Origin of the sequence: Sutcliffiella sp. FSL R7-0096 (genome assembly GCF_038595065.1) — a bacterium.
Taxonomy (GTDB): Bacteria; Bacillota; Bacilli; order Bacillales; family Bacillaceae_I; genus Sutcliffiella_A.
The window spans coordinates 3,973,244-4,030,914 of record NZ_CP152003.1; the positions used below are offsets into that span (position 1 = coordinate 3,973,244).

The 57,671-nt window shown below is 41.3% G+C and carries 53 protein-coding genes (2 of these 53 running past the window's edge); 5 read left to right on the forward strand and 48 right to left on the reverse strand.

Annotated elements, in window-relative coordinates; genetic code table 11:
- The 4 genes from MKY77_RS20440 to MKY77_RS20455 all read right to left on the reverse strand — a co-directional run.
- Nucleotides 1-58, reverse strand: the 5' end (the start) of a protein-coding gene (locus tag MKY77_RS20440) for a DUF1343 domain-containing protein (protein WP_339147485.1). Its footprint begins 1,211 nt before the window's first position; 58 of the gene's 1,269 nt are visible here — the first part of the coding sequence; its start codon is at nt 56-58; the stop codon falls past the left edge of the window.
- 184 nt (nt 59-242) lie between these two features.
- Nucleotides 243-2,339 carry a glycoside hydrolase family 3 N-terminal domain-containing protein gene (locus tag MKY77_RS20445; protein ID WP_339147486.1) on the reverse strand — a complete coding sequence of 699 codons (2,097 nt, stop codon included), beginning with the start codon at nt 2,337-2,339 and terminating at the stop codon, nt 243-245.
- Nucleotides 2,340-2,360: 21 nt separating this feature from the next.
- Entirely contained in the window at nt 2,361-4,064 is a 1,704-nt protein-coding gene (locus MKY77_RS20450; protein ID WP_339147487.1) for a serine hydrolase, read from the reverse strand.
- A 396-nt stretch (nt 4,065-4,460) separates the two neighbouring features.
- Complete coding sequence (locus MKY77_RS20455) at nt 4,461-4,658, reverse strand: ChaB family protein (protein ID WP_339147488.1); 198 nt, start codon at nt 4,656-4,658, stop codon at nt 4,461-4,463.
- Between the two features lie 127 nt (nt 4,659-4,785).
- Between MKY77_RS20455 and MKY77_RS20460 the strand changes: the two genes are divergently transcribed.
- A complete protein-coding gene (locus tag MKY77_RS20460) occupies nt 4,786-5,481 on the forward strand; it encodes an N-acetylmuramoyl-L-alanine amidase (RefSeq protein WP_339147489.1) in 696 nt (231 codons plus the stop codon).
- Nucleotides 5,482-5,724: 243 nt separating this feature from the next.
- On the opposite strand, the gene MKY77_RS20465 is transcribed toward MKY77_RS20460, so the two are convergent.
- The 14 genes from MKY77_RS20465 to MKY77_RS20530 all read right to left on the reverse strand — a co-directional run bounded on the left by MKY77_RS20465 (nt 5,725) and on the right by MKY77_RS20530 (nt 19,132).
- Complete coding sequence (locus MKY77_RS20465; RefSeq protein WP_339147490.1) at nt 5,725-6,675, reverse strand: RNA methyltransferase; 951 nt, start codon at nt 6,673-6,675, stop codon at nt 5,725-5,727.
- A gap of 30 nt (nt 6,676-6,705) precedes the next feature.
- Nucleotides 6,706-6,945 (reverse strand): glutaredoxin family protein, encoded by a 240-nt coding sequence (locus MKY77_RS20470; protein ID WP_339147491.1) that lies wholly within the window; start codon nt 6,943-6,945, stop codon nt 6,706-6,708.
- Between the two features lie 208 nt (nt 6,946-7,153).
- A complete protein-coding gene (locus MKY77_RS20475) occupies nt 7,154-7,816 on the reverse strand; it encodes a rhamnogalacturonan acetylesterase (protein WP_339147492.1) in 663 nt (220 codons plus the stop codon).
- Nucleotides 7,803-8,456: a bifunctional 4-hydroxy-2-oxoglutarate aldolase/2-dehydro-3-deoxy-phosphogluconate aldolase gene (locus MKY77_RS20480; RefSeq protein ID WP_339149875.1), complete on the reverse strand. Its 654-nt coding sequence runs from the start codon at nt 8,454-8,456 to the stop codon at nt 7,803-7,805. The genes MKY77_RS20475 and MKY77_RS20480 overlap by 14 nt, the downstream gene beginning before the upstream one ends.
- A 33-nt stretch (nt 8,457-8,489) precedes the next feature.
- Nucleotides 8,490-9,755: a glucuronate isomerase gene (locus MKY77_RS20485; protein ID WP_339147493.1), complete on the reverse strand. Its 1,266-nt coding sequence runs from the start codon at nt 9,753-9,755 to the stop codon at nt 8,490-8,492.
- A 12-nt stretch (nt 9,756-9,767) separates the two neighbouring features.
- Nucleotides 9,768-11,300 carry a tagaturonate reductase gene (locus MKY77_RS20490; RefSeq protein ID WP_339147494.1) on the reverse strand — a complete coding sequence of 511 codons (1,533 nt, stop codon included), beginning with the start codon at nt 11,298-11,300 and terminating at the stop codon, nt 9,768-9,770.
- 13 nt (nt 11,301-11,313) lie between these two features.
- Nucleotides 11,314-12,810: an altronate dehydratase family protein gene (locus MKY77_RS20495; RefSeq protein ID WP_339147495.1), complete on the reverse strand. Its 1,497-nt coding sequence runs from the start codon at nt 12,808-12,810 to the stop codon at nt 11,314-11,316.
- 21 nt (nt 12,811-12,831) lie between these two features.
- Nucleotides 12,832-13,785 (reverse strand): sugar kinase, encoded by a 954-nt coding sequence (locus MKY77_RS20500; RefSeq protein ID WP_339147496.1) that lies wholly within the window; start codon nt 13,783-13,785, stop codon nt 12,832-12,834.
- Nucleotides 13,786-13,865: 80 nt separating this feature from the next.
- The gene (gene kduI / locus MKY77_RS20505) at nt 13,866-14,696 is read right to left on the reverse strand and encodes a 5-dehydro-4-deoxy-D-glucuronate isomerase (RefSeq protein WP_339147497.1); all 831 of its coding nucleotides are present in this window, start codon (nt 14,694-14,696) and stop codon (nt 13,866-13,868) included.
- Nucleotides 14,697-14,728: 32 nt separating this feature from the next.
- On the reverse strand, nt 14,729-15,493 hold the full coding sequence (gene kduD, locus MKY77_RS20510) for a 2-dehydro-3-deoxy-D-gluconate 5-dehydrogenase KduD (protein WP_339147498.1): 765 nt from the start codon (nt 15,491-15,493) through the stop codon (nt 14,729-14,731).
- 18 nt (nt 15,494-15,511) lie between these two features.
- Nucleotides 15,512-16,165: a YesL family protein gene (locus tag MKY77_RS20515; RefSeq protein WP_339147499.1), complete on the reverse strand. Its 654-nt coding sequence runs from the start codon at nt 16,163-16,165 to the stop codon at nt 15,512-15,514.
- Nucleotides 16,166-16,178: 13 nt separating this feature from the next.
- Nucleotides 16,179-17,462, reverse strand: coding sequence for a Gfo/Idh/MocA family oxidoreductase (locus MKY77_RS20520; RefSeq protein ID WP_342515458.1), 1,284 nt, complete (start codon nt 17,460-17,462; stop codon nt 16,179-16,181).
- Entirely contained in the window at nt 17,459-18,010 is a 552-nt protein-coding gene (locus MKY77_RS20525) for a hypothetical protein (RefSeq protein ID WP_339147500.1), read from the reverse strand. Before MKY77_RS20525 ends, MKY77_RS20520 begins: the two co-directional genes overlap by 4 nt.
- A gap of 21 nt (nt 18,011-18,031) precedes the next feature.
- Nucleotides 18,032-19,132 carry a glycoside hydrolase family 88 protein gene (locus tag MKY77_RS20530; RefSeq protein ID WP_339147501.1) on the reverse strand — a complete coding sequence of 367 codons (1,101 nt, stop codon included), beginning with the start codon at nt 19,130-19,132 and terminating at the stop codon, nt 18,032-18,034.
- Nucleotides 19,133-19,423: 291 nt separating this feature from the next.
- Here MKY77_RS20530 and MKY77_RS20535 point away from each other — a divergent pair, with 291 nt between their 5' ends.
- Nucleotides 19,424-21,718 (forward strand): AraC family transcriptional regulator, encoded by a 2,295-nt coding sequence (locus MKY77_RS20535; protein ID WP_339147502.1) that lies wholly within the window; start codon nt 19,424-19,426, stop codon nt 21,716-21,718.
- Between the two features lie 229 nt (nt 21,719-21,947).
- Here MKY77_RS20535 and MKY77_RS20540 read toward each other — a convergent pair whose 3' ends face one another.
- The 9 genes from MKY77_RS20540 to MKY77_RS20580 all read right to left on the reverse strand — a co-directional run bounded on the left by MKY77_RS20540 (nt 21,948) and on the right by MKY77_RS20580 (nt 32,291).
- Nucleotides 21,948-23,516 carry a glycoside hydrolase family 43 protein gene (locus tag MKY77_RS20540; protein WP_339147503.1) on the reverse strand — a complete coding sequence of 523 codons (1,569 nt, stop codon included), beginning with the start codon at nt 23,514-23,516 and terminating at the stop codon, nt 21,948-21,950.
- On the reverse strand, nt 23,500-25,080 hold the full coding sequence (locus MKY77_RS20545) for a glycoside hydrolase 43 family protein (RefSeq protein ID WP_339147504.1): 1,581 nt from the start codon (nt 25,078-25,080) through the stop codon (nt 23,500-23,502). The genes MKY77_RS20540 and MKY77_RS20545 overlap by 17 nt, the downstream gene beginning before the upstream one ends.
- A 16-nt stretch (nt 25,081-25,096) precedes the next feature.
- Nucleotides 25,097-26,110 carry an alpha/beta hydrolase family protein gene (locus MKY77_RS20550; protein WP_339147505.1) on the reverse strand — a complete coding sequence of 338 codons (1,014 nt, stop codon included), beginning with the start codon at nt 26,108-26,110 and terminating at the stop codon, nt 25,097-25,099.
- A gap of 17 nt (nt 26,111-26,127) precedes the next feature.
- Nucleotides 26,128-27,657 (reverse strand): glycoside hydrolase family 28 protein, encoded by a 1,530-nt coding sequence (locus tag MKY77_RS20555; RefSeq protein WP_339147506.1) that lies wholly within the window; start codon nt 27,655-27,657, stop codon nt 26,128-26,130.
- Between the two features lie 87 nt (nt 27,658-27,744).
- Entirely contained in the window at nt 27,745-28,053 is a 309-nt protein-coding gene (locus MKY77_RS20560) for a cupin domain-containing protein (RefSeq protein ID WP_339147507.1), read from the reverse strand.
- A 17-nt stretch (nt 28,054-28,070) separates the two neighbouring features.
- Nucleotides 28,071-29,210, reverse strand: a complete 1,140-nt coding sequence (locus MKY77_RS20565) for an MFS transporter (protein ID WP_342515459.1) — start codon at nt 29,208-29,210, stop codon at nt 28,071-28,073.
- Nucleotides 29,211-29,289: 79 nt separating this feature from the next.
- Entirely contained in the window at nt 29,290-30,396 is a 1,107-nt protein-coding gene (locus MKY77_RS20570) for a hypothetical protein (protein WP_339147509.1), read from the reverse strand.
- A 32-nt stretch (nt 30,397-30,428) separates the two neighbouring features.
- Complete coding sequence (locus tag MKY77_RS20575) at nt 30,429-31,304, reverse strand: carbohydrate ABC transporter permease (RefSeq protein ID WP_339147510.1); 876 nt, start codon at nt 31,302-31,304, stop codon at nt 30,429-30,431.
- Between the two features lie 21 nt (nt 31,305-31,325).
- Nucleotides 31,326-32,291 (reverse strand): sugar ABC transporter permease, encoded by a 966-nt coding sequence (locus MKY77_RS20580; protein WP_339147511.1) that lies wholly within the window; start codon nt 32,289-32,291, stop codon nt 31,326-31,328.
- A gap of 261 nt (nt 32,292-32,552) precedes the next feature.
- Between MKY77_RS20580 and MKY77_RS20585 the strand changes: the two genes are divergently transcribed.
- Nucleotides 32,553-33,443: a pectinesterase family protein gene (locus MKY77_RS20585; RefSeq protein WP_339149876.1), complete on the forward strand. Its 891-nt coding sequence runs from the start codon at nt 32,553-32,555 to the stop codon at nt 33,441-33,443.
- 453 nt (nt 33,444-33,896) lie between these two features.
- Here MKY77_RS20585 and MKY77_RS20590 read toward each other — a convergent pair whose 3' ends face one another.
- From MKY77_RS20590 to MKY77_RS20625, 8 genes are all read right to left on the reverse strand, one after another.
- Nucleotides 33,897-35,399, reverse strand: a complete 1,503-nt coding sequence (locus MKY77_RS20590; protein WP_339147512.1) for an extracellular solute-binding protein — start codon at nt 35,397-35,399, stop codon at nt 33,897-33,899.
- Between the two features lie 615 nt (nt 35,400-36,014).
- Nucleotides 36,015-36,764: an NAD(P)-dependent oxidoreductase gene (locus MKY77_RS20595; protein WP_339147513.1), complete on the reverse strand. Its 750-nt coding sequence runs from the start codon at nt 36,762-36,764 to the stop codon at nt 36,015-36,017.
- A gap of 24 nt (nt 36,765-36,788) precedes the next feature.
- Nucleotides 36,789-38,195, reverse strand: a complete 1,407-nt coding sequence (locus tag MKY77_RS20600; RefSeq protein ID WP_339147514.1) for a glycosyl hydrolase family 28 protein — start codon at nt 38,193-38,195, stop codon at nt 36,789-36,791.
- A gap of 106 nt (nt 38,196-38,301) precedes the next feature.
- A complete protein-coding gene (locus MKY77_RS20605; protein WP_339147515.1) occupies nt 38,302-38,934 on the reverse strand; it encodes a response regulator transcription factor in 633 nt (210 codons plus the stop codon).
- A 4-nt stretch (nt 38,935-38,938) separates the two neighbouring features.
- Complete coding sequence (locus tag MKY77_RS20610; protein ID WP_339147516.1) at nt 38,939-39,976, reverse strand: sensor histidine kinase; 1,038 nt, start codon at nt 39,974-39,976, stop codon at nt 38,939-38,941.
- Nucleotides 39,973-40,698 carry a cell wall-active antibiotics response protein LiaF gene (gene liaF, locus MKY77_RS20615; protein ID WP_339147517.1) on the reverse strand — a complete coding sequence of 242 codons (726 nt, stop codon included), beginning with the start codon at nt 40,696-40,698 and terminating at the stop codon, nt 39,973-39,975. Before liaF ends, MKY77_RS20610 begins: the two co-directional genes overlap by 4 nt.
- A gap of 84 nt (nt 40,699-40,782) precedes the next feature.
- On the reverse strand, nt 40,783-41,436 hold the full coding sequence (locus MKY77_RS20620; RefSeq protein WP_339147518.1) for a PspA/IM30 family protein: 654 nt from the start codon (nt 41,434-41,436) through the stop codon (nt 40,783-40,785).
- 68 nt (nt 41,437-41,504) lie between these two features.
- Complete coding sequence (locus MKY77_RS20625) at nt 41,505-41,852, reverse strand: flagellar basal body rod protein (RefSeq protein WP_339147519.1); 348 nt, start codon at nt 41,850-41,852, stop codon at nt 41,505-41,507.
- A 275-nt stretch (nt 41,853-42,127) separates the two neighbouring features.
- Between MKY77_RS20625 and MKY77_RS20630 the strand changes: the two genes are divergently transcribed.
- The gene (locus MKY77_RS20630) at nt 42,128-43,102 is read left to right on the forward strand and encodes a S8 family peptidase (RefSeq protein WP_339147520.1); all 975 of its coding nucleotides are present in this window, start codon (nt 42,128-42,130) and stop codon (nt 43,100-43,102) included.
- A gap of 260 nt (nt 43,103-43,362) precedes the next feature.
- Here the strand turns inward: MKY77_RS20630 and MKY77_RS20635 are convergent, their stop codons facing one another.
- Together MKY77_RS20635 and MKY77_RS20640 are read right to left on the reverse strand one after the other, a co-directional pair.
- Nucleotides 43,363-43,911: a hypothetical protein gene (locus tag MKY77_RS20635; RefSeq protein ID WP_339147521.1), complete on the reverse strand. Its 549-nt coding sequence runs from the start codon at nt 43,909-43,911 to the stop codon at nt 43,363-43,365.
- A gap of 24 nt (nt 43,912-43,935) precedes the next feature.
- A complete protein-coding gene (locus tag MKY77_RS20640) occupies nt 43,936-45,492 on the reverse strand; it encodes a multicopper oxidase (RefSeq protein WP_339147522.1) in 1,557 nt (518 codons plus the stop codon).
- Nucleotides 45,493-45,665: 173 nt separating this feature from the next.
- On the opposite strand from MKY77_RS20640, the gene MKY77_RS20645 reads away from it, so the two are divergent.
- A complete protein-coding gene (locus MKY77_RS20645; RefSeq protein ID WP_339147523.1) occupies nt 45,666-47,060 on the forward strand; it encodes a YjiH family protein in 1,395 nt (464 codons plus the stop codon).
- A 293-nt stretch (nt 47,061-47,353) separates the two neighbouring features.
- Here MKY77_RS20645 and MKY77_RS20650 read toward each other — a convergent pair whose 3' ends face one another.
- From MKY77_RS20650 to MKY77_RS20700, 11 genes are all read right to left on the reverse strand, one after another.
- Entirely contained in the window at nt 47,354-48,799 is a 1,446-nt protein-coding gene (locus MKY77_RS20650) for a DEAD/DEAH box helicase (protein ID WP_339149877.1), read from the reverse strand.
- Nucleotides 48,789-49,871: a metallophosphoesterase gene (locus MKY77_RS20655; protein ID WP_339149878.1), complete on the reverse strand. Its 1,083-nt coding sequence runs from the start codon at nt 49,869-49,871 to the stop codon at nt 48,789-48,791. Before MKY77_RS20655 ends, MKY77_RS20650 begins: the two co-directional genes overlap by 11 nt.
- A gap of 392 nt (nt 49,872-50,263) precedes the next feature.
- Complete coding sequence (locus MKY77_RS20660; protein WP_339147524.1) at nt 50,264-50,563, reverse strand: DUF3817 domain-containing protein; 300 nt, start codon at nt 50,561-50,563, stop codon at nt 50,264-50,266.
- Between the two features lie 365 nt (nt 50,564-50,928).
- A complete protein-coding gene (locus MKY77_RS20665; protein ID WP_339147525.1) occupies nt 50,929-51,351 on the reverse strand; it encodes a hypothetical protein in 423 nt (140 codons plus the stop codon).
- Nucleotides 51,348-51,653 carry an antibiotic biosynthesis monooxygenase family protein gene (locus MKY77_RS20670; protein WP_339147526.1) on the reverse strand — a complete coding sequence of 102 codons (306 nt, stop codon included), beginning with the start codon at nt 51,651-51,653 and terminating at the stop codon, nt 51,348-51,350. The genes MKY77_RS20665 and MKY77_RS20670 overlap by 4 nt, the downstream gene beginning before the upstream one ends.
- A gap of 86 nt (nt 51,654-51,739) precedes the next feature.
- Nucleotides 51,740-51,877 carry a sporulation histidine kinase inhibitor Sda gene (sda, locus tag MKY77_RS20675; protein WP_339147527.1) on the reverse strand — a complete coding sequence of 46 codons (138 nt, stop codon included), beginning with the start codon at nt 51,875-51,877 and terminating at the stop codon, nt 51,740-51,742.
- Nucleotides 51,878-52,274: 397 nt separating this feature from the next.
- Nucleotides 52,275-53,012, reverse strand: coding sequence for a LytTR family DNA-binding domain-containing protein (locus MKY77_RS20680; RefSeq protein WP_339147528.1), 738 nt, complete (start codon nt 53,010-53,012; stop codon nt 52,275-52,277).
- 28 nt (nt 53,013-53,040) lie between these two features.
- A complete protein-coding gene (locus MKY77_RS20685; protein WP_342515460.1) occupies nt 53,041-55,017 on the reverse strand; it encodes an ATP-binding protein in 1,977 nt (658 codons plus the stop codon).
- A gap of 876 nt (nt 55,018-55,893) precedes the next feature.
- Nucleotides 55,894-56,913 carry an alpha/beta fold hydrolase gene (locus MKY77_RS20690; RefSeq protein WP_339147530.1) on the reverse strand — a complete coding sequence of 340 codons (1,020 nt, stop codon included), beginning with the start codon at nt 56,911-56,913 and terminating at the stop codon, nt 55,894-55,896.
- Between the two features lie 7 nt (nt 56,914-56,920).
- Nucleotides 56,921-57,319: a hypothetical protein gene (locus tag MKY77_RS20695; protein ID WP_342515461.1), complete on the reverse strand. Its 399-nt coding sequence runs from the start codon at nt 57,317-57,319 to the stop codon at nt 56,921-56,923.
- Nucleotides 57,320-57,425: 106 nt separating this feature from the next.
- Nucleotides 57,426-57,671: the 3' portion of an SDR family oxidoreductase gene (locus MKY77_RS20700; protein ID WP_339147532.1), read on the reverse strand. Its footprint extends 531 nt past the window's final position; only the last 246 of its 777 coding nucleotides appear in the window; its start codon lies beyond the right edge, outside the window; it ends in the stop codon at nt 57,426-57,428.

Consider the following 57,671-nt stretch of genomic DNA (forward strand, 5'->3'; position numbering starts at 1 on the left):
CGGACAATGATGATAGAACCAATACAGTTGTTAATAAAGTGATCAGCCATTTTTTCAATCTTTTCCCCTCCCATTTTGTAATCTTTGGTCTGTTTGAAACCGTTGTTGATTTCCGCAAACGGCTTCGCTTTCCCCGGGGCGACCTTGAGCCTCCCACGAGCTACGCCCTGCGGGGTCTCAAGAATGTCGCTATCCCCCCACAGGAGTCTTCGCCCTATGCTTCAATCAACAGCTATAAACCTTTAATAAGTCAGCCCATGTCCGTATTCGTATAATACACCGCCATCAAATCCTGGAATCGTAACCGGAAGTTTTCCTCCTGGCGCATTCGCTCCAAAGATAGTTGCTGCAGTGGCCTGAAAGCTCGCCGGTCTGAAACCGTATTGTGCAAGGTAAGCATCCACTTGATTGTAAGCCATGATGTCATAAGGATTACGGATACCTACAGCAATGACAGGTGCTTCCGTTTCAGCCGCTAATGTTTGAACAAGTTGCATTTGTGCATTTCCTGGAGATCTTCCAGAAACATTAAATGTACTAGTTCCCACAATAACTGCTGTCGCATTTCTTACCTGCTCCCGTTGTGCTTCTGTTAAACGGAAATCTGCTGCAACCTCTACAACGGTTGTATTTTCATGGTGTTGCCTAATGGCTTGACTTAATTCCGCAAGATTTGTTCTCCCCACAACCACAATGTTCTCTTCTGCGCTCGGATTCAGTGGAAGCGCCTGGTCGTTTTTCACAAGTGTGATGGAACGTTCTGCCGCTTCTTTTTCCACTTGCTTGTGTTCAGCAGAACCTACAACAGCTTGTGCGTTCGCAATTTTTTCTTCAATCGGCATTGGTGTTTCCTCTTTGATTACTCCACGCTTGATTTTTAGTGATAGGAGCCTCTCTACAGAAGCTTCAATTCTTTCCACTGTCAGGTCACCACTATCTACAGCTTGCAATAGCCCCTGCCTTACTTCACTAAGTCCTACCGGCATAAGGACGATATCAGTGCCAGCTTGGACCGCTCTGACAGCTGCATCCACTGGACCGAAGTGATCGGCGATGGCAGCCATGTTCATCGCATCTGTTGTGATGACTCCCTCATAGCCCATCTCGTTTCGCATTAATTCCGTTAACACAGTATGAGAGAGAGTAGCCGGGATGGCAATCTCTTCCCCCGTTTTTCTTGAGATGGCTTTTGATCCATCAATTTTCGGGAAAGTGACATGAGCCGTCATGATGGCATCAATGCCCGCCTCCATTCCTTGTTGGAAAGGGTAAAGCTCCACTTCCATCAACCGTTCCTTATCATGCGGAACTTCGGGAAGACCCAGGTGGGAGTCCACCGCTGTATCTCCATGTCCAGGGAAGTGCTTCGCCGTTGCTGCCACACCTGTTGATTGAAGACCTTCTGTATAGGCAACCCCCATTTGTGCCACTAATTCAGGGTCTTCCCCAAAAGAGCGAACACCGATTACCGGGTTGTCCGGATTGTTATTAACATCCATAACGGGTGCAAAGTTCATATTGATTCCAAGAGAGTGAAGCTCCTCCCCGATTGCCTTGCCGACATTATGGGCGATTTCCGGAGATCTTGTTGCTCCAAGGGCCATGTTCCCTGGCATATCTGTACCAGATTGAAGTCTTGTTACAATTCCGCCTTCCTGATCAATAGTCATAAGAAGCCCATATTTTTCTGACGCTTGCTGGTAATCTGCCACAAGTCTTGTGGTTTGTTCGGTAGTGACCACATTTTCACGGAAAAGAATCACACCACCAAGATGGTAGTCTTTTACGAGCTGTTCAATTTCCGGAAGCATTTCCGTTACGTTTTGACCGTTCCAATTTCTGAAGTCTGGCATTAGCATTTGTCCAATTTTTTCTTCGATGGTCATATTGCTTATAGCGTGTCCGACCAAGTTATAACGTTCTCCAGTTTCCTTTACTAGGGAAGCCTTTGCTTCTTTCTTTCCTTTATCTTGAGGGGATACTTTGAAATCGACAGCAATTCGATCGGAAAAAGTTCCATCCGTCACTGTTATGAAAGTTCTTCCTCTCTTCCCTGTAAGTGTTACGTTTCCATCTCCATCTACTTTTGCGACGTTTTTATTGGAGGAATCCCAACTTAAGTTCTCGTTAGTAAATAGAAAGTGACCTTCCTCCATTACCTTCAATGCTCGTAATTGGAACTCCTCCCCGATACTATTCCATTCGACTTGGGGGGAATTTTGATAAAGAACTAAATCTTTTATTTCGTTTTCAGCTTTCACGGTTTTCATTGGAATCCCAGAAATGATCATTGCCAAGACGAGTACCGATAAACCAAAAATCTTCAAGGTCTTCTTCATTCTTGTTACCTCCAGTACTTATTAATGATTTCGCTGTAACCATCCTTCTCCATTGAAATCTGCTTGCAGCTTTTCTCCATTTTGCGAAAGCAACTTGAGATCCTTTACATACCAGCCGCGACCATTAACGGTGGCGTCTGTTTTATATAGAAATTGAATGAATTTTGTATCTGCTGGAATGTGCACTTCTTTTTTCGTCCATTCCTCTTGGGATCCTGTCAGGGATGGGAGGGTGTCTGTCCAAGTCTGACCGTCCTTAGATATTTGTACATGGCCGTAATCGGATTGGTTCTCGATATGATACCAGGTATCAAAGGATAAGGTGGCAGCATCATTCAAATTCACTTCGGCAACAAGGCTCCGTTTTAATTGATCGCCATATCCTGAGAACCATGCCTCCTCTTTCCGGTCCATTTTCACTGGGATAGAGTCTGCCACAAGTCTGGCAAAAGGTCTTCGTACAATATTGGTGGTCACCGTTGTCCTTGATGGGTGAACCCTGTTCGTCAGAAGTATGGCGATCGTATCATTCTCTTGATTGATGACGATGGAAGTTCCTGTGTAACCAGTATGCCCAAGTGAACCTTCATTTGATAAGGCATCCATAAACCAGCCCTGATTCAGCTCCCAGCCGAGTCCATGATCATTGCCAGGGAACTCTGGGATTTTATTTTCTGTAAGAAGTTTGATTGTTTCCGGTTGTAAAATTTGCTCTCCACCATATCGCCCCTCTTTTATGAACATATGTGCAAGCTTCGCAAGATCTTCAGCTGTGGAAAAGACCCCAGCGTGTCCGGCCACACCGTCCAATGACCAGGCGTTTTCATCATGCACTTCTCCCCATACCAGGCCTCTTCCGATTGCAGGCTGATATTCGGTCGCTGCAATACGATGCTTCAAGGAAGCAGGAGGATTGTACATCGTTTCATTCATTCCAAGTGGATCTGTTAAGTGTTCTTTTACAAATTCATCTAAACGTTGGCCCGACAACCGTTCAATCAGAACGCCCAATGTTATCATGTTTAAATCACTGTATGTATAGGTTGTTCCTGGGGCATTCGCCAACCGGTGATGAAGGACTATATCTAATCTATCCGCTCTGCTTTCTCCCTGAGAATATAAAGGAACCCATGCTGTAAAACCGGATGTATGTGTCATAAGTTGTTCAATCGTAACCTCTTCCTTTCCGTTCGCTGCAAATTCAGGAAGGTGTGAGGCTACAGTGTCATCCAATTCAAATAATCCCTGTTCATACAAAATCATGGCAGCTGTAGTGGTGAAAATCTTGCTGATGGATGCAAGGTCAAAGATGGTATCTTTCTCCATCGCAACCGGGGAATCTGATTCTGTGAATTGATCATCCGTATAGCGATAAGCATCTCCATATGCATCATGCTTCACGATATGGCCGCTTCTGGCAACCAACGCTACTGCACCCGGCATAACACGGTCTTGAATCATCCCTTCCATCAACGGATCAATTTTATCCAAGGTGGCTTGTACCATGCCAGCGCCTTTTGCGGAACCTGGATGAAGCACCGGGGAGGAAGGAGCAGGATTGTTCCAGGTAAAGACAGGATGTACAGCGGAGCTATTGACCTTTGACTCCTTCATTTCTGTCTTACTCTTTCCTCCTTCTGCAAAAATAGTAGTGTTTAATGGTCCTCCGAAAAGTGAGGTAGTCAATACAGCTGTTAACGCGACGGAAACAGTCTTCTTTTTCATAGTTCCTCCTTACACTTTGTAATTATTTTTGTAAAGGCTTTCATTTATCTACTATTCTAGTTTATGGAATAAAACGTATAGATGTCTATACCACATAAGTCCTGTTAAAGCAGTATTTTGTCGGGGTGATATGCGACTTTTATACTATTCTGAAAATTTAGAATGTATTTTACTGCACAAAAAAGACTCTTTTCGTAAACTTTGTTACTTTTACGTACTTATGAACCAACCGTTATATACCTTATTGTCGTGCTCTTTTCCCTGCAATACAAAATTTACTGCTGCTTTTTTTAATGTATCTAAGCAGTAAAAAGTCCAACTGCCGACTTTTTACTATTGGATAGCAACATTCTTTGAGAAAAGTGCCTTAAAAAAAGACCTGGTATCCCTCCAGATCTATTTTTTCACCCAGTTATCTTTGTCATTTTTCCTATATTTCTCCTTCACCGCACTCCATGCAACTTTATGTGCTGTTTCCTCTTTATCATACTGATCTGAGGCAGAATTGAATGCTTCCTTGTAGATTTCCTGCGCATGTTTAGGGAGGTTATCCCTGACTCCATCCGGCAAATCTTTTAGAGAATCGTAGGGCATCTTATACTCCTCCTTTATCAATTTATTATTGTTGAATACCCCATTCTCCATCAATTAAACGAAAAAGAAGGATTTTCACCTCCTAAAAAGAATAGAAATAATAGAAGCGACATAAAGAGGAGACACGATGTTAAAAACTACCTATTTACTTATCGTATTAATTTTATTAACAGGTTGCTCAAACACGCCAGTTCATACAGAAAAACAGATGGAAAAGGTACCTCTGACTACAGACTCTGTGTTAGTGATCCCACCGGAACCATCAAGTATAGAGATGAAAGAATGGCTCCTTCCCAAAAAGAACTCAAGAGTAAGAGGTGCGCCGACTACTCACGTCGTGCTCCATTTCACCAATAATGCGCTTCGATCGCCACAAGACCCCTATAATGTCGAAGAGGTCTATGCACTTTTTGAAGAGTACGAGGTGTCTGCTCATTATATGATAGACAGGGAAGGCGAAATCTACCTTTTGGTGCCGGAAGAACGCGCTGCCTTTCATGCTGGAAAAGGGCGTCATTTAAACTATCAGGAATACGGGAATGGCCTCAATGATTATTCGATTGGAATAGAACTACTGGCAATAGGGACCAAAGAAGAAATGCTTTCGACAATACCTGAAGAGATCTATGACTCTATTGATCCGCTTAATGTGGGGTACACCAAGGAGCAATATATCGCTTTAAATAAACTATTGGACGATATCTTGACCCGAAACCCGGGTATAAAAAATGACCGAGAGCATATCATCGGCCACAACGAATACGCTCCAGTCCGCAAAAGCGACCCTGGGGAACTATTTGATTGGTCAAGAATAGGATTTTAAACAAAGGCTCTGTTAAATACCGCTGTTGACTTCCGCACTAGGCTTCGCTTTCCGCGGGGCGACCTTGAGCCTCCTCGCGCTACGCCCTGCGGGGTCTCAAGAATGTCGCTATCCCCCCGCAGGAGTCTTTGCCTATTGCTCCAATCAACAGCTAGGTTGCTGCAAAAATTAACAGTATGCATATACAGAGCCTAAGCAAAAAGAGACCAAGCGCATCACACCATGCCCCGGTCTCTTTTTACATTATTCACAAACCAATATCTCTCTTGTAAAATAGCCCTTTTGCGTCTCACAACGATCTGTAATACTGAATCCGGCTTCCTCCACCATATTATCCATTGTTTCTATCGTAATCACGACGACCTTTTTGGCAAAACGGCGTGCGTGCTTCAAGATGGATAATTGATCTTCTGGTGTGGCGTGGGTATAAAGGTTGTAAGGCATATCAATTACTGCCACATCATAGCTATCCATTACATCCGAGATAGGTCCGAGCATAACCGTACCCTGGAGGTGAAAATGTTCGATATTTTCCCTTGAACCTTGTACCACCAAGGGATTAATATCTCTTCCTTCCATATTGATCCCCATGGATAAAGCTTCAACAAGTACCGTTCCAATCCCACAACATGGATCAATGGACGTGATTCCATGAGGATCCGGAACAGCGATATTTGCTACTGCTCTAGCCACTCGGGTGCTCAAGGCTGTTGAATACTCCCGCGGTTTCTTCGTATGCTTGAGCCAAATTGCCTCACTCTTTCTGTAATGACCGAAATACCAGCGACTACCGATTGTAGCCATTCCGAAAATATGATCAGGATGATGGACATCAGCCTCGCCTTCAATAATCCACCCTACAGCACGTTCTATATCTCGACGCTCCTGATATTCAATCGTATGAGGAGCTTTCCGGTCATTTATTTTCGAAAAAATAACTTTGAAAGTTTGGTTCCCCATCTTTATTTCCGTCACTTGTTCTATGATATCCTGCAATGTTTCCCCTTCATAGATAACCTCTATTCTTTCACGGATAAAGGGACTTCTGCTTGGATCGATTCTTTTTGAGCTTTTGATAATATTATCATCTGTTGCTTTGCCAAAAAAAGAACGCATCTCCAAATGGCAAAGGGATTGCTCTTCCTTGCTGTATGCGTAGGTATATATAAATGCGGATTTACTTTGCTCTATCAATCAATTTTCTCCTTTTGTTTGGCCAGAGTTTCATTTTATAAGTTCTATAAGCCTATTTAGTTCAACTGGATTAAAGCCTTTTACCGCCTGTTCACCCACAGCTGTCACCGGGATTCCCATGAAGCCGAACTTCTCCACTTCCTGTTGATATTGCTTATTTGCCAATAAATCTCTAACCTCGAAAGCTACTTGTTGTTCTTTAAGGAATTCTTTTACTAGTTCACAATCTCTGCACCCTGGCGCTGAATAAACGATAAGTTGATTGTTCATGGATGTTCCTCCCTCTAGTTTGATTATCCATTTCTTCTTAAATCTTATCATATCCTTTAAAGGTTTGGCGAAATCAACAGCTAAGAATATTTACATTGTGAGACTTTCAGACAGCACGTAGACAGCGAAGAACAAGAAAAAGTATTTAACAGAACTTAAACAAAAGACGACCAGCAACTTTCACCGATCGTCTAAGGAGATTAAACTTTCACTTCAATATATTGGGGACAGGTATGGCCTTTGCGACCAGTTCTGCCACCATTTCGGCTCCATACTGGGAAAAATGTGTGTCATCTTCCACTCCATCTGGATAGTTAACATGCTCGGAGGCTTTAAGCCAAAGAAATAACCTTTTCGTTTCCTCGCTACCCAATTTAGTGAATAAGTCTTTGGATAATGTGGATAAATCCACCAGCTTGACATTTTTATCTGAAGATAAATCCTTCATTGCTTGTGGATAATCACCATGAGTTTCATAGAATTTTCCTTGTTCGTCAAAACTTCTTCTTTGCACAGGGGTGATGAGAATCGGTGTAGCTCCTTTACGTAATGCAACTTCGATATACTCAAGCAAATAAGACTGGTAGGTGGTAAAAGGTAAGGTCCGTCGCTCTTCATCATCTTTTTGGTCATTGTGACCGAATTGAATGAAAAGATAGTCCCCTTCCGCTATATTAGTAGCTATCTCTTCCAATCTTCCTTCTGCGATGAAGCTTTTAGAACTTCGCCCACTTGCAGCTTTATTCACCACCTCTATGGATGTAGGCAAGTATTTGTATAACACCTGTCCCCACCCCGCTCTTGGGGCAACATCTTCTTGATAGTCGCTTATTGTGGAATCCCCGGCAAGATAGAACTTACACTTTTTCATATTGTCCACCTCTTGCTTGCTCCACCCGGCGGATAAAGTTGGTCGCAGTTTCTGTTACATGACGACAATGTTCCTCCGTCAATTCTACTTTCGTATTAATCAGGGTACTGCCGGCCCCTACCGCTACCGCCCCTGCACGAATAAAGTCGCCAACATTGTCCAAGGAAATCCCTCCTGTAGCCATAAGCGGGATATGCGGCAGCGGACCATGAATATCTTTAAAGTAACCAGGACCAACAATGTTTGCTGGAAACACCTTGATCATATCTGCCCCATGTTCATATGCCGTTAAGATCTCTGTCGGGGTCATGGCACCAGGGATGCTTACTGCACCATACCGCTTCGTCATTCTAATCGTTTCTATATTCACTGTAGGAGAAAAGATGAATTTAGAGCCAGCCATGATGGCAGCCCTAGCTGTTTCAGGATCTAATACCGTTCCAGCACCTACCATCACATCCGGCATTTCCGATGCAACCTTTTCAATTAATGATAAAACCTTTGGTGTTTCCATTGTGATTTCAAGTGCGGTTACACCACCCGCTTGTAGTGATTTTGCGATAGTTAGGATGTTTGATTCATCGGCACCACGTATTACCGCCACTACCCCGATATCTTGTATTTCTTTTACTAGACTCATCATGATCCTCCTTTATAACGTGCAGCCATCATTTTATTTTGTAAGTGCCAGCTCCTTCTTCCCTATAAATTCCCAGAAGTTATTGTAAAACAAGTCCGCAACGTCCCGCTCTATTTCGGATTGTTCCAGCTCCCAGCCAGTTTTTAGCAAATCATTGTATTTTTCAATCAATATAGTGACGATAATTTCTTTAGAATGGTCCCATTTATAAATTAATTGATCCAGCACACGTGCATCCGAGTGTTGCGGGATCATACTGGTACCAAGCATCTCCATTCGCATGCGAGTCATCTCATTAATCAGTACCGGATTATTGGTGAACCACCAGCAACCAAACACCATCAAATTACGGAACTTCCTGGCAAGCACTACCAGCTCATGTTGATTTTCACGTGCAAGCATGGTGCAGAAGAATTTGTTGTTCGGATAATTTGCTAACAGATATTCCAACCCTTCCATTCCCGCTTTGCCGACATAGTCGCCTGCATCACCAAGAGATGGGTTCACTCTTTTCTTAACACCGATCATCATGGCAAATGGAATACCCGCCTGCTCACACAATGGCAGGATACAATCCTTGATGATCCTACCCCGATCGGAATCCTCAGGGAACGCAAAAGATGGCGGCAGGGAAACAGCCATATATAACGGGTTCATTCTGTCCATCCAATCAGACAAAAAGCGTTTCACTTCGTTTACTGACTGATCATTCCATTCCTCTTCTACCTTGTAACCCCATTCCACTAGGCGTTTTTTTGCATTTGCATAGTCATTTAGCAATGGATCGATCCTTAAGGCCGCATGGAAACGTTCGTTCGGCTTAACTCCACTTAACCAGACTTCCCTTTCTTTATCGTCAAACGGGTCATTTGTCATTACCACATGATCAACTTTAGCTAATTCTAATACTTTATCCACATGCTGTTCGCTTGTTTTGGATGCAAAATACTCTCTATAACTCTCTAAGCTTCTTGTTGAAGGATCCAGACCAAACCCTTTCAGGCATGTTAAGACACCGCGGCACGCTTCACTGACAGGGGAATGTTCCACAAACAGCTTCTGCCAGATGTGATCAGCTTGTTCTTGCTTGGAAAGCTTCCAAAATTCTTCTACAGAGAGATCTGACCAACGCATTACTTCTGCCACAAGATAATGATAGGTTAATAGTTCATCAATATCCCATAATAGGATGTCACCAAAGTTAGGGGAATAAAGGTGTGTATGCATGTCTGTTACGCGTTGGTTTTGCACTACCTCTTTTACTGTTTCTACCAGGGAATCATAATTTGTAATTTTCATCTTCATTTCCTCCTATTTCTTTACTTTTTGCAGAAGCTGTTTGTTACTTTGCTTTATCCCTACAGTTAGCATTTGCCCTAGATGGAAGGATACCTCATCTTCTAAACCAGGAAGCTTGCGCAGATCCACCCCCCACAGATCGCTATTTTCTAGGATCGAGAAGATAAATTCCTTTATATCCATCTCTTCCTCAAGAAGCTGATCCCATTTTGTTTTGAACAAGGAAAGAACTTCTTGATTGTCACGAATGACATACTCCGTCTCTCCCCTTTTCCCGATTAGAAAATCTCCCTCTACCCTGAATGGCTTATAATAAAAAATTAAGGCAGCCAATGAATATGTAATAGCAGCAGGAAGCTCGTTTCGGTCTTTAACAAAATCTATTAGGGAAGGGATAAGCCTTGATTTGAATTTATACACTGCATTCATCCCGATATCACTAAGGTAATGTTTTGTAAAAGGATTTAAAAACCTCTCTACCACAGAATCAGCAAATTCCCGCTTCTCCACTTCCTCCATTTGAACAAAAGGGAAAATCTCTTGATAGAGTCCTTTTTCGACGAATTCTCTTAAATCGGTATCTGTCATCGCATCCAAGACCGTATCCGCTCCAGCCAGATAGCATACTGCAAACATCATGGTGTGAGGACCGTTCAAAAGCCTGACCTTCATATTTCGATGTGGGGTCACATCCCCCCACTTTACATTCAATCCGGCTTGTGTAAATGGCAGGCGAGCCGCTACGTTTTCCCCGCCCTCGATGGCAAACAGGTGATAAGGTTCCCCTACGGTCATCAAGACATCTTCATAGCCAAGCTTTTCACGAAACTCATCTGCATTGTCCCTGGGGTATCCGGTTACGATACGATCTACAAGTGTGTTGCAAAATCTATTTTGCCCTTCCATCCATTCCACACAGCTTTTTGAGAATCCCCACTCTTTAGCATATCGAAGCACTAAACTCTTCAGGACTTCCCCATTGTTTTCAACAAGCTCACAAGGGATGATGGTAAGTCCCGACCCTTGCACTCCACCCATCACTTCAAAACGATGCTTCAGAAATGCAGCTAATTTACCTGGAAAGGAAAGAGGAGAAGTCTCTCCATCGTAGGATTCTTCCAAATAAGTAAGTCCAGCTTCCGTAGTGTTCGAGAAGACAAATTCAATCTCTTTGGATTCCGCCACCTTCAATACTTCCTGCCAGTCGGAATATGGATTGATGCCCCTGGAGATGGAAGAGATGATTTCGTGCTTATCTACTTTCTCCCCATTGACCACTCCCCTAAGGGTGAGCGTATATAATCCGTCTTGGGCATTTAACTTTGGTACAACCTTTCCATGAGGAGTCGGCTGGATCGCGACCACCTTGCCGTTAAACACCCCTTGTTTGTTCATCTCATGGACCATCCAATCGATAAATCCGCGAAGGAAATTCCCTTCCCCGAATTGAATGATTTTTTCAGGTAGGTGTTCCTGCCTTTCATCCGTAACGATTGAGTTCAGATCTTTTGGATGTAGCGCTCTCCCCAAACTGACTTGCTTCATCTTCACCCCTCCTTTATAAAATGACGCCGTCTTTAAAGATGGAAATTTCCTTGAAACCGTTTTTCTCATTATGGGTACGCTCTACTCCGGAAGCGAGGTCTACTACATAATCAAATAATTCGTCGGTTAGATTCCCCATCTCTTTTCCTTGAACAAGTTCCCCTGCATTGAAATCAATCCAATTCTGTTTTTTCTCGTAAAGGTCTGAATTAGTAGAAATTTTCACCGTCGGTACAGGGCCGCCAAAAGGTGTTCCCCTTCCAGTAGTAAACAATACGATATGTGCGCCAGCTGCTGATAATGCTGTAACAGACACAAGGTCGTTTCCTGGACCCTGCAATAAATTCAGTCCCGGCTTTAATACTCTTCCCCCGTAAGGATGGACGTCCTCGATGGTGGCAAATCCACCTTTTTGCACACATCCAAGTGATTTCTCCTCCAGAGTCGTAATGCCACCTGCCTTATTTCCTGGTGAGGGGTTTTCGTAGACAACCTGATCATGCTTTAGAAAGTACTGTTTAAAATCATTGACCAGTTCTACTATTTTGTTAAACACCTCTTCATCCTTTGCTCTCTCCATCAGAATAGTTTCGGCACCGAACATCTCCGGCACTTCTGTCAAAATCGTTGTGCCTCCATAGGAGATCAATTTATCAGAGAAAGCCCCAACCAGAGGATTCCCGGTAATTCCTGAGAACCCGTCAGATCCACCACATTTCAACCCAACCTTTAACTTGGAAACAGGAACGGGCTGTCTTTTGAAGCTTTTGACATAGGCTGCAAGCTCTTCAAGCAGGGCAAAGCCTTCTTCCATTTCATCCTCGGCATCTTGAACCCCGAGAAACTTCACCCTGTTCAAATCAACATCTCCAAGTACTCTCTTGAATTCTGCGAGGTGGTTGTTTTCACAACCCAATCCAAGTACCAAGACACCACCGGCATTGGGATGGTGAACAAGGTTGCTTAATATTTTTTGTGTATTGTGCAAATCATCCCCTAATTGGGAACAACCGAATAGATGTGCATAATGGTAAAAACCGTCGATTCCCTCTTCTTTAAGATGGGTATCTCCCATTTTGGCCAACAGTTCCGCCGTTTTATTGATGCACCCCACCGTATTGATGATCCAAATTTCATTGCGTATACCAACCTCTCCATTTGCCCTGACATATCCTTGAAACGTTCTTTCCCCTGCATAAGCATTCTCCAATTTCCCTTTTGCAGGAGCATATTCATATTCCAAAGTTCCCGAAAGATTTGTCTTTGTATTATGTGTATGAACCCACATACCTGCATCAATATTTTCACTGGCATGACCGATTGGATAGCCGTACTTCACAATGTGTTCCCCGGCTTGGATACCTCTTGTAGCGATTTTATGCCCTTTAGGCACGTCTTCCCTCAAGGTGATGACTTGCTCCAAGACCTCCACCTGTTCCCCGGCTTGAAATTCTTTTAGTGTGATCAACACATTGTCTTCTTTGTGTATCGCAATGTAATCCTGCTTCATACTGACCTCCTACTAACTTTTTTATCGATGGACATCCTCTAGGACAGTTTGTTGTGTAAACCTTTCAATTTCTGCCTTTTCCGGTAACCCTTCATAATCACCCTGTACCAATGTCGCCATCGCTCCGACAGCATTACCCCTTGCTACCGAGTCCCCCACAGAAAGTCCATCCAATAGGCCAGACAACACCCCCGCAGCAAATCCATCCCCGGCACCAACCGGGTCTATCACTTCTTCCACAGGGTACCCTGGGATGAGAACGCTCTCTTTTTCGGTAAAATAATACGCACCTTTTGCGCCAACCTTTAAAATGACAAGTTCATTGCCTTTTTGAAGGAATAGCTTCCCGAGTCTCTCTGGATCATCTACGCCGAACATGAATTTCCCCTCATCTAAACCTGGCAGAATAATATCGGAAAGGGAGGAAAGCTCTAACAACACTCTTCTTGCTTTCTCTTCCGACCAAAGCTTTCTGCGAAGATTCGGATCAAATACAACTTTCACACCATGCTGTTTGGCAATTTCAATCGCCTTTTTCACCGTTTCATAACAGGAATCACTCAATGCAGGCGTAATACCTGTAAGATGAAGGTATTTAGCAGTAGCAATATAGGATGCATCTATTTCCGTTGGCAGCAAGGTACTAGCTGCCGATCCTTTTCTGTAGTACTCCACTCTAACATCGCTTGCGCGTCGAACTTCTTTAAAGTACAATCCTGTAGAAGCCTCATCGCTATAGGTGACCTGACTTACATCCACACCTTCCCCGCGGATAAAACCTACCATCGCTTTTCCGAATTCATCATTTCCCACTTTACTGATCCAACCACAATGATGCCCCAGCCTTGCAAGCCCGATTGCCACATTGGATTCCGCTCCACCAAATTTCCTAGAGAACGTATGGGAGTATCTCATCAGCGGAGAAGAGTCTGGTGTAAAAAGCACCATGGATTCTCCTATTGTCACAACATCCATTCGCCTACCCCTTCCCATTTCTATCCATTTGGATAGTAGTAGAGATCGAGAGCACGCTTCTCGATCTCCTTTTCAGCCAATTATTTTAAGTCCTCCATTTTGACAAATTCCATATCCTTGAAGGTATAGTTTTCGCCTGCCATTGCCCAAATGAACGTATAATTGTTCGTGCCCATACCAGAATGGATGGACCATGGCGGAGAAATGACTGCCTGTTCATTTTTCACCACAAGGTGACGCGTCTCGCTAGGCTCACCCATTAAATGAAAGACCCTTGATTCCTCCTCCATATCGAAGTATAGATATACCTCCATACGACGGTCATGGATATGTGCCGGCATCGTATTCCACATATTATTCGGCTCAAGCAATGTCATCCCCATCATTAATTGACAGCTTTGTATTCCCTCTTCATGGATATATTTATAAATCGTCCTTTTATTAGATTCACTGTCAGAACCCAGTCTAACCGGTTCCGCGTCTTCAATTGGTAATATCCGAGTAGGGTATTCCTTGTGTGCCAAAGATGATACAAGATAGAATTTCGCAGGTTCGGAGCTGTTTAAACTATGAAAAGTAACCTCTTCTTTTCCAAGTCCGACATAAAGACAGTCACGCTTACTTAATTCATACTCCTCGCCATCCACCACTACTTTACCTTTTGCCCCTATGTTGATGATGCCCACTTCTCTTCGCTCCAGGAAATATTCCGTTTGAAGCGTTTGGCTTCCTTCCAGCTTCAATGGTGCATCTGTTGGAATCGCTCCACCCATCACGACACGATCATAATGGGAATAGACCATCTTGAGTTTTCCTTGTACAAACAATGATTCTATTAAAAATTCCTCTCTTAGACGCTCTGTTGTAAAAGTTTTCGCTTCGATCGGACTACCTGCGTATCTTACTTCCATTCCTTATCTCTCCTTTTAATTAAATTTAGTTTTTACCTTGCCATCCATCCGCCATCTACGGTGAGTACATGTCCATTCACATAATCAGAAGCATCTGATGCCAGGAATATTGCCGCACCGACTAAATCATCGGGCTTTCCCCATCGCTGAGCTGGGATCCTGGAAAGGATGGAAGCATTTCGTTCTTCGTTATTCCTGAGTGCTTCTGTGTTATTGGTTGCAATATATCCAGGTGCTATCGCATTTACCTGTATCCCCGAGGACGCCCACTCATTTGCCAATGCTTTTGTCAACCCGGCAATGGCATGTTTACTTGCGGCATATCCAGGGACGGTGATTCCCCCTTGAAACGATAATAGGGAGGCAATATTGATGATCTTTCCATTATTCCGGTCCAGCATCGGCTTTGCGAATGCCTGACAGAGAAGAAACACGGAATTGATATTGGTATCCAATACCGCCTGCCAATCCTCTAAAGAATGTGTAGCAGCAGGTTCCCTTCTGATGACACCAGCATTGTTCACGACAATATCAATGCTGTGGGAGGAAAGTATCTCCTCACACTTCCCTTTTAATTCTTCCACCTTGGACAAATCCATTAAGTATGTTTCATATCTACCATCGAAGTGTGCTATTTCCGATTCGGTCTCTTGCATATTATCCCGATGACCGACAAGGATTACCTTGGCCCCAGCTTTCGCGTATCCAATTGCGATCGCTTGTCCAATACCTGTCCTTGCCCCGGTAACAAGGGCAGTTTTTCCTTTTAAAGAAAACCATTCATTTACGTTATTCACCTTCCTGCCTCCCTTTGCTTAAGTTGGAACTACCTCATTGTGTTTTTCCTTGGATGTTTCTTTCCTATCTATTTTGTTGAAAATGATATCCGCAACTAATGTCATCATATAAGCCAATATGCTGATGCTGAAAAACGGGATGATGCCAGGAATAAGCATGAATACATACTGCAAGATGATCATTCCCACCACCATCAATAATAAGAAATGCGGATAGGTCAACCCTATTAACAGTGCAGATTTGAAATATTGCCAGAATGATAGCTTATAATTCACATATACTTGAAAGATCATCAGTGCCATCATAAAGAACAAAATGCAGCTGAAAAGTAGAATATATCTAAGGATTAGGAAAAGTACTGCTCCTCCTTCGAGTAGGGATAGATTCAAATAGAGGAGATAAGCAAAAATTGCAAGCACCAAACCAAGGAGATTCGCCTTCACAAACTCCCTTTTATAAAAACGCCAAAACGCCTTTACAATCGGCAGATCATTTTCTCCTTGCCTCCATTTTCTGATGATGGCATAGACCGCGATGGTTGCAGGCATGATGCCGAATACGATCCCCCCAAGCAATGTAAATCCAATCCATAACAAGTTGAGGTATGCCAACCTGGCTATGACTTGACTTATTGAATAAAATCCTCCCCAAAGGCCACCCATATCCACCATTGCTCACCCTTTCCTACTTTTTATAACAAAATTCACTAATATCGATTGGTTTGTTTTCTTGAGAAGAACGCCACACTCCTTCTCCAACGGCAATGGAATAGGCTCCTGCCTCTGCCCCGGCCAGGATTTCATAAGGTCTGGCCGGGTCTGGACCTAAAAATAAGTCTTCTAAAAGCAAAGGATCTCCTCCTCCATGCCCGCCATCTGTATGTACAACATGGATGATTTCTTTTGAACCGAAAAGGGGATAATAATCGATCGTCTGCTGCGCTGGTATAGGGAATGGAATGCGGCTTGGTTCATGGAACTCAGTTGTTTCGAGCCTTCCTCTTGTGCCATTGATCGCTAACTTATATCCTTCATATGGTGCCGAAAAGTTAACAGAATAACTAAGCAAGCCTCCTTGGTTATACTTCACCATTGCTGTATACGTATCTTCTATATTGATTTCTGAATCAAAGATGCAAGCATCTGGTCGGTAGTCTGTATAAAGTTCTTGAGGCTTTACGTTTTGCTGAAGGTGATCATCTTTCACCCCATTGTTCCTGCTTCTCGAATTCCAGCGTGAATAATAGGCACAGTTATGTTTTTCTGAACAGGTAAGGCAGTTTCTCCCATCGACCTTAGATGGATTATGCTCCCCTTCCTTCCCATAATAATGAAGGGTACCGTATGCAAAAACTTGAACTGGTACTTGGTCAAGCCACCAATTCACAAGATCAAAATGGTGAGATGATTTATGAATGGAAAGTCCACCTGAAAATTCCCTTTTACGGTTCCATCTTTTAAAATAGCTGGCTCCATGGTAGGTGTCGATGGTCCAGTTCAAGTCAATGGACGTCACCTTCCCCACCTTGCCCTCAAGAATTAATTCCTTGATTTTCCTGTGTATGGGGCTGTAGCGATAGTTAAAGGTGACGATCACTTTTCCTTTGCTGTTTCGTTCCGCAGCTAAAACTCGATTTGCATTATCCAAGGTCGTTACCATCGGCTTTTCCGTAATGACTTCCAAATCATGTTGTAGTCCAAGTTCAATATAATCAAAGTGGGTATCATCTCTGCCAGCAACAAGGATTGCATCGGGTTTTGTTTCCTCCACCATCTGATGGAAAGCGCTTGGTTCATAGCAAGGATGATTAACCAGTTCCGGAAACTGCTTCCTACACACTTCAAAACGCAATGGATCACTATCAAGTAGTCCAACGATTTTATTCGTGGATGAAAAGGTCGATAGCAAAGGATTTATATACATGTTCAATGCTCGATTACTGATTCCGCAAACCGCATATCTTTTCATGGTTGCACCAGCCTTGCATCCACCATAAATTGACGGAGTATAGTTAAAGCTTTTTCTCGATCATCACCATATTTGGGGACGACTGCCACCAACTCATTCTGGATCGGCACCCCATTGAAAATTGGATGCTCCATTGGAATAGGGATGGCATAAATACGTTCCATCCCACCTTCATCCTCTGCCCTCAACTCGCTTTGGATCCTCTCTCCACCCTCCTCCACTACCACATCAAGTGCCTCAAGACCGATTGGGTCTAGAATGGAAGGTAGCATTTCTTTTTCTATAATCAGGATATCCCCTGTATGACTGACGATATCCACCATGAGCCTTTCCAGCATTCCCGGATATAATTGGAGTTGAACTTCCTGATCAACGAACTTGCCATTACCCAACTTATTTTTTCCAGTCAAAACAGAATCTTGAGGGAGATCTGTATAAACCAAGATTTGAAATCCATCATCCTTCCCCTTACAAGCTGTAAGCATAAGGAGAAGGATTGCCGCTATCAACCCCTTGAACAAGAAGGGCCTATTCTCCATGACTTTCATTGCTCTCCCTCCAACAATTTGTTATCCGATCAGCTTCTCCATTTCCAAGCAAGCGAAGATAAAGGAGCCTGCACCATGTAAATCGTTTTGGCTGCATTCGCGATTCACGTAATAGTCGTACGTTCCAATGGAAGTGCCAATACAAATATCTTTTAATACCACTTCTTCGCTCTCCGTTACTTCCACTTTGTGGACGATCATTCCTTCGAATCCTTTTTTGGCAATTTCCGCATATTCTTTGCCTACATATCCTTTTGTAACAGCTTTGGCAATGGTATAGACGAATAGGCTTGAGCACGATGTTTCCAGCCAGTTATCCTCCAAGTGTCCTTTATCCACTATCTGATACCATAATCCGCTGTTTTTATCCTGATAGGAAGAGACTGCTTTCACATAGTCTTGGACGACGTGGATCCATTCATCACGTTTTGCATGTCCGTCTGGCAAAAGGTCTATCATGTCAATGACAGCAAGGCCATACCATCCAAGCGCCCGGCCCCAGAATTCAGGTGCACAATAGTTTTCTTTATTCACCCATGGCTGTGCACCCTTTTCGTCCCATCCATGATAATAGAGTCCTGTTTTGTCATCCTTTGTATATTTCCGCATCAGCTGTTCTTGATGAAGGACCATATCTATAAGCTCTGGCTCCCCGAATGTACGGGCATATGTCAATGCATATGGCCCTCCCATATACAAGCCATCCAACCACATCTGATAAGGGTACTTATCTTTATGCCAAAATCCTCCCTCACTCGTCAAATTCAAAGTAGGGTATAGATCTCGAAGTTTTTTTGCTGCCATTTCATATTTTTTTTCTCCGGTACGTTGATAAATGGAGAATAGGAGAAGTCCTGCCTGAATGGCATCCAATTCATCGCGGGCAAAGTAGAAGTTTCCATATTCATCTATTAAATGATCGACATATGATTTTACATACTCATAATATTGTTCCTCTCCAGTGTGCTCCCAAATGCGAAGCATCCCACAAAGAAAAACTCCCTGGTGATAATGCCAGCGATTTGCCGGCGGTAGTTCTGGTGCAGTATAACTATTCATCAGCGTTTCACTTATTTTTGCTGCATAGTATAAAGGTGTTTTCACTTTAATGACTTCGGACATATTCATTCTCCTTTTCTGTTTTGTAAGCGATGTCATTTTACTAGTCAAGGCAGACTGGAATTTTATTTTTTGATATTTCTGCCTTTTGTTAGTTCTAACTTATCTCTTTTTTTTTATCACCGATACAATCATAAAATGATAACCTTCTAAAACAGCATCATAGAGCCATTTCTATCAAATGATATGACCTAATGAACCCAATGTTAGAAAATGATTATGTAGATTTATAGGGAAAATAGCTTATAATAGTTTATAATTATGAAATTTTCAGATTATTATTGGAGGGTTGTTATGTCTGGCGCGCCAAAAAATTATTACTACAAAATAATAACCTTTACCCTTTTATTGGCTACGATACCAGTAATTATTGTCGGGTTATTTTCCTACCTGAGGTCCTCAGAAGTCATTCAGGAAAATGTTGCACAAGAAAAGCAACAAAGCATTTTTCAGGTTCAGACAAACATTGAACAGGTTTTAAAGACTGTCGATCACTCTTTAACCTATTTTGTTTCCACAAATCACCTCAATCAGATATTAAGGGAGCCTCTGACCCCCATACAATTTCAGCTTTATAATCAAGCTAAGCAAGAATTAAGCAGCCTTCAAACAAAAGAAACCGGCGTTGAAGATATCATACTTGTGAGCTTGCAAGAGAAATGGGCGATTAACAATCAAGGACTACAAAGGTTGACTCTTGAGGAGAATGAAAAGATTCATCAAACCTATATAGCAAATCCAAAAGGGGCGGCCTGGGTATTAGAAGAGAATAATGAGAACGTCTTTACAAATAGCAGAAGCTCATGCAGTTATAACATCAATCTAGTCAAACACCTTCCTTTTACAAGCTCGAATAAAACGGGACTAGCAATAGCAAGAATACCCGCATGTACCTTCAATGAGATTATGGGCCAAAAGCCAGAAACAGAAACTACTATAGTATTGGATGACAAATATCAGGTTGTAGGGCATAGTAGTTTTAATAAAATTTCCGATGACTTGTCTGAATTGGATTATTTGAATGAATTGAAAGCAGCAGAAGATAAATCTGGGCAATTTAATATCGATTTGAATGGAACCGTTTACAAAATAACATATAGGAAATCTGATTATAACAATTGGACCTATGTTTCATTAATAAGTATCAGCAATTTAAACCAACAATCCAGCTCCATCGGGTGGTTCACCTTAATTGCATGCTGTATTCTCCTTTCTCTATCCCTAATAGTATCTCTGATCGGGTCACGGAGAATCTACAAACCAGTCCACCGATTGCAGGAAATCGTATCATCTAGTAGCAAAGTTCCTATTGGAGCAAAGCATAAAAATGAATTTGACCTTATCGAACAGCGCATCCACTATATGCTGGATCAAAATGATCAGCTTGAAAGCAAATTACAGGGACAAGTAACCCAATTGAAACAGTTCTTTATGGTGAAGCTGTTGCAAGGGAAAGTAAGTGAACACGAAGTCCACTCTAAAATGATATCTTACGGCTATAACAATGATTGGAAGCGACTATGTGTGTTCACCGTTCAAATCGACTCATTGGACGAGTCCATGTTCAATGTAAAAGAGGAAGACCTTTTGCTATTTGCTATAAATACTATGATGGAAGACATGATACCTACCCAAAACAGGATGACTCCTATTGTCATGAATCAAACGCAAGTCACAGTTATGATGTCCAATCATGAAACTGATGAAGAGTATACTCACTTCGTCAATGAAGTCGCTCAAACCTTTCAATCAAAAGTGAAAGAAGAATTAAACCTTCCTATCAGTATTGGTATAAGTTTGCCATATGAAAAAATCTTCAAGACCAATATTGCCTATAAAGAGGGGATAGAAGCCCTTAAATATAGGATTAAATTTGAAAGTGAAGCCATCATTTTCTTTGAGAACCTGGAACGTGGAACCGCTTTTCATACCTACTTTCCAAAACAAATTGAAAATGAAGTATTTGATGCAATTAAGGTTTGTGACAAAGAGAAAGTGGACGAGCAGCTGAATAATTTATTGCGTGTCATCCTTGAAAAGAACCTTAATCATACCCAATATCATATTTCCATCGTTCGATTCCTAAATAATCTTCTTGAATTAATGCAAACACTTGGAATTGATGTATTGAAAAAAGAATATAAGATGACCATGTTCGATCAATTATATGAATTAAAAACATTGCAGGAAATTGAAAAATGGTTTAAGGATATGATCATTTATCCATTAATTGACAACGTGGAAGAGAGGACAAATTCACAATATAAAAACCTCTCGGACAAAATTATCCATATTGTGCAGCAAGAATTCGATTCAGACATTACGCTGGAGTCCATCGCAACCAGACTCCATTATAATCCCAACTATTTAAGCAGTATCTTCAGAAAGGAAACAAATATGTCCTTTAGTGAATATTTATCCTTATACCGACTTACAACTGCAAAACAGTGGCTGGAGGAAACAAATATGTCAGTCAGGGAAATATCTGAAAAACTAAAATACACAAATTCACAAAACTTCATACGCTCCTTTAAAAAAGTAGAAGGTACCACACCAGGGAAGTATCGAGATTTAAAAAGAGCTCAATAAAAAGGGAAGAAAGTATATGTTTTGTTAACTACATCAGCAAAAATAATTAACTACTATGGAAGGGAAAAAACTTATTACAAACTTCCTAAAAGGTTTCAACCTGTGGATTAGAGCAAAAGGCGAAGACTCTTTGAGAATGCCGAGCATTTTCTGCGGTCCGCAAATGGCTCGCTTAATTCATATTTGGCATGTAAGAACCGGGTGTTTTTTGCCCGGTTTTTCATAGACCTTACTTCCCGATGTATTCAAACCAATCGAAGTCCGCATGGTTGTCACTTTCCACTCCATTGCTGCTCGCATACATCCCGATATATGCCCCCACAAACCCTCCAGCCACATCAGTACTTAAAATCCTTCCATCTATATTTCTAGCTAATTCCTTCCATTCTTCATCTTCTTCACGATAATAGAAATTATATTCCTGACCCATTGCTTCTACTTTCATCAGTTGAACCGTTCTTTCTACCGGTTTTTCCACAACGGTTCGATCCATGCCTTCTTTTCTTTCTATAAGCCGCACGATCTCCCCCTTATCCCGGGTAAGGCTTTTTTCCACTCGTAGCTGAAAGTCATGACTTTGAAGAAGGATCAATCCTGCCACTTCATTTTCCTTTTCAGGTGTGAAATCCATAAGGATGGAAGCTTCAAAGCTTTTATGCTGCTGTCTCCTGCCGACAAACGAAGGGTTTACTTCCTCCGTTATTTTTTCTGGCTTAAGCTTTAATCTAAGATTGCTCTTTCGTTTCTTCAGGGACCAAAATTCATTACGTGGGGTGCGTATAAAGTTCCACTGCATACCAAGCATACTATCTTGAAAGTGATCTTTATCTGGTATTGCGGGAAATGCATGCTCCTTTAAATCTGGGTATCGCATCTTTTCTTCTACCATCCCCTTGCCGGGATTTACCACAGGCCATCCTGATTCCCAGATGAACGGGACAAGGAAGGTCTCTCTTCCCAGGTTTCGATAACCCCCGCCATAAGGTCTAGTACCAAGACAGACCATCCACCATTCACCGTTTTGTGTCTCCACGATATCTGCATGTCCGATACTAGTGATAGCATGATCGCGACCCAAGTGACGATGGGTAAGTATCGGATTCATTTTACAGCTTTCATAGGGACCAGTAAGGTTTTCGCTCCTTGCAATCGTCACCGAATGTGTGAATCCAGTCCCACCTTCTGCAATGATTAAATAATAAAGACCATTGATTTTATATAAATGAGGAGCCTCCTGAGCGTGGGCATTTTTCAACGCCCCATCCCAGAGGTTGAAGGTGGGACCAATCAATTGATTGGTGTCTAAGTCTAGTTCCCGCATCCATATTTCCATGTGTTTAGCGTATTTTTGTCCGGAGGGAGGAACGCGATTTCCAGTATAGTAGGCTTTTCCATCATCATCAAAAAACAAGGAAGGATCGATTCCCGGTGCTCCCTCCAACCAATAAGGGTCAGACCATGGACCTTTAGGGTCGGAAGCCGTGACGAAGAAATTCCTCCTTGCACCCGTTTTACTTACTACAAAGGTGGTAATCACATAAAAGAGCCCTTCATGGTAACGGATCGTGGCTGCATATATGCCTTTTGATGCTGGAGTCCTGTCTAAATCCAACTGGGATTCCCTGTCAAGTACATGTCCTATCTGTTGCCAATTCACCAAATCCTTACTATGAAAAATCGGGATGCCCGGAAAATATTCAAAAGTGGATGTCACTATATAATAGTCCTCCCCCACCCTACAAATAGAGGGATCTGGATAAAATCCAGGCAAAATGGGATTATCAAATAATTTTTTCATCGAGTATTTCCTCCCTTTTTGTTGAATGCAAGGGTTCAAATCTAATCCAGTCGATGTCTACGTGTCCATCGCTTTCCTTTTCGCTTACACACAACATGCCGATCTGTGCCCCAACCCATCTTCCTGGTAAGGCTTTCACTTCACTTTTTATCCAGGTGAAATCAATGCCATTAGAAGAAAATGCAAAACGACAAACAGCTCTATCCTTTACTTCTATCCTGAAATACCCTGAGCCCTCTTTTACTAGAATTCCATCCTCCTGCTTTTCATCTGTCAGAAAAGATAAGCTGTAGCCTTCGTGCTTTTTTGTCATTAACAGCCCCTCATACTTTTCCCCGCAAATCAAAAATCCAAATGCTTCTTCATGAGAGGCAGCGTTGAAGTCAAACTTAATCGTGACATTAATCTTTTCTGCAGGGAGCTTTTGAGTAAGGACATTTGGTTGATGCTGAATAAATGCCTCCTTTTTGGCAGGATAAAGTCGTAGCCATCCCTGCCTTGCCTTCAAGGAAAACCATTCATCCTTCCAATTTGCTTTCCATTGCCATTGCAGACCTAACTCTGCTTTATTGAACTCATCGCTTGTTTGTGGCACCCTGGGAGAGTTCGACTTTCCAGCGGAAGGCTTTTTCCATCTTTTCACTGGTTCCCCTATACCTTTAAAGTGGAGATCATTCCCCATCCATGGCCAATCGTCCTTCCAACCCATTGGCTGTAGATGAACAATTCGTCCGTATGCTTCTTTATCCTGAAAGTGTATGAACCATGACTCTTCGTTTTCCAGCTCTACCCATGCCCCCTGATGTGGACCATTTATATCCGTATCTCCCTGGGCAAGTACTATCTTATCTTCATATGGGCCGAAAATATCTTCAGAACGAAGGACAGTTTGCCAGCCAGTGGCAACTCCACCTGCTGGGGCGAATATATAGTAATAGCCATTTCGCTTATGCATCTTCGGCCCTTCAATGGTTGGATGGTTGATACTACCATCAAATACTATCGTTCCTTCACCTATCAATTCTGTTCCATCAGCTTTCATTTTTATCATCTGCAACATGCTTTTAAAACCAATCCTGCTTTTTGCGAATGCATGGACCAAATAGGCATTTCCATCTTCATCCCAAAATGGGCAAGGGTCAATCCAGCCTTTTACTTGCTTCACAAGATGAAATGGGGTCCATTCACCAAACGGATCTTTTGTTTTACTCATGAAAATCCCTTCATCTGGAGCACCAAAGAAAACCCAATAATATCCATCGTGATATCGTATGCTTGGTGCCCAAACGCCATCCCCGTGCTGAGGCATCTCATAACGCGGATAGGGGAACGTTCTACTAACATGATTAATAATTTCCCAGTTTATAAGATCCTTCGAATGCAAAACGGGCAGACATGGGGACATATTGAAGCTTGAGGCAACCATAAAGAAGTCTTCTCCTACTCTAATTACATCGGGATCTGAGTAATCTGCATGGATGATTGGATTCTGATAATTACCATTTCCTAAATCTGGATTCCATACCCCTTCTACCTTATTTGCATCTTGCAGTTTTTTTCCCACCAGCTACACGTCCTTTTTACGTTAATTGTCGGATTAGCCAATCATAGGACTTTTTCCCATTTATCTCATGGCCACCATCGAAAAATTCAACTTCTAATGCCATATTGGCATCAAATGCCCGATAGATTTCTTGGATTCTGCTGTATGCTTCCTTTGCATGCTTGACTGGAAACACCTTATCTTCCATCCCAGACTCAATGAATAGGGGTCTTGGTACCATCAGTCCCAAAAGATCCGGCATCTCTGCAACCTGCAGAATGTTCGGAATATAATTATCAAGACAATGATTCCTATCCATGATGCTCCCTTTAAAAGTATTGGCATATCCACTGACAACCGTTGCCTGGATCCGTTCATCCAGAACAGCTGTATAGGCACTTACAAGACCTCCACCAGAAAGTCCCATGATCCCTATCTGTTCCTTATCGATATCCTCCCTTGTGAGTAGATAGTCTAATAGTCTTCTGCATTCATTGATTCTTAACCCTGCCAATGTTTTTCCCATCATCAATAAACTACTTGCGAGATGAAAGCATGAGTTTTTTTCTGTGGGTTCAAATTGCTGATCTTTCATCATCCGTCTATCCCCAAATCCAATCAGTTCCGGTACTGCCACCAGTACCCCCTTCTTAACCAGCTCCACTGCAAAATTATTATGAATGCCGGGTTCGCTTCTCTCTATTCCAGCTGGATCCAGCCCGATAGCTTCCTTGCTACCATAACCATGACCATGAATGGCCAAAACTAACGGACGTTTTCTTTTCGATTTTATCCCTCTCTTTGGAATGAGAAGGTAAAATGGCATTTTCAAGCCTGGATAGGTCGTGATCTGAAGATGAAGCCTTGTATATTCTTCGTTTTCACGGACTTCCAGTATAGTTGGCTTCATGTCTGCGAATGGAGGAAAATCTCCCAAAAGGAGCTGAAATTCATTTTTTTTCTTTGATTGCCATTCGACATCAAAGTGATGGGTGTGATCTTGAAGCCTTTCTTCGTATAAAGTTTGAAGGAAGCCATCCGGATTCCACATAGATCCTCTTCCTCCCTTCATCGTACTTGAGCTATATTAATTTGACTGTTTATGTGTTCGGCATAGCTATCCATTAATTTTTCGGATTGTCTTCCTGATATATAGATATCCTCTGCATTTTTCAGCATGATGACAGGTGTATTTTCATGTAGGTTTTTCATCTCTAGGTTTTGAATTCCCACATCTGATGATTCTTCTAAATGTAATGCAGGCCCTTGTCTCGTTTCAATTCGAACCTGATTCAACTCCATGCCATCGATGAATTTTCCATACAGCCCTTCTCCGGCCATAATGATGACTTCTTTGACCATATCAGGCTCTCCACCAGCCTCATTGGCATCGTTCGTCATCTCAATATGAACATGAGATAAGGAGATATCTTGAACCGGCATTTCCGGTAGTCCATGAATGAATCCTGCCGCCGCCCGGCAATTCTTCGCTGTAACATTACTTAATCTAATATGTTTCACCATTGGTGTTTTTTCGCTGACTGGAATTGCTTCCATTGAATTCATGGTTGGATCATTCTCATCCACCCCGTAGCGATAGAAGGAATTGATAGAAAACGGACAAAAAACATCTTCCATATAAATGTTGTTTACAAGAATATTTTCAACATAAGCACCTCGTGCGCGATTCGTTTTGATTCGTATTCCCCTGTCTGTCCCGATAAAGACACAATTGGAAACTGTCACATTTCGGATCCCCCCTGAGTTTTCACTTCCCATAACCACGCCTCCGTGACCATGGAGCATCGTACAATTGGATACTGTCACATTTTCCGTTGGCTTGCCTACCCTTCTCCCGTCTTCATTGATTCCAGACTTCAAGCAAAGGCAATCATCCCCGACATCAAAATGACAGTCAGATACCCTCACATTGGAACAAGAATCAATATCAAATCCATCTCCGTTTGGAGTATCAGAAGGATTCTTAAATGTTACCCCCCTGACTTGGACATCCCGGCAATAGACAAGATGGGTATTCCAAAATGGGGAATTTTGGAGGGTGACACCTTCTATGGTGACGTGTTCACAATCCATAAGCTGCAGAAGCGGCGGCCGAAGGAATTGAGAATCCCACTCTACTAAATTGGTGGAGAGGGGTTCAAGCATTGCCTCGTTATGCTGACGAATTTCCTTCGTCACTGCAGTGTTAATCGATTCTCCTTCCTTAAGACGTTTGTTTATTTCCCACCAAGCTTTACCTTGACCATCTATTACACCATGCCCTTTGATGCTCACATTCTTTAAGGAGCTCCCAAAGATCAGCGGAGAAAAACCATAGCACTCATACCCAGACCATCTTGTCTTGACGCTAGGATAAACATCGAATTCATCTATGAAAATTACTTTTGACCCTGTATCAAGATAAAGATTGATATTGCTTTGCATCACGATGGGACCTGTCAAAAATTCACCCGCGGGGATAAATACCGTACCTCCCCCATTCCCTGCACAATCTGTTATTGCTTTAGCTATTGCTTCTGTGTTATTGGTCTTGTTATCTCCTTTTGCTCCATAGGTGGTAATATCATATACAACCACTTATCATCCCTCCTAATTTATAGAAATCTAAATAAAAGAGGCAGTTTTACCTGTCATAAAGGTGAAAAACATGCCTCTTCCTTCCATTCAATCCAATAAATCTTCACGCAAGGGAGTGAATGTATCTAATAAAGCACTGGCTTCTAATGCCTTCACCCCATGTACAACATTCCCGGGAATGAAAAGCGATTCCCCTTGTTGAAGAAGCACTTTCTCTCCGCCTAAATTAAACTCCAGCTTTCCCTTAAGACAATAGGTGAATTGCTCGTGCGGATGACTGTGCTCCGCTCCTATGGCTCCTGTTTCAAAGTGAACCTCCATCATCATCAGCGTTTTGCCCGGCGGATAAATTTTTCTTTTCACCCCAGTATCTACGTTTTCCCACGTTCCAACCATCTTCCTCACTCCTTTTATTAAGATTCTTTTGCCATCCATGGTATCAATAGCTGCACTGCCATGAGCGATACTATGACCCAAGGAATGGTTGTTGGATTGATTTCTGCCGAGAAAATCATAAATATGACAATGCCCAATCCTCGACCAATATTTATAATGGATTCTCTCAACACCACCGATTCCACTCGGAAGTTTTCTTTCAATGGCAGATGATCCAGCCATCTATAATAATGTGCGGCATATGTATTTGCCTGTAATGGCTTAAAGATTGATCCTATTGACATGAAGAGGACAACAGTCCAGATGGAAATATCCCATAATAGAAAAACCGTGGAGAAGGTCATCCCAAAAGCAGCTACAAACAGATATGTCTTTGTCGCATCAAGCCTTGCAAAGCGGGAAATAACATAGCTTGCAAGGATGGAAAGCATCAAAAACAACATGTTCATATAGCCGACGAAACTTTCATCAGGAAAAATATCATACAAAAGTATATGTGGGATATACATCAACACGCCTTGCGGGAATCCAATGATGAACCACCCTAGAAGCACAAGTCCAAAACCCGGCTTCTTTGTCAATAATAGTGGGAGAAACTTCATATAATAGGCTTTATGATGAGTGGTTTCTTTTTTCATCCTGAGACTTCCCAACGCCGCTACTAGAAACATTATAAAGGCAAAGGAAAAGACCATGATATAGCCAGTCAACTCTGTATATAAACTAATGATGAAGCCTGCCATGGCAGGGCCTAAAAGATTCGCACCACTCATGGTGATCTGGTTCCAACCCAAATAACGATGTCTATTGTCATTATTGGAAACATCATAAACAAGGGTGAAGTAACCAATCCAATAGGCTGCTTGGGATATCCCTTTCAAGAGGGCAAATAAGTAGAAATAATCGACCATCCATTCTTGGGTTAACACAATACACAAATAGAAAAATGCGGTTAAGAAAATACCATATCGATACATGGTCAACCTGTCGCGCCTTTTCGCCACTTTTCCGAGGAATATGGTCATAACCCCTTGTGAAAGGATGGCGATCAGGTTAAAGAGGCCGTTAATCAATAGGCTGTTCGTTAACCGCCAGAGATACAGATTGATGAAAATCATCGATAATGCATTCCCAAATTGAAAGATGCTTTGGTTCACCAGGGTAATGACTGCTTGTTCTGAAAATCTCTTTTCCTTCGATACTTTAAATCTATCCAAGATCATCTGAACACTTCTCTCACTTTAAGAGTTTATAAAAATTACTAGACCCATAAATCGGCCGATAGCTCTCCCCTGCCAACTCATAGCATTGCAATCTTATTAAAACGGCTTGTGTGCTTGCGTTCATATCCCCTTCAAACAAGCCCTCACTCAAATGAACAGCCTCTGGCATATCTGGGTAATACTCGCCTTTCACTTGTGCGACATTCGGGGCGGAAGGGGAATTCCCTGACTCCCTGGAAAAGCCCCCATCAGGCCTCTTGAGTTTTTTCATGTTCTCAGCTGTAATTTGGATGATTTCTTCCAGTTCCTGATGTGGAATGTCCCGTTTTATATAGGATAAAAGATTAATAGGATTTCGAATATAGCACATGTCATGTGCTTCTTCGGTACGAAGGCAAGTCAACAAGCTTTGATAGATTTTTTCTGTATTTGGCATCGGCAGGTTGAACCTGCTATAAAATCCATGTAACTTAAATGTGCCGGAAATCCTCACATATAAACTGCCGTCCCCCCATAAGCCAGTCACTGGGTCCTGAATACTCTCCAGATACCTCTGTGCCTCTTCCAGGAAAGGGCGCCTGTCCTCTTCGTTCATTTCTCCAATATACATACAAGAAGATCCCAATAAATCGCATCCGCGCCAGCTGTTTCGCATATCGATGCTTTTCCATTTTTCCAAATAGCTTTCTGGTGTCTTTACATAAGCCGGCGCCGTTTTTGCCATCAGGGGGAGAGGATGGCGTGGATTACTGCCAAGCTTCCCCAATGACCCAAATGAATAACTTAATGCCCTGTGCACCATCACTTCGTCCTTTTTCATTGCTGGATTCTCATCAAAGAAGTAGCCTGTCATCGAATCTTGCTTTTGTTGATAAAAAGCAATCATTTTATCTGCCATTTGTGATGGTATATCCTTTAGCAGATTGTTTCGGATTAGAATGTTCAATGCTTGGGAGGTAGATTCAATGTCTGGCTCATAAAGTTTGTGATGGATGGAACTCCTGGCATAATAGAACCCTCCTGTTTTGGGATCATACTGTCCTGCCAACCATGGAAAAAAGCCTTCAAACAAGATATCTATCTTCTCAAGCCCCTCCATAACCCCTGTGCTAGTAGTCATTTCAAACACTCCCCACTTTAAAAATAGATTTCTTACTCCTTCACAGACCCAAGCAAGGCACCCTTCGTGAAATGCTTCTGTAAGAATGGATAAACAAGCAAAACAGGAATGGTCGCTACCACTATGACTGCCATCTTCACCGTGATTTCAGGTGGCGCCACATCCATCATTTCGGATCCATCGTAGTTAATCCCCGTTGCCAGGACGACAATTTGACGCAGGAGGACCTGTACCGGCCATTTTGATGCATCATTGAGATACAGAATTGCATGCATATACGTATTCCAATAGGTGACAGCATAGAATAATGAAATAGTTGCAATCGCTGGCATCGAGCATGGAATGACAATACGGAATAACGTCCCAAAATCACTACACCCGTCAATCCTTGCCGCTTCTTCCAAAGAATCAGGCATGTTTTGGAAGAAACTCTTTAGGATAATGAGGTTAAAAGCATTCAATGTCACCGGAATGACCAACGCCGCCAACGTATCAAGTAGACCTGTATACTTTACAACTAAGAATGTTGGAATCATCCCGCCATTGAATAACATTGTAAATACGACAAAAAACAACAGAAATCTTCTTCCCACTAAATCCTTCTTAGAAAGTCCATAAGCTGTCAGGATGGAAAAAAACATACTCCATGCCGTACCTAGTACTGTCACACCGATGGATACCCCCATCGCTTTAAAGATGGTATCAGTTGAGAAAATGTATCTATAAGCATCTAAGCTGAATACCGTTGGAAACAGGAGGAATTTTTTCTCTGCCAGTTCTGCATTGGTGGCAAAAGATGCTGCGATAACATGAAGAAATGGCAACACGGTAATTATTGCAATAAGTCCTAGTAAGAAGAGGTTCGTGTAGTTAAAAAGACGACCTCCTAAAGTTTTATCATCCACCATTTTTTACGCCTCCTTTGGCATTTAATATACGCCTTCTTCTCCAGCCTTCTTGGCTAACCAGTTAGCACCAATAACCAAAATAAGACCAACTATTCCTTTAAAAAATCCAACAGCTGTACTGTAGCTGAACTGCCCCTGCTGGAGACCGACGCGGTACACATACGTGTCAAAAATCTCCCCAACTTCTCGATTGGAAGCATTAAGCAGCAAGTATACATGTTCAAATCCAAGCTCCAATACATCTCCGATCTTCAAAATTAACAATACAATGATGACTCCCTTGATTGCAGGAAGTGTAATATGCCACATCATCTGAAGACGGCTTGCCCCGTCGATTCTCGCCGCTTCATAAAGTTGCGGATTTACCGCTGCAATGGCAGCAAGGAAAATAATTGTCCCCCACCCGGCTTCTCTCCATATAACTTGGAGGATATACATAGGTCTAAACCAATCTGGATTCAAAAGGAAATTTATCTTATTAAATCCCAACCACTCAATAATTCCATTTACTAATCCCCCGTCTAAGGTCAGCATGACAAAACTTATGGATACAATGACAACCCAAGACATGAAATGAGGGATATAGATAAGGGTCTGAACACTTCTTTTAAATAATTCGATTCTCACCTCATTCAACATCAACGCAATGATGATTGGAATCGGAAAGAAGATAAATAGATTTAGTGCAAATAGAATTAACGTATTGCGGAATATGTTCCAAAAGTCCGGATCTGAGAACAACCGAGTAAAATGCTGAAACCCAACCCACTCACTACCAAGGATTCCTAAGTATGGCTTGTAATCTTGGAATGAAATGATTAATCCGTACATCGGAATATATTTATAGATGAAAAAGTATAACAACCCCGGCAAGATCATTAAATAAATCATTTTATTTTTCCATATTTGCTTCTTTAACTCTGCTCGACGATCTAGCTTAGGTGGTACAGGATTACTATTTAGTGCTAAGTCATTTTCCGTCTTCATGTCCTCTCTACCTCTCCCCTATTATTCATATAGTCCTTTCACCCTTCTATGTGGATTGCAAAAATTCATTCATTACTCAAATCTTAGAAAAGCGCTTACATTACGTCTATAATCAATACAGTACATTGGAGGGGTAAGGTCTTGGAATGCTTACTGTTAGTGTTTAATACCTAACAAATTGATTATTCGAAAATACTGAAAATTATTTTATAATCTTAGTAGTCATCCATAATGAAAAAGGAGGTCCATCCATTGAATCAAATGATATCGGTCGCTAAAGATGGCAATGCAGATTTCACCAACATTCAAGATGCAATCAATCATGTCCGGGTACATCCTCTTCAACCTGTTACCATTTTCATCAAAGATGGGATCTATGTAGAGAAAATTACCATTCCAGATAATAAGCCATATATCAAGCTGATAGGAGAAAGTGAAGAAGGAACTATCATTTCGTATCACGAATCAGCAAAAATGAAAGATACCTCCGGCACCCCTTTGGGAACTTTCCGAACATCTGTGGTTTCCATTTTTGCCGATAACATCAAACTGGAGAATCTGACAATCAGAAATAGTGCTGGTTTCGGAGAAATAGTCGGTCAAGCATTATCTCTATATGTCTCGGGTAGACAGAATCAATTTAAGAATATTAGGCTATCAGGTTATCAAGATACTTTATACACCTCACATGGAAGCCAACTCTTTCAGAACTGCTATATAGAAGGGGATATTGACTTCATTTTTGGAGCGGCTACTACCTTATTTCATCAATGTGAAATACATAGTTTGCGCAGGGGCTACATTACCGCAGCTTCCACCCCAAAGACCCAAAAATATGGTTTTGTGTTCTTGGAGTGCCGTCTAACTGGTGCAGCCAAAGCGGACAGTGTTTATCTTGGCAGACCATGGCGGCCCTACTCCCACACTTATTTCATTCGAACTTGGATGGGTCCCCATGTTAAAAGGGAAGGCTGGGATAATTGGAGAGACGTAGCAAATGAAAAATCCGCCAGATATGGAGAATATGAATGCATGGGACCAGGGGCCGAATCCGAAGATAAAGTTCGTGTCGACTGGGCAACCGACCTTTCAAGCAAAGACGATTTGCCGTTGACTATTGAAAGTGTTTTCCCGGATTATCATAGCTGGTAGTTGCCTATTCCTTCAAAAAAATCCATATTTAAATTCGAACCCAGCAATAGCAAAAGGACTGTCATATCTTCATGACAGTCCTTTCAGTGTGTAGACCAAGCTTAAAATAATGAAATTCTCAGTTGATCGCAGTGGAAGGAGCGAAGACTCCTGCGGGAGGAAAGGACATGGAAGACCCCGCAGGGCGTAGCCAAGGCCACTGAAAAACCTAATAACTTATCTTTTTTTATGGTTTCTAGCTGTTGATTGGAGCAAAAGGCGAAGACTCCTGCGGGGGGATAGCGACAATCTTGAGACCCCGCAGGGCGTAGCCCGAGGAGGCTTCCGGACTGCCCGCGGAAAGCGAAGCTCCTGCAACGGAGATCAACTCTTCCAACAGATAACCTAACTAGTTTATAGTTTGTCAACAGTCTAAAAGGACTGTCATATCTTCATGACAGTCCTTTTTTAAATCTAGTTACCTGCTGATTCGTTAAATTCGTCGATGATTTCTTGACCACCTTGATCTAACCATCTCTGTACCGCTTTTTCAAATCCATCCTTATCGATTTGGCGGAGAATATATTGATAGGTCGCATCCTGGATAATGGTTCTCAATCTTTCCCCATTTGCTAAGAATGCATCAGAATCAAGAGTCAATGTTGGGTCGGCAATCAAGTACTGCTCATTTTCAATAAATAACTCTTCAGACTTAGCTTTCGGCTCATAAGTATGATACCCTTCGTAACGTCCGTTTGTTTCAGGTTCCCCAATCTCAATAGCCTGGAATGGTTTCACTTCTCGGTCATTCTTAGCCGTATCCTCTGCTGGTTGTCCCATTCCATCTATCACTGAATAATGCTCTCCTTCAATTCCCCAGAAAATCAAGTTAGAGACTTCAGGACTCATTAAATCATTGAAAAATGCTAGAATTCTTTTTAATTCTGCTTCCGATTTTACAGAGGATTTCGGGAACATGACGACATTTCCGTAGCCTGGCAAACTCCAAATTCCGTATTCACCATGTGGCCCTTCAACATAATTGTGTACATCGAGTTCTGCATCAGGATGTACTTTCGCCAAGTCAGTATAGAGGCTCTGTACATCCCCCATAGAACCTACATAGATTCCTGCAGTTCCATTGATGAATAAGGCTTGCTGATCATTTTTACTTGTTACAGGGAAGTCCTGGTTCATATAGCCATTTTCATGCATGTCCTTGAAATAATCCAAAGTCTGCATGTACTCTGGGAACATGAAAGCTGGTCTTAACTTTCCATCTTCTCCTTCGCCCCATTCATTAGGTGTCCCGAACCATGAAGCCACTGTATAAAATGCCCCATATACTAAGTCACTGCGGTCTGTAACACCGATTGTATCCTTTTTGCCGCTCTTGTTTGGATCGTTTTCTGTGAATTGCTTGGCCATTTCAAAGAATTCTTCCGTGGTAGTAGGAGCTGATAAGCCTAGGTTGTCCGCCCAGTCTTTACGATAGATAATTCCTTGGCGGGAGAGTGGCCTGCCTTGATAAAGGGCATAGACTTTATCATCCACCCTTGTATTCTCGATAATCTGATCCTTTAGTTTACTTAAGTTTTCATAGTCATCAAGATATGGTCCAATTTCCCAAAATTGATCATCTCGAATTGCATCCTTGAACTGATTGAATGTTGTCTGATTTTTCATAAATACCGCTTGTGGAAGAGATCCAGTGGCAAATGCAGTATTCAATCTTTCCTCATAGTTATTATCCGGCACCCATTGAAACTCTAATGTCGTGTTTGTCTTTTCTTCCAATAATTCTTTAATTTTATCCTGTGGTACTTCTGGTGTATGAAGATTTGCCATGATAGAAATAGTATACGGTTTATCACTATCAATTTCTGTATTTGAAGCGCTTTCATTATTGCAAGCACTTACAAACACCAAGACCAACGAAAGAAGAAGAAAGGCGAAAGTTTTTTTAGTTGCTTTCATATTTGATTACCCCCAAGTAAATTTCTTGACTACTTTAATGATAGATTACAAAAGTCCTTTTTGTATACAAACAGTTTATCTTTGGTGAAAATTTCAAATACTCCAATAAAAGAATACGCTTTCATTTCTAAGAGTTGCTACTCCCCCTTTCTGATCAATTGAGACGATCGCTTGTGATTGCTCAGCGTCATCTTAAATCGTCTAAAGTAAATTTAATTCAGAATTTTCAATTAGAATATAATCAATTGCTCATGTTATGGGTGAAAACCATTGATACCATAGGCATTCTTTGAAGGAAACTTATAAAATGATTACACTATTACGCTCCTGATATTTTGGTGCATACTGTACACCAGATGGAGGACACTGATAAAGTATATAATTCTAAGTTTTGGTTAAACACCGCTGTTGATTTCCACAAATGGCTTCGCTTTCCGGGCTGGCTGGGCCCTGCGAGGTCTCGATATTATTGATATTCCCCCAGCTTGAGTCATCGCTTTTTTCTCCAGTCAACAGCTAGAAAACCATCAAAAGCAAAATGTTTTTCAGTTGCCTCCTATAGATATAAGAGGTTAATCAGCATCGTGATCCATCGAAAAAAGCCGACGATTACCGTCAGCTTTCATCCATAATATCTTTGGAGTTTTGCTCAGATTTGAACCCAAGCTCTCTTTTAGCATTACTTGTATCCCATGGAGCACCAGGATTATCTGAAACACCATAGTAAGTTCCATACTTTACATCTGCTTCTACTGCTGCTTCAACAAGATTGACAACATCCTCTCTAGTAAGCAGTGTATGCACTAGTCTATCATTGTCCTCTATACTTTGTACTTCATCCTTAGGAACAGATGCTATCCTTAAATTAATTACAGATACATCTTGCTCATCTGAAAACAACCTGCCTACATTCTCTGAAGCAAGTTTCAAAATCCCATACAAACCTTTAGAGTATGGATAATCCTTGGTGGTAATTTTCCTTCCTAATAAGGATTTTCCTTGCTCTTCATAGCCATCTGTTACATGGTTACTGCTCGCAATAATCACCTTTGGAATGTTCCGTTTAGTCGCCACATCCAACAGATAGTATCCAGCTTTGAAAAAGACCTCTGTCATTTGATTGAACTGTTCTATATCCTCGATGTGCTGATTGGTCTCTGTAGCAAGTAAATTTACCAATACATCTGTATCATGGGGAATTCCCTCTAAAAGCTCCTCATAATTGGTAGCATCAAGTTGAATGTATTTTGGTGCCTCCTTTTGTTCTTGCTTATCACAGACAATGACCTCATACTTACTTTGGAGTCCCTCTAATAATATGTTTCCTATTGTTCCGTTTCCACCAAGCAATACAATTTTTTTCATACTGTGTGCCTCCAGTAATAAAAATTATTTTCTCGTTACTCCTTGACAATCCTCTAATTCGATAGAGTTTTCTGATACAATATCCACTTCAACATTGGAAAATTCTGTATCGTGAACATTGGAACAATATATACCATATTCAGCCTTAATATAGATATCTTTAAACAAAAGATTGTGTAAAGGCTTCTCGGGAAGCCCTTTCAGTAAAATTGCTCTCTTTGCCCCTGAACATGTTATATCCTTGATGGTGATATCCCTAAATACTGGTGTTTCATCGGAATAAGCAGTGGTTTCCTTTATTTCATCCTCGGGTAGTTCATAAAACATATGAAAGACAATAGCTTCATTTTTAATTCCGAGCATGTTAATATTATCCACCAAGATATTTTCCACTGTGCCACCACGTCCTCTTGTACTTTTAAAACGCAAACCGGTGTCTGTCCCAAAAAAAGTACAATCAGTTATTGTAACATTCCTTACACCGCCACTCATCTCACTACCGATGACAAAGCCACCATGACCACTATAGACTTTACAGTTCTTGATGGTAATATTCTCGCAAGGGGTTGCAAGCATCCTCCCTTCTTCATCCTTCCCGGACTTCAAACAGATGGCATCATCCCCAACATCAAATGTGCAATTTTCTACATAGGCACCGTTACATGACTCCAAATCCAGGCCATCACCATTTTGTGAGTACCAAGGATTTTTCACCACTATATTCCGAATGGTCACATTTTCACATAGCCAAGGATGAATACACCAGGCTGGCGAGTTTTGGAAGGTCGGCCCATCAATTAATATATCTTTACTTTTCCTGAAACTGAGCATGTTTGGCCGTAAAAAATGTTTGTACTTATGGTACTTCTCGATATCCTTTGACCCTTTTTCTTCCAATGTAGCAACACCGGCCGCTCCTTCTAACGCACTTTCAGATGGCCACCAAATCTCCTGTTCTTTATCAACAACACCGGAAGTTTGAATCAATTGATTCCATTGAATATCTGTCATCTTGAATTTTTTCACGGGCCTCCACGCATCCCCTGACCCTTCGAAAATACCATCGCCCGTGATGGAAACGTTTTCAATTCCTTCCGCATCAAGCGGCGATTGGCACCTCACTACTTGCTTTCCTTCAAATGAAGAATATATCAAAGGATAATCTTCTACATTCTTGCTGAATAAGATAGTGGCTCCATCGCCAAGGTTTAGATTTATGTTACTTTTCAAAAGAATAGGACCCGTCAACCAAATTCCAGCCGGTATCTTGACGGTTCCTCCACCCTCAGCGGCACACTCGTCTATAGCTTGATTGATTGCTATAGTGTTACTTGTTTTTCCATCACCAATTGCACCATAATCACGAATGTTATATTCAACATCCCGTAATATTGATGTTACCGCTTTAACATTTCCACTGTTACTATTCATCAACTACCTCCATAACATTAGATTTATCAATCATTATATAAGAAGAAGATAGATAGCTTAATAATCATTTTCTTAGGCAATAAGCGAAATAAAAAAAAAACACCCATTATTGAACTAATGAATGTTTAAAAGCATAGATAACTGCCTGAGTCCGGTCCTGCACCTGTAATTTTGCAAGGATGTTACTTACATGTACCTTCACTGTCTTAAGGGCGATAAACAGCTCATCCGCAATTTCTTGATTTGATTTCCCGTGTGTCATGAGAAGTAGAATTTCCATCTCCCTATTGGTAAGTTCCTCATGAGGTAGGATTTCTGTTTTTCTACGCATTTTCTGCATCATTTTGCCCGCGACTTCCGGTTCAAGAATGGATTGTCCTTTATAGGTGGCACGGACTGCATTGGCAATTTCACTTGCTTTGGAGGTTTTCAGCATATAACTGGTTGCTCCTGCTTCAAGGGCAGGATAAACTTTTTCATCATCTAGGAAGCTTGTGACGATGATAATTTTTGCCTCTGGCCATTGTTCCATGATTCTCTTGGTTGCTTCGATTCCGTCCATTTCTTTCATAACAAGATCCATTAAAATGATATCCGGTCTATGCTCCAAGGCAAGCCCCACGGCAGTTGAGCCATCATCCGCTTCTGCAATTACTTCAATATCAGGTTGAGCAGACAGATAAGCGGTTACACCAATCCTTACCATTTCATGATCATCTACAAACAATACTCTAATCATTTGGTCAAGCCCCCTCTACATCTAGTTTCGGAACTTTTACTTCAAGTCTCGTTCCTTCATTTTCCACACTGACTATCTTTAATGTACCGCCCAGTTCCACTGCCCGTTCATGCATATTTTGCAACCCATAGGAGCCAGCCTTAGCCTGCTCAACAACAAAACCTATCCCATCATCCACAACACGGAGTATGATGAGGTTTTCTCTTTGAATAAGCAGAACCTCTACCACATTTGCTTTTGAATGCCTTAATATGTTGGAAAGTGTCTCCTGTAAAATTCTAAAAAGGTGATCCTCGACACCTTTATCAATAGTAAAATTCTCTATCTTCCACGTTATTTTCATTGGAACCTTTTGAATGAGTTCAATTAACAGCTCTTCGGCTCCTTCCTGCAATGTTTTACCTTTTAGAGCAATAGGTCGTAAATGCAGAAGTAAAGCTCGCATTTCCAGTTGGGATTGATGAATCATTTCTTCTACCAAACGAAGCTGTGTTGACTCATTTTTTTCCTTGTCCTCACTCGATTCTGTCAAAGCAGACATGAGCATAGAGGCAGCAAAAAGCTGCTGACTTACAGAATCATGAAGTTCTCTCGCAAGTCGGTTTCTTTCCTGTGAAACAATTTCTTGAATCCTGTTTTCAAGATCTTCCGCCTTTTCATTTGCGATTTTTTGGGAGAGCTTTGTTTGTTCTTGAATTTGTCCATGTAGCTTCCAAACTACTTCTTCAATAGAGGCTACCTCCTGAACACCACTGCCAGGAGCTTCCCACAAACTTCTTCCTTGTTCCACCGCTTTTAATTCATCAAAAACCATGTTCCATTGCTTTTTCCAAAAGAGTCCAGATAATAAACCGAAAATAATGCCCAGCCCAATACTCACTATGGTGGTGAATAATATAAATGGTAAATCCCAAACTTTAATAATCCACAAGGCTTCCAAACTGATTACCGGGAAGAAGATTAAAGTCACCACAGCCAGCACAATAAAGCTAGTAAATGAGATAAGCGTCGAATACAGAACATGTCTTGTTACTACACTCATATTCTTTTCACCTCTATGCTTCCTACAAAGACAGAGGTCACAATTTTCACTTTCTGTGTGGCTTCTTTATAGTTTTCTGTGTGGAAGTGCACTGTCTGGTTAAATATACCTTTCTCTTCGTGCTCCAAAATGGTTGTAGAGCCTACCATTACGGAATGCTGGACGCTTAGTTCTACTTCATAAGGAATTAATATTTGAATATTACCAATCACATTCCTGATGAAAATGGTCGCTTCCCCTTTTGGTAGTACTGTATAGCTTAAATCGATAGTCGTGTCGCTGATTCCACATTGAATATTCACATCATCCCAAGTGTAGGATTGATCCGGCGTTTTCTGAGCTCCAAATAATTTGTTTTGAAACCATTTTTGTGGTTGTCTAATGACGGATTCTTGTCGCTCCGGTCGAATTACAGGATTTATCATGACAGGGTGCTTTTTTGCTTGGAGGTACTGATAAACAACATACAGTACCGTTGCAACTATTAGAAAATGGAAAGTCATCGTATTGAAAATAGAGATTAAAATGGATAACAAGCCGATCACAAAAAGGGCTTTTCCGATTAACCAATGCCACTTTCTCTTCCCAATATACATAAGGAAACCTGAAAATAGGAAGGAAAATACAAGGCCCGTATTAAAGAAAAGGATTTCCAAAATAAAAATGAAAGCCCCCATAAAGATAATAAAGCTAAGGTAATCCGACTTAATCTTATTTAACATGCGCCTTGCACCTCCCTTTGGTTTTTAATTAGTGCATGCAGCCTAAAAAGGCATAACATGCACGCCTTTTTAGAATAGCAGTTTTTACTGAGAAAGAGAATGCGTTTTTTCCTCTGTTTGGCTCATTTCTTTTTCAAGTACCGCAATGCGGGCATCAATGGTATTGCGGTGATAAGCTGAGTTCACTTGATGCTCCAAGCGGTCTAAATAGCCTTCCATTTCATTGAACTTTGTGTAGGAATGGTCCCCTTTGCTGGAATCCACAACCTGATTCATGCGGTGGGTGGCACGCGCTACATTTTCCCTTCCCATCAATTCCATCCGTTTTATATACATATCCTTCAAACGATGCTTCATTTCTTCGTACTTCTGCTCAAGATTCGATAAATCCCCTGTAACTTTTTCTAAAGATACTTTTAAATTGGCAGCTCGATCTTGGTATTGCTGATATTCGCGGTTCGCAAACTCTAGCAATTCCGCCTCTCCTGCTTTCTCAGCGATAGCAGCCTGGACTTTACGCTTCTCAGCAAAGTTGCTTGCCTGGTGATGCTCCCGAACAAACTCTTCCTTTAGCAAGTTCTGCCTCTCCACTAGTTTGCGTACTTTTTCCACTTCTCTTTCACAGTCACGTAAATATTGATTCAGCATCGCAATAGGATTTTTCTGTTCCTTTTTATCTAATACCTCATGAAAATCTGCCGATATCGTTTGTTTAATTCGTGAAAATAGATTTGTCACTGTTCATCTCTCCTTATTATTTGTTTGGTACTTTCTTAAAAACACCGCTGTTGATTCCTTTAACAGCATTATTTGTTTAAAGAATTCCATTGTCTTTCAAAGTTGGTGAACGGGTCTCCTGCTTCGATCATGTCACTACTTTCTTTCGCCTTGTTCCAGTTTTTATAAACGACATATAAGATGTACGCTGCTACAACCGCCAGGACTGCAGGGACATTGGCGATGGAAAAAGCAATTGCGATGAAAGCGATGAATCCCCATAGGAATTTAGTACCCGTTGAATCCGTACGAATGAATTCTTTTACTGCATAATAGGTGACTACCAAACTGACAGCCAAGCCTAATAGTGGACCTATGTTGGCAAGCAAAACAAAGAATGCGATGACACCTACTAAAAACAATCCAAATTTTTTCATATATTGTTCCTCCCTTCTATGTCTTTATCTTACCTTCGTAAAAGGTTTCGTATAATGAGCCTCAGCCATATTTTGAGATAAGACTTGGGGCGTATTGGAAATAAGACTGAGTAGTTTTTCTTGCAACCACAACAATCATAAAGAGCACTTAGTCTATTAGCCTCTTGAAACTCTACTCATTTATTGATAGAATCTTCTGAAAGTAGTACTTTAACACGCAATACCTTCTTTATTTTTCACACTGTTTGAAAATAATGATTAGGAGGCGTTTTTGTATGCAAAAAGAGAAATTGGTCCATTTAATTCCGTACAAACTGGAAAACCAGTTATTTGAAACTCATCAAATCCCTGAAGGCATCGAACTAATCCAAGCCCCTGCCATTTGGCATGCTGGATATAAAGGGGAAAATGTGGTGGTAGCCGTCATCGATACTGGCTGCGATACACAGCACCCTGATCTTGAAGGCAGAGTTATCGGTGGAAGAAACTTCACGGACGATGATAATGGCGATCCAGAAAACTTTACAGATTATAACGGCCATGGAACCCACGTAGCAGGTACGATTGCCGCAATCAATCCTGGTTCAGGTGTTATCGGGGTAGCCCCGGAGGCTAAATTACTCATCCTCAAAGCACTTGGAGGCAAAAATGGGTCTGGCGAGTATGAATGGATTATTAATGCAATCAATTATGCCGCTTCTCAGAATGTGGACATTATCTCTATGTCACTCGGTGGACCTATCGATGTACCTGAACTTCACGATGCAATCAAAGCAGCCATTTCCAATAACATTCTCGTCGTATGCGCCGCCGGTAATGAGGGAGACGGGAATCAATATACGGAAGAGTTTTCCTATCCTGCAGCCTATACAGAAGTCATCTCTGTCGGTTCTATCAATCTTCAACGTAAATCCTCTTACTTTACTAACTCGAATAACGAAATTGATCTTGTTGCGCCTGGTGAAAAAATCATTTCCACTATACCAGGAGGGAGATATGCCGTTTTCAGTGGTACATCCATGTCAGCCCCACATGTTGCTGGAGCGCTCGCCTTAATTAAGAAGCTTACAGAAAAGGAGTTTGGCCGAGTACTTTCTGAGCCTGAGCTATATGCCCAACTAATTAAAAGAACCATTCCCCTTGGCTATCCAAAAAGCTTGGAAGGAAATGGACTCCTCTATTTGACAACTCCAGAGCTTTTGGCCGATTATTTGCGACAAACCAATATTGCAGAAACCATTGGCGTGTAACATGAAGGCTCTTTTCTCAAAGATCGTTGCTATTCCCTAGTAAAAAGTCGGCAATTGGACTTTTTACTGCGTACTTACTCTAAAAATGCAGTAGTATATTTAGTACTGCAGGGAAAAGAGCACGAAAGTAAGGAATATTACGGTCGGTTTGTAAAGTACGGAAAAGCAACAAAGTATACGACCGAAAAGAGCCAACGTAAAAGAATAACAACATAAAAATTCCCCGGTCCCAAATGATGTACAAAAGGGTCGGGGAATTACTAATCCCATTCTAATGTTAAACCTATCGCCAATAAGATGGTACCTATCGCTTGAATCCAACTCCCCACCGCAATGAGAACTTCATTACTGACCTGAGAATGACCTAATACCATTCTTACTTCTTCTTTCAGTTGTCCCACTCCACCAATAGCCTGTAAAGTGTTCCCTATCACTTGGAGACTGTTGCCAATAACGATATAGTATTGGTTTGCACTTCCAAGAGCCGTTATCGCCCCCAATGCTTGAATGAGATCGCCACTTATCACTAACCTCTCCCCGGTATCACTAGAAAAATCAATGGCCAAACCTGTACTTACCGTCAGATTCCCTGTTGCTTGTATCATATTCCCTAGCTTTCCGTAAGTCAGTGTCGTTTGCGAATCAGCTTCAAGACCGTTTCCTGTCGCTTGAAGTACGTTTCCAACCAAACCTAACCCTTTCCTGCCATTCTCATGAATGGGTAAAGAATGGGTACTCCCAGTTGCCGCAACCACCGTACCTATCGCTTGTGTCCAAGCACCTATCAATTGTTTGGAGTTTTCTCCCATAAGCCATTCCGCCTATCTTATCGATCATCTTATCACCATATACGGCCGCATCATTTCGTAGTCCTCATGTTCTAGCATATGACAATGCCACACATAAAGTCCGTAATAGGGACCAAAATGCATGATGATTCTCGTCACTTCATTCGGATTTGCCCTTACGGTATCCTTCCTTCCCCTTTCCTGAGGTTCTGGCGGCATACTTGGCCCTTGGTAGTCTATTATTTTCTCTTTATTATATTTATCTACATCAAACATGCGTCGGTCAAGTATCTGAAAGTCTACCAAATGGATATGAATAGGGTGGGTATCTGGAGTAAGGTTGATAAAACACCAGATTTCCGTGGTCCCAAGCTTGGGATTTTCGGAAATTGGGGCGTCCCAGCCCTTGTTATCGAGTAACATGATTTCCCGTCCATACTGATCCATCAAATGATCGAGTGTCAAATACCTTCTTCTGACCGCGGTATTTTCAGATAGGACAGGAACCTGTTCCAATGCTGCAGGAATACTACTGGTATCAATATACGCAAGCTTGGAAGTTACATGGAACTGCATCACATCCCTTACTTCATTTCCCTGCTCCCCATCTGGAAAAGGGGCAGGCGCGTCATTAATCATCGTAATCCGTCTGCCGGAAAGATTGGTGAAATCGATGATTATATCTGCCCTTTCAGCAGGTGCTAGAATTATCTCCTTTATTCCGATCGGGTGTGGCAATAGTCCCCTGTCGGTGCCCACTTGAAACATAAGCTGGTCTCTATCAAGCCTTAACCTGTAGAACCTGCTGTTTGATCCATTCAATATCCGAAAGCGGTATTTTCTTGGTTCCACTCCCACAAATGGCCAGACCTTACCATTCACCAGTATTGTTTTTCCAAAAAACTCGGGAACAATGGAGGTTTCCAGTTCATGTACATGTTCAGCTGGCTGTCTCGGATAATAAAGGGAACCATCCTGATTAAATGTCCGGTCCTGTAGTAATAAAGGAATGTCATATTTACCTGATGGCATATTTAAACATCGTTCCTTTTCACTTCTTACCAAGTAGAAGCCAGCCAGACCTGCATATATGTTCAACCTTGTAATTCCGATAGCATGGTCATGATACCATAGCGTACAAGCATTCATGGGGTTGTCATAGTGATAGATCTGCTTAACAAATTTCTCCCCAACCTGCTGAAATCCGTTAGTAAACCAAGCATCCGGATAGCCGTCACTCTCAGGCTCGACCACCGCCCCGTGCACATGGACCACTGTCCTTACCTCAGGGACATCATGATGAGCGCCATGGACCGTAAAATCTATTGGCAAAAGATGAACTGGAGGCAATTGGTTTTTCCACTTGATATACACCCTTTCCCCACTCTCTACTTCAATGGTCGGTCCCGGGAAAATTCCTTCATACCCCCACATGGTCGTCTCCGGCAATTCGCTATGCACCGACACTTTGCACTCCTTCATGCATACCTCGTAATACGTAAAGCCGCCCCCTTTATGTAGAGGCTTTAATACCGGCGGAATGGGGAGTGCATCCTTGTATTTTGTCAGGTTATCAACTATACGCTTCTGTTTTCCAGACAACAAGAAATCCCTCCTTTTACTTTTATTCATGCTTTAACATATTCGGCTAATACGATGAATATCCAAAGCAGAAAGATAAAAAGAAAAGTCAGGGTTGTATAAAAATACGTATAATGTTATTTTTATTAATATTATAAACTATCATTTTACTTATTCTAAAGGGGACAAAGCCTATGAGTACACAATCTGCCAAACAAACATCTTACCCCAAACAAACAGGGGCACCTACCTATTCGACTTCCCAAGTCCTGAAATTCGCCATTCCTTCTTTTATGGGAATTCTTCTTTTCCTGATTCCGGTATCTTTCAATGGAAATGTGACCATTGGACTCGGCATCATGGCGGACTGGGTATTGACTACCTTTGGTGGGGCGATTCCCACCTTCATGACAATCGTTCTAGTAGCTTCTGCTATTAGCAGTTTACTAGTGAAGATCATACCCGTCCCATTCCTGAAAAAAGATAGTTTTCTTGACTCCTTACTGAACGTAGGCGCTATATGGCTTGCACTGCGTGTATTAGGGGCCACATTTGCTGTAATGACGTTAACAGAAATTGGCCCTAGTTTCATCACATCCGAATTTACGGGAGTCATTGTTCTATATGACCTTATCCCTGTTCTGACTGTATGGTTCCTATTTGCAAGTCTCTTCATGCCACTTCTATTAGAGTACGGTTTAATGGATTTCATTGGAACGCTTGTCAGAAAAGTAATGCATCCCCTATTCAAGCTGCCGGGACGTTCCTCCATTGATGCCATGGCCTCATGGATGGGAAGTGGGACAGTCGGGGTTCTCTTGACCACACAGCAATATGAATCCGGCTATTATACGAAAAGGGAAGCGGCTGTCGTTGCCACCAACTTCTCCATTGCTTCGATTGCCTTCAGTTTGGTCATAGCCAAGTTTATTGGGATTGATCATATGTTTGTACCTTTTTACTTTACAGTAGTGGTTACTGGAATCATTGCAGCAGTCATCTGCCCTAGAATACCGCCGCTCTCCCGCAAAAAAGATACTTATTATGAACCTGTCGGACAAAAAATCGATGAGAAGGTTCCAAGCGGGGTGTCGAGTTTCCGATGGGGGCTACAGCAGGCCGTCGATAAAGCGGGACAAGTAAAGAGTGTAAAGCAAGTCGTTAAAAAAGGGATTCATAATGTAGTGGATATTTGGATGGCACTGATACCACTTGTGATGGCCCTCGGGACAATCGCCTTAGTCGTAGCAGAATATACGGAAGTCTTTAATATTCTATCTTACCCATTCATCCCTTTCCTTCAACTCTTGCAGATTCCTGAAGCCCATGCTGCCGCACCAGCCATGATTGTGGGGTTTGCAGATATGTTCCTTCCGGCAGTAATCGGAAGTGGGATTGAATCGGAGCTTACCAGATTTGTCATTGCAGTTATGTCATTGACGCAGTTGATCTATATGTCCGAGATCGGGATTCTCTTGATAAAATCCAAGATTCCATTATCCATTTGGGAACTGTTTATCATCTTCCTGCAACGAACGATCATTACATTGCCTGTTGCAGCACTTATGGCTCATTTGTTCTTTTTCTAATTATTATAGACTCGATAACACACCGCTGGTGATTTCCGCAATGGGCTTCGCTTTCCACGGGGCGCTTGCGGAGCCTCCTCGGCTAGGCCTGCGGGGTCTCCGCTAATCGCTACCTCCCGTAGGACAAGGAAGGCTCCGGCAGCGATACATCGCACGAAGAAAATGCGTAGCATTTTCGAGGAGTCTTCGCCCTTTGCTTCAATCACCAGCTAGAAATTTGATATAAAAACATATAATAAAAGCTCGCCTTTTCCACTAGTGGAATGGGTGAGCTTTTTGTGTAAAGCACTTATTTATTTTCTTGCCTCATGCACTTTCAACTGTTTTCCTTTAATTGTGCGGTTCTTCATCTCTTTCAATACCACAGGCCCTTTTCCATTAAGGATTTCCACATATGTTTGATTGTCCTGAATGGATATGATTCCTATATCTTCTGATGTCAGGCCTTCAATTTGGCAAATGGTACCTACAAAGTCCACCGCTCTAATTTTCTTTTTCTTACCACCGTTAAAATAGAGCTTCATGATATCCTGCTCCAATCTGGCGCCTCTTTCTAGCTTTCTGGTTGGCCTATTCGCTATCTTCTCTAAAAAAGACTTTTCAGCTTTTGAGACAAGATCCCGATTTGGCGCTTCAGCTTTTGAAAGCCTATCCCCAATATAACGCTCGATTTCACTCAGGTGATCAGTTTCCCGCTCCGTCACTAACGTGATAGCCTTGCCGGATTTCCCGGCTCTCGCTGTGCGGCCGATACGGTGTACATATCGCTCTTTGTCGGAAGGGATATCATAGTTTATGACTAGACTTATATCTTCAATATCTATTCCTCTTGACGCCACATCCGTTGCAATAAGATAGCGGAAATCCCCTCGTTTGAAAGCATTCATCACTGAAAACCTGTCTTCCTGTACAAGGCCGCCATGCAATTTACCACAAGGATAACCGGCACGGTGCAGTTTACGAAAAACCCTTTCCACTTCTTCTTGGGTAGCGCAGAAAATTATACAGCTATCAGGGTTTTCCACTACTGTAATGTCCTTCAATATCGCGAATTTCTTTTCTTCTTCTACTTCATATACAACATTCTCAATCCTTTGTGTTGTAATACCCTCGGCTTTTATATCAATAAAAGCAGGATCTGTCATGTATTCTTTGGATAATTGTGAGATGTCTTCCGGCAAGGTTGCGGAAAACAACATGGTCACCCGTTTCTCGGGAAGCTTTTGGATGATTGCCTCCACTTGATCGATAAACCCCATGTTTAACATCTCATCCGCTTCATCAATGACTAGATACATCAGTTTATCCACCTCAAGCGTACCTTTTTCAAGATGATCCAGTACTCGACCAGGTGTACCTACCACTATATGAGACTTTTGTTTCAATTCAAGCTTTTGCTTATGAAAGGATTGCTTTCCAAAAATAGCGGTAGCTTTGACCCTCTTGTAGCGGCCGATATTCGTTATATCGTCCTTCACTTGGGCAGCAAGTTCCCTAGTTGGGGTAAGCACCAAAGCCTGTGGCTTGTTTTCTTCCCATTGGACAAGCTCACAGAGAGGAACAGCAAAAGAAGCTGTTTTCCCGCTGCCTGTTTGCGATTTCACAATAATATCCCTTTTCTTCAGGGCAATAGGAATTACTTCTTTTTGGACATTAGTCGGCTCTATATAGTTAAGACTTGTTAATGCTTTAATGATCTCTTCTCCAAGCATAAATTTCTGGAAAGTTCTATTCATGATTTGAAAACCCTTCTTTTTCTGTAAATTTTACGGCGATCTCCATTACTTCCGATCTGCTGCCTATACGCAAGGGCGGCCCCCAAAAGCCGAAGCCGGATGAGACAAATGCATGCATCTGACCTTTTTTCAGATAGCCCCAATCCAATTCGAACAGCCTTTTGGTAATCAGGTGGTTTGGTGCCATTTGTCCCCGGTGGGTATGGCCGGATACGATAAGGTCCACGCCACTCTCCTGGGCTTCCTTAAACTCTGCAGGCTGGTGATCCATCGCAATCAGGGGTATAGTATTGTCTAATTCCATGTCTTTCACCAGTTGTTGGAACGATTTCCTCCTTGAATCCGTTTTATCTTTCCTGCCGAGCAAATAAATACTTTCTTCTACCTGAATGACCTCGTCCATCAAAATGCGGATATCCACCTTCTCCATTTCTTTTAGAAACTCTGGGATCTCTCTTCCATAGTATTCATGGTTTCCTAAAACGCCATATATACCGAGTGGGGCACGGAGTTGTTTCATGATAGCTCCCATATTCTTCTTTTGAAAATGTTCCGGCTCATCATCAATGATATCTCCCGGCAGTAAAATGATATCGGGCTTAATGCGTTCTATCGTTTTTATCAACCTTTTGGCATGAGCAACACCTGATAACTTACCAAAATGCATGTCTGATGCAACAGCTATATGAAGTTTTTCCCATTTATTCTTTTTTGGGATGGTCACTTCGTATTTTCTGATGACCGGGCTATATGCATTATATATACCAAAGGCAAAAATACCAGTAAGCAAAGTAGCGGTGATCGTCCCAACCCAGACAATAGCAGTCTCACTTTCAACTCCCGATAAACCAAGTAGCAAGATAGCAAGGTTAGCTACCGGGAACAAAAGCAACCCATACTGGATATACCCAAACCATATCGAACCCACGATGGATAGCGAGGAAAGCGACTTTACCATTCTTCCTAGAATATAAGCATAGGAAAAAATGGCGATGGCTAACCAATACAAAAATTCTTGGTTGAATGAGAACACTACCTTTAACCATACCAACCCATTCCAACCGAGATAAATCATCAAAATATTATATAACGAAAAAAATGCAATAATCGATAATACCCGACCAGCCTTCACGAAAGCAACTACTCCTTTAATACGATAACTAGATTCTATTCATTATAGCCAATAATGCCGTGTAAAGCGAAGCACCTAGAACGAATATCGACTACTCAATGCATTAAAATAGGGCAAAAAAACAGTCGTTTGTATAAAGGTAGTTCTTTTCCACCAATGCCTGCGCTTCTTAATGGGCGCTACTAATTCAATTCATGAAGACCTCTCTCACTTGATGTCCGCCTCTCAGAGGTCTTCATTCTTCAAATCCTGCTTTTCTATTGGAACATTTATACAACCGTCGTATTTTATACTTTCTTTACTTAACAAAAAAAACTGACTCCCACCCAGCGGAGTCAGTTTACAAGAGAAGATTTCTTCAGATAGTTGTCAAACACAAAATTGCCAAACGGGATGAAAGCAACAGCCACAGCGCCTACAGCCCATAGTATAGACCATCTTATTTTAAACGTGATATATGCAATGAAAAGAATATATGTGATAAACAAAAAGCCGTGTAAGGCCCCGACGACACTTACTGCTTGCGGGATGTCGAAACCATATTTCAAAGGCATTGCTATGAAAAGAAGGACAAGCAACGAACCGCCTTCTATTAATCCCATCATACGAAACCTGCCAATTGTAGTGTTTGTCATTTTCTATCAGCCATCCTTTGCCATACAAGATATCATCTATTATAAAATAGTTCTTGCATGTTTCTTCCACTTACCCATGACAATCCTGTGAAATTTCCCTATCATTTTTTCCTATTGGAAAGTAAAAGGACCGTTACCTGTATAATCAATGAAATTAGGATCGTGGCAGGGAAGAGAACCATGAAAGCAGCTATGGAGGTAAGATCTCCCCATGTTGGATCCGAAAGATAAATATAAAGCGAATAAAGCGTGCAAACGAGGAAACCAATTCCAATTCCATAAAAGAAAACCTTATACCTTTTCACATCACATCAGCTCCACTCATAAGAAAGACAGTGTCCTCTTCTCAACACTGTCCTTCCCGCTTATTCAATCTCATTATGATGCTTATATTCCTTTAGCGCCAGGATACCTTCATTCAGATAGGACAGAAAGTATTCTTCCACCTCACTATCCAACATCCCTGGCATGCTTTCTTTGATTTTTTCGAAATTATAGATAATCACGTCCGTTTTCAAGCCTCTGCTTACGAGCACACTGTTGAGCCAGATGGTGTATTCGACAAAGGTTTGGGTGTCCTTCAGCTTGTATGCTGTATGGAGGTATAGAAAATGGTAGAAATTATCTTCTATCGTTCTCTCTTTGCCTTTCTCTCCAAACTTTTCCTTTAAGTAAGGGAAGTCCCGGTACATGGTATTCACCACTTTTTCCACAATAGGAGTCACAACTAAGTCACCTATGTCCGCTTTTATTTTTTGGACGGTCGGTGTCATTATCAGATTTGTCATGTGGACACCACCTTATATCTAGTGATGGTTGGGATGATTGCAGCCAATTCTTGATCAGGATACTTCTTTTCAAGCTCATGGATGCGCTTATAATCTTCACTGCTTACCCAAGCAAGGAAATGCTCTTTGGAATCCCACTCCATAAAAACAGTGAGTTCTCCACTTTTCTTTTCGTTTTGCAGAAGTAGAAAGCGTTGAAACCCTTCTGCTTTCTCCACCAGTCTGGAACGATTATGATAAATCGAAATAACCTCATCAGCCTTTTCAGGTGGAACCTGGAATGTAGAATGAACAATGTACATAGTATGTGACCCCTTTCTGGGTGCAAAGTATTTTTATGCAGAAAAAAAGATGCCGGCTTTTCGCACACATCTTTTAGTGAATATTTTTATATTTGAGAGACCGGAATTTCAATATTCCTTCTCTTTAATTCGTCTAATATCAGTTTTATAAAGTCGCCATTCAGGTCATTTATCCTAGCTACTTCATATACTTCCAGCAAAGATTCATCACTTAGTGAATCCATTCTATCCCCTCCCATATAACGGATATCTCTTTAGTTGATGTCGCCACCTTATTAAATTTTCAAAAAGAGCTTCCTAACAAAAAATACACTGCTTGTGAAAATTTTAAGTAAGATAGCCTCATCTTATTAACAAGCTCCATAATGTTACATGTGAAGTGAATGGATTCGATGGATGAATATTCTATTACACTCTCTCTTTAATAAATATTCTAACGAACATCCCGTGTATTTGTCCAATGTTCGCCGGACCTTTTAGCTGAATATTATTGCTTTTCAATGCTCCACACTGTCATTTCAACTGTATAATATCTGCATTATAGAACATTATTGGAATTATTATAAAAATTGATATTTACCTAAATTCCATTTAAAAGAAAAACTCAAACCACGAATGATTTTAAGGTTTCGTGATTTGAGCTAATAGTTCCTGTACTTCATTAATTTTCAATTTAGAGATATGTGCATATTTCTCTAGATTACTGAAATAGGCGAAATAAGTCTCATTTTTAGGTGTGATATGTGATATCATTCGTAAATTCACAATATAGGAGCGGTGCGTTCGGTAAAAGGTTTGATCTAACTGCTCAAAGATATCACTGATATTTTCATAGGTTTCAACTGCTTGGCTGGTTGTATAGATGATACATTTCTTGCCCGACTTTTCTATGAAAATGATATCCTCGAAAGGTATATAGTAGAAGGAGCTGTTTGAACGGACAGATAATCTTTTGTTTGAAGACTTTTCCCCCGACTCTACCCTTTCGCTGATCAGCTGTGTTTTCGCTCTCTCTAGTGCTTTGTATAACCTGATTTTCTCTATTGGCTTCACAATATAATCAACTGCAGAAATAGCGAAAGCCTCCACTGCAAATTCATTATACCCAGTAACGAATATGAATTTTAAACTAGGTGAAAACTCGAGACACTCTTTTATTGCGACCATGCCATTTTTTCCAGGCATGTTAATATCCGCAATGACAAGATCCACCTCATTTTTCATCACACTATCGATCAGCTCTTCCCCGGTCCTGCACGTATCGACTATAATAAATTCTTTTAGCTCTCCGATAAAAAATTCTAATATTTCAAGAGAATCTTGATTGTCATCAACAATTACAACGTTTATTGGTTTCAATCGAAGAAAACCCCTTTCTTTCGATGTATTATATCGGTACCTTTATCCAAAAGGTACTCCCTGTTCCCTCTATACTTGAAACGCCTACGGTCCCTTTCATTTCGAGTACGTTCTGTTTAACTAGCGTCAAACCTATTCCTGTACCTTCGATATGATAAGCAGGATGATTTATTCGATAAAATGGTTCAAAAATGTTTTCTTGGTGTTCCACTGGAATACCAATTCCTGTATCCTTTACAAAAATGGCCAAATAACTACCGTCCACTCTCCAATACAGCGTGACCGTTCCATTCTTTCTGTTGTACTTGATGGCGTTATTTAATAGGTTGACCAATACCTGTTGAAAACGAATGGGATCAATCTTTATGGAAACATCCTCTACATCTTTTTCAATATGAAGAGTCACTCCGTGATCATTTGCATTATTTTTATTTGCCTGTAAGCAATCCCATATCGCTTTTTTTATACGCACCGTCTTTACATTTGCTTTAATCGTTTCGGGCTTTGTATCTATTCTGATCAACTCAAGGATATTGTTGATTAATTGCAACAGATGCCTGCTTGAGGATAAAATTTTTGCAAGCTTGTTTTTTTGTTTTTCTGTCAGCGGATCCTTCTTGTCTTCTTCAAGCACCTGACTATAACCTATAATGGAGTTTAAAGGTGTTCTTAACTCATGACCAATCATTGCCAGGAAATTCGTCTTTGTTTTACTGACCCTCTCCGCTTCATTTCTCTCTATAATCAGGGAGTTTTGGATATTTTTTTGCAGCGTTAAATCATGGAATATTATAAGATGATGCCCATAATAAATATTCTTTGAAGCAGAAAAACTGACGATTCGCTCTGACTCATCCGGTCTGATGATTATGTATTCATTGTCTTGCGCTTTCCCATATTTAAGAAGGTGAGCCCCGTGTTCTCTCAAGGAAACTTTGTTCGTTTCACTGACAAATGTGGTGACCTTTACTCCATTTAGCTTGTCACTATGAACCCCTAAAATGTATCCAGCAGCAGGATTCAACTCAATAATTTTCCCTTCATTATCAATAATGAGGATTCCAACCTGAGCCCCTTCAAAGATATCCCGGAACTTTCTTTCATTTTTCATCAAATGTAGATTTGCCACTTCCAACGTTTCCGTATTTTGAGTCAATTCTTCCACCTTTGTCATGCGGTCCAATACGATGGTAACCTGATGACAAATGGAATGGATTAAATCAAGTTCTTCTGATTTAAAAGTGGTGCGTTTCTTGGAACCGAAAGAAATCGTCCCAACCAGCTCTCCAAATGATATTAACGGCTCGCACACATATGCTTTTATTCCTAAAGAGCGAATGAGAGCAACTTTTGGGTTAGAGCAGTTTTCTACATTCTCCACTACCATTTTCTTCATATTCTGTGCAACAGTCCCGCATATAGCAGAACCTTTTTCAATAAAATTCATGTGTTCGGTTTTCTTATTACAGATACCTTTGTGGTTTGCCAATACAAGGCGGTCCTGATCTTTATCCCATATATAATTCACATAGATATCCAGGTCCAATACTTCAGATAATCTATCAAATAACGAATCCAGCAATTCCTTTGGGTTCTTCATCGTGGTCAGCTTGGAAGCTGAATCATAAAGGACTTTGAGCTTTTCATTGTTGCTTACAAGCGATTCTTCCATTATTTTTTGCTGAGTGTTATCCACTAATAGGATTGAATAGCGATTATTATAGATAGGGCAAATGGTTGTGTTGTACCATTGAACTGGATGGTCGGAAACTTTAATATCCTGTTGTACAAATTGATCTTCTTGTATTACACTGTTTATATAATTAAGTAATATTCCGAGTGCATCTTTATTTAATAGATTAGGAAGAAAACGACCTATTACAGCTTGATTGGATAGTCCAAGGATTTGCCTGGCACCATCATCAATCGAACTGACTCTTAGGTCAGAATCAAACAAGATAAACCCTTTGGTTATATCTTTTGCTTTTTCAGAATCAGTTTTCAAGGTAGACAAACTATTTATATCGATTATCTTCAACCCCTTCCCTTCACTTATTAAAGGATGAACCTCATAATCATATAAGAGACAAGTAATTCCTCGTATCATGCATGACTTACCTTATAATAAGAAAGTAAAAGGCAGGTGATGTTACATGGCCGTACATGCGTGAACTTTTTAGAAAAGGTAGCACATTAATACTTGTACTATAAGCATTATAGCTTTTATAATCGATTATTTGAACTGTCTGTTTTTTATACTCCATATGTATGCTTTGCTATTTTACAACTAAACACTATTGAACAACCACCCAAAACCAAACTTTTCATGTAGCAATTCTCCTCTTTTCAAGCCTAAACACCCTTATTTCACAAGCTTTTTACTACTTTTTAATAATACCATAAAAAACCTTTACTCCTTTACTGGAATAATGTTTATCCCCTTCAAACTTAACATTATTTACCTTGTTAAAAGAGTATTACAAACACCAAAACAAAGAGAAGCTCTAAAAAGCTTCTCTCAGTGTGTAGACAAAGCTTAAAATAATGAAATACTCTAGTTGATCGCAGTGGAAGGAGCGAAGACTCCTGCGGGAGGAAAGGACATGGAAGACCCCGCAGGGCGTAGCCCGAGGAGGCTTCCGGACTGCCCGCGGAAAGCGTAGCTCCTGGAACGAAGATCAACTCTTCCAACAGATAACCTAATTAGTTTATAGTTTGTCAACAGTCTGAGAGAAGCTCTAAAAAGCTTCTCTATTGGTTTTCTTTTAGATAAGTTAGAAACATCTTAAAAACCGTAGCTCCTATGCCCATGTATTCCACATAAGGATCCAATTCCATTTTTGAATTCTGATACAAAAAATCCATTTTGACTCCTCCCTTACTATTGTTCTATTGGACTTGAGCGTTCATCTAACCAGTGATCTAAATAGGCTGGAAGTTTACCATTATGCACAGACGTTCCAGTATGTCCTCCTTTGAGAATGTGAGTTTGCTTATCCACGCTAGATACCTTATCCATAATTGGCAGTATGTGATCAAGTGGAACAAGACGGTCGCCCTCCGTGCCAACCACCAATAGATTCGCAGTAATATTGGAGAGCATTGCCTTTTTGCCGTTCACTTCCATAAGGTTTCTAATCACCTTGTTATCCTTTGTCAGGTCCTCAGTTATCTGCTTGGCAACCCCGCTTGTTAAGGGAATATGCCCTTTTGTCCATGTATTGAAGCGTAGCCATTTTTCCATATATTCTTTATCGTGACCTTTTAATAGGAGAGAAAGGTATGGAGTGATATATATAGGAGAAGTGACCATTCTTATTCCAGCTTCCACATGAGAAGCAGGGATGATTCCTAACTCCTCCACATATTTGAAACTATCAACTTCTCCTTGTCGCAGAGCTTTGACCCATTTGTCAAAGTACGCAGGGTTTTCGAAGTCCATTGGTGTAACAAACAAGATAAGATTTTCTATTGGTTCTTCCGCAACGGAAGCATAGATTGCTGCAAGCGTCCCTCCCAAGCAATAACCCATGATTGTAATTTCGTCTGCTCTGGAATGGTTGAGCGCCACTTTCATGCCTGGTTGTATATAATGGGTAATGTAATCACTAAGGGTCATATCCTTATCCTCTAATCCCGGTTTGCCATAATCAATCATATAGACGTCAAACCCTCTTTGGACAAGTGCTTCAATGGTACTGCCGCCAGTTTGCAGATCTAATATAAAGGGTTGGTTGATCAAGGAGTAGATAATGAATATGGGGGTGTTGTATCTTTTTTCAGGTGCCTTGTAATACCAAAGGGTCGCTTTATTCTTTTTCCAAACAGACTCTCTTGGGGTAACTCCATCCTTATAGGGCGTCTCGTTATAATGAATCATCTTTTTCTTCCAAGTATCCATCTGAGAGTCACTCACCGCGCTCACCGTCTTTGGGACGGACAACTTTCGCATCGATCCCTGGGAGCTTGGATACGATTGCTTGTCGTTGCATCATGTCTTCCAATACTATTTTCACCATATTTTTCTTGGCTTTTGACCTCTGTACTTCCGATTGACCTGCTTGGTAATCCGTCTCATGCATATGCTCTTCCAAACGATCAATTTTTTCTTCTATTTGAAGAAGCAATCGCGCAATATTTGCTACATCATTTTTAGTAGGGAAATTATATTGCAATGATAGAACTTCCACTTCTTCTCTAATCCTGCGAATTTTTTCAGCTTTCCACTCACTTTCCATTTCAATGAACGGCAAAATGGATTCACGGTTGAGTCCATCTTTTATCACCCGATTTAATTGGTTTTCCACTTGAACTGCTTTGACTTTTAATCTTTTGTTCCTTTCTTTTCTATTTTCATTGGAACCCCACATGGTTGGTTCACCCTTTCATCATGTTCAATTTTGATTTCCATAACTAAATTAAACTGGTCATCCCTCCATCTACAACTAAAATGTGCCCAACACAATAGTCCGATGCTCTAGAAGACAAAAATACAGCTGCCCCCTTCAAGTCATGTTCTCCTCCAAATCGTTTTGCGGGAATCTGATCTTTCAGTGTTGGAGCGGAATGTTCAAGGATGCTTTTAGTGATTTTTGTCGGGAACATCCCCGGGGCAATGGCATTCACTTGGATATTATGTGGGGCAAGCTTCACTCCAAG

Bases quoted from the DNA above. Each gene is read 5' to 3' on its own strand.
- MKY77_RS20480 (WP_339149875.1), bottom strand. From the start codon at position 8,456: ATGAGTCTAGTAAAAGAAATACAAGATATCGGGGTAGTGGCGGTAATA.
- MKY77_RS20500 (WP_339147496.1), bottom strand. From the start codon at position 13,785: ATGGATGTTGTGACAATAGGAGAATCCATGGTGCTTTTTACACCAGAC.
- MKY77_RS20690 (WP_339147530.1), bottom strand. From the start codon at position 56,913: ATGGATACTTGGAAGAAAAAGATGATTCATTATAACGAGACGCCCTAT.
- MKY77_RS20660 (WP_339147524.1), bottom strand. From the start codon at position 50,563: ATGACAAACACTACAATTGGCAGGTTTCGTATGATGGGATTAATAGAA.
- MKY77_RS20530 (WP_339147501.1), bottom strand. From the start codon at position 19,132: ATGTCCGAAGTCATTAAAGTGAAAACACCTTTATACTATGCAGCAAAA.
- MKY77_RS20560 (WP_339147507.1), bottom strand. From the start codon at position 28,053: ATGGTTGGAACGTGGGAAAACGTAGATACTGGGGTGAAAAGAAAAATT.
- MKY77_RS20490 (WP_339147494.1), bottom strand. From the start codon at position 11,300: ATGAAGCAAGTCAGTTTGGGGAGAGCGCTACATCCAAAAGATCTGAAC.
- MKY77_RS20470 (WP_339147491.1), bottom strand. From the start codon at position 6,945: ATGAACAATCAACTTATCGTTTATTCAGCGCCAGGGTGCAGAGATTGT.
- MKY77_RS20525 (WP_339147500.1), bottom strand. From the start codon at position 18,010: ATGAAAGTCATGGAGAATAGGCCCTTCTTGTTCAAGGGGTTGATAGCG.
- MKY77_RS20670 (WP_339147526.1), bottom strand. From the start codon at position 51,653: ATGTACATTGTTCATTCTACATTCCAGGTTCCACCTGAAAAGGCTGAT.
- MKY77_RS20570 (WP_339147509.1), bottom strand. From the start codon at position 30,396: ATGACTACTAGCACAGGGGTTATGGAGGGGCTTGAGAAGATAGATATC.
- MKY77_RS20450 (WP_339147487.1), bottom strand. From the start codon at position 4,064: ATGAAAAAGAAGACTGTTTCCGTCGCGTTAACAGCTGTATTGACTACC.
- MKY77_RS20520 (WP_342515458.1), bottom strand. From the start codon at position 17,462: ATGAAAAGATATGCGGTTTGCGGAATCAGTAATCGAGCATTGAACATG.
- MKY77_RS20515 (WP_339147499.1), bottom strand. From the start codon at position 16,165: ATGGTGGATATGGGTGGCCTTTGGGGAGGATTTTATTCAATAAGTCAA.
- MKY77_RS20445 (WP_339147486.1), bottom strand. From the start codon at position 2,339: ATGAAGAAGACCTTGAAGATTTTTGGTTTATCGGTACTCGTCTTGGCA.
- MKY77_RS20625 (WP_339147519.1), bottom strand. From the start codon at position 41,852: ATGAAAAAATTTGGATTGTTTTTAGTAGGTGTCATCGCATTCTTTGTT.
- MKY77_RS20600 (WP_339147514.1), bottom strand. From the start codon at position 38,195: ATGAATAGTAACAGTGGAAATGTTAAAGCGGTAACATCAATATTACGG.
- MKY77_RS20585 (WP_339149876.1), top strand. From the start codon at position 32,553: ATGATATCGGTCGCTAAAGATGGCAATGCAGATTTCACCAACATTCAA.
- liaF (WP_339147517.1), bottom strand. From the start codon at position 40,698: ATGTTAAATAAGATTAAGTCGGATTACCTTAGCTTTATTATCTTTATG.
- MKY77_RS20630 (WP_339147520.1), top strand. From the start codon at position 42,128: ATGCAAAAAGAGAAATTGGTCCATTTAATTCCGTACAAACTGGAAAAC.
- MKY77_RS20590 (WP_339147512.1), bottom strand. From the start codon at position 35,399: ATGAAAGCAACTAAAAAAACTTTCGCCTTTCTTCTTCTTTCGTTGGTC.
- MKY77_RS20605 (WP_339147515.1), bottom strand. From the start codon at position 38,934: ATGATTAGAGTATTGTTTGTAGATGATCATGAAATGGTAAGGATTGGT.
- MKY77_RS20535 (WP_339147502.1), top strand. From the start codon at position 19,424: ATGTCTGGCGCGCCAAAAAATTATTACTACAAAATAATAACCTTTACC.
- MKY77_RS20550 (WP_339147505.1), bottom strand. From the start codon at position 26,110: ATGTGGAATCCGGATGGCTTCCTTCAAACTTTATACGAAGAAAGGCTT.
- sda (WP_339147527.1), bottom strand. From the start codon at position 51,877: ATGGATTCACTAAGTGATGAATCTTTGCTGGAAGTATATGAAGTAGCT.
- MKY77_RS20495 (WP_339147495.1), bottom strand. From the start codon at position 12,810: ATGAAGCAGGATTACATTGCGATACACAAAGAAGACAATGTGTTGATC.
- MKY77_RS20610 (WP_339147516.1), bottom strand. From the start codon at position 39,976: ATGAGTGTAGTAACAAGACATGTTCTGTATTCGACGCTTATCTCATTT.
- MKY77_RS20580 (WP_339147511.1), bottom strand. From the start codon at position 32,291: ATGAAGACGGAAAATGACTTAGCACTAAATAGTAATCCTGTACCACCT.
- MKY77_RS20645 (WP_339147523.1), top strand. From the start codon at position 45,666: ATGAGTACACAATCTGCCAAACAAACATCTTACCCCAAACAAACAGGG.
- MKY77_RS20655 (WP_339149878.1), bottom strand. From the start codon at position 49,871: ATGATTTATCTCGGTTGGAATGGGTTGGTATGGTTAAAGGTAGTGTTC.
- MKY77_RS20665 (WP_339147525.1), bottom strand. From the start codon at position 51,351: ATGACAAATCTGATAATGACACCGACCGTCCAAAAAATAAAAGCGGAC.
- MKY77_RS20635 (WP_339147521.1), bottom strand. From the start codon at position 43,911: ATGGGAGAAAACTCCAAACAATTGATAGGTGCTTGGACACAAGCGATA.
- kduI (WP_339147497.1), bottom strand. From the start codon at position 14,696: ATGGAAGTAAGATACGCAGGTAGTCCGATCGAAGCGAAAACTTTTACA.
- MKY77_RS20460 (WP_339147489.1), top strand. From the start codon at position 4,786: ATGTTAAAAACTACCTATTTACTTATCGTATTAATTTTATTAACAGGT.
- MKY77_RS20475 (WP_339147492.1), bottom strand. From the start codon at position 7,816: ATGAAAAAGTGTAAGTTCTATCTTGCCGGGGATTCCACAATAAGCGAC.
- MKY77_RS20575 (WP_339147510.1), bottom strand. From the start codon at position 31,304: ATGGTGGATGATAAAACTTTAGGAGGTCGTCTTTTTAACTACACGAAC.
- MKY77_RS20595 (WP_339147513.1), bottom strand. From the start codon at position 36,764: ATGAAAAAAATTGTATTGCTTGGTGGAAACGGAACAATAGGAAACATA.
- MKY77_RS20455 (WP_339147488.1), bottom strand. From the start codon at position 4,658: ATGCCCTACGATTCTCTAAAAGATTTGCCGGATGGAGTCAGGGATAAC.
- MKY77_RS20485 (WP_339147493.1), bottom strand. From the start codon at position 9,755: ATGAAAATTACAAATTATGATTCCCTGGTAGAAACAGTAAAAGAGGTA.
- MKY77_RS20540 (WP_339147503.1), bottom strand. From the start codon at position 23,516: ATGAAAAAATTATTTGATAATCCCATTTTGCCTGGATTTTATCCAGAT.